Source organism: Streptomyces sp. NPDC107562, assembly GCF_055657325.1.
In genome coordinates this window covers 55,686-113,356 of record NZ_JBVKBE010000008.1, presented here as the reverse complement: position 1 = coordinate 113,356, position 57,671 = coordinate 55,686, and the positions used below count along the sequence as shown (strand labels likewise).

The following is a 57,671-nucleotide window of genomic DNA, read 5'->3' as shown; positions in this document are numbered from 1 at the left end:
GCAAGTACACGACCTACCGCGTGATGGCCAAGGACGCCGTGGACGAGGCGGTGCACGCCCTGGACCTGCGGGTCGCCGAGTGCGTCACCGAGGACGTACCGCTGATCGGTGCGGAGGGGTACCGCGCGCTGTGGAACGCGCGGGCCCGCATCGCCGCCCGCACCGGACTGCATGTCGTCCGCGTGGAGCACCTGTTGAACCGGTACGGCTCCATGGCGGAGGAACTGTTCGACCTCATCAAAGAGGACTCCTCGCTGGGCGAGCCGCTGACCGGCGCCGACGACTATCTGCGCGCCGAGGTCGTCCATGCCGCCTCGCACGAAGGGGCCCGGCATCTGGACGACGTGCTGACACGGCGCACCCGCATCTCGATTGAAACCTTCGACCGGGGTACCCGTTGTGCCCGTGAGGTCGCGGAGTTGATGGCGCCGGTGCTCGGCTGGGACAAGGACCAGATCGAGCGCGAGGTCCAGCACTACGAGAAGCGGGTGGAGGCGGAGCGCGAGTCGCAGCGCCAGCCCGACGACCTGACGGCGGACGCGGCAAGGCTCGGGGCACCCGACATCGTGCCGTTGTAGGAGCGGGGGCACCCGGGGCGAGAGCCGCTTGTCGGGTGAGGGACAATGGAGGCTCTGTCAGGGCGGGTTGCATGAGGGGACGCATGTCGGAGGCGGAGCGGGCGGGGACATCCCGTCAGGAGACTCGTCAGGACAAGAGCGAGCGTCTTCTCGCCGGGCGGTACCGGCTGGGAGACGTGCTCGGCCGAGGCGGCATGGGCACGGTGTGGCGCGCCGAGGACGAGACCCTCGGCCGGACGGTCGCCGTCAAGGAACTGAGGTTCCCGACCAACATCGACGAGGACGAGAAGCGCAGGCTCATCACGCGCACGCTGCGCGAGGCCAAGGCCATCGCGCGGATCCGCAACACGAGCGCGGTGACGGTCTTCGACGTGGTCGACGAGGACGACCGGCCGTGGATCGTGATGGAACTGGTCGAGGGCAAGTCCCTGGCCGAGGTCATCCGCGAGGACGGCCTGCTGGAGCCGCGGCGCGCCGCCGAGGTCGGCCTCGCCGTCCTCGACGTGCTGCGCTCCGCGCACCGTGAGGGAATCCTGCACCGCGACGTGAAGCCGTCGAACGTGCTGATCGCCGACGACGGCCGGGTCGTGCTCACCGACTTCGGCATCGCCCAGGTCGAGGGCGACCCGTCCATCACCTCCACCGGCATGCTCGTCGGCGCGCCCTCCTACATCTCCCCGGAGCGCGCCCGCGGCCACAAGCCCGGCCCCGCGGCCGACCTGTGGTCGCTCGGCGGTCTGCTGTACGCGGCGGTCGAGGGCGTCCCGCCGTACGACAAGGGCTCCGCGATCGCCACGCTCACCGCGGTGATGACCGAGCCGCTGGAGGAGCCAAAGCACGCCGGCCCACTCCGGGACGTCATCTACGGGCTGCTCACCAAGGACCCCGACAAGCGCATCGACGACGCCGCTGCCCGGGCCATGCTCAAGTCGGTCATCAACGCGCGCGACTCCAAGACCGCCGAGCCGGCGGACGCCACCAAGGTCGTGCCGCTGCCCCCGCAGCCGGACGGACCCGCCAAGAGCGGGAGTGCGGCGCGCGGCGAGGGCCGGGACGGAGCCGACCGGCTGCGCGGGGCGCTGCGGTCGGCCCGCAAGGCCGCGGCGGCGACCGGAGTGGCGGCCGGGGCGCGCGCGGCCACCGGGAAGGGCGCCGGCGACGCGGGCGGCACGGACGCGTCGGGCGGGCGTACGAGCGCCGGGTCGGCTTCGGACTCCGGCACGCAGGGCGGCGGCACGCAAGGCAGCAAGGGCACGCAGGGCGGCAACGGCACGACGACCGGCCGGAGTTCCGGCTGGCCCGTGATGACACCGCCGGACCTCCCGCCGCGGCCGGTGCCGAGAGCGCCGCTGACGGACGTGGTGCCCCGGCGGACCCTGGCGGTGATCGCCGTGGTCGTGGCGCTCGCCGTGCTCGGTGTCGTGCTGGCCGTCGTGCTCAACTCGGGCGGCGAGGGCTCCGACCGCGGCGCCGGCGGCGGCAGGACGGCCGCCGAGGCCGACGGAGGTTCCGACACCAAGTCGGACGAAGGCGGGACCCGCACCGGCGGCGCGGCGACGGAGTCGTCCGGAGCCACGCCCGAGGACTCCTCGGGCGCGAACGGCGGGGCGGCCCCGGGGAACACGGGCGACGAGACGGGTGACTCCTCGGACGGCGAGGGGTCTTCGGACGGCAAGGGCTCCTCGGAGGGCGCCACCGCCGAGTCGACGCACAACGGCGACCAGGGCTACTCGATAGGCCTGCCCAAGGGCTGGAAGTACGGGTCGTCGGACGCGGCGGGCGACCGGTTCACCGGACCCGACGGACAGAAGCTGCTGATCGCCTGGACCTCCACGCCCAAGGACGACCCCGTCCAGGACTGGGAGAACCAGGAGCGCTACATGACGCGCTCGCAGTACGACCGGATCCGTATAGCGCAGGTGGACTACCGCGGCTGGAACACCGCCGACTGGGAGTTCACCTACGTCGACGCGGGCACGAAGTACCGGACGATCGACCGCGGGTTCGTCGTCGACGAGCAGCAGGGCTACGCGCTGATGTACACGGCGAAGGCCGCGACATGGGACGGAGCCCTGCGGAAGTCCACGTGGCGGACGCTGACCGACACCTTCCGGCCGAAGGCCTGATCGGGCTCGGGAGCGGACGGGGTGCAGGAGATCTCGTGAGATCTCCCATCCTTCCGTGCGGGTTGCCTCCGGCACGTATCGTGAGTGGTTGCGAACCGTACGCATCGGGAACGCATCGAGAACGAGACGCCACACGAACGGTATTGACCACCGGGCGGCCGGGGGAGGCAACGTGGACGACTATGCGGGGCGCGTACTCGCCGACCGCTACCGCCTGCCGCTTCCCCCCTCCGACGAGTACGAACTCACCGAGACGCGGGCCTTCGACACCTACAGCGGGCAGGAAGTCCTCGTACGGCAGGTGCCGTTGCCGGAGGTCGTCGAGGCCGAGGTGCTCGACGCGGAGGGACTGCCGGAGGGGTTCACGGCGCGTGACCGCTCGGCCCGGCGGCCGTCCGCGCGCGGGGGAGCCGTCCGGCGGCCCACGGACCCGGCGGTCCGGCGCGCGGTGGAGGCCGCGCAGGCGGCTGCCGCGATTCCCGACCACCCGCGGCTCGACCAGGTCTTCGACGTGTTCGCCGAGGGCGGCTCATTGTGGGTCGTGAGCGAACTGGTGGCCGCGCGACCGCTGGCCGCGCTGCTCGCCGAACAGCCGCTGACGCCCTATCGGGCGGCGGAGGTCGCCTCCGACGTGCTGACGGCGTTGCGGGCGCTGCACGCGCACGGCTGGGTGCACCGGAACATCACCGCGCGGACGGTACTCGTCTGCGACGACGGGCGGGTCATGCTGACCGGCCTGGCGGTGGGCGCGGCCGAGGAGGCGCTGTGCGGCTACGACCCGGTGCCGCCGCCCCTGTACGACGACACCGGCGGAGACGACGGCGGGACGGCCGGGGCCCTGGGGCCGGCCCGAGGGACGTTCGGGGCCGCCGGAACACCCGAGCTGAACACGGTCGGTGGGCCCGGCGCGGGCGCGCTCGGCGGCGGTGACCCCGAGGCCGCCCGGCGGGCCGCCATCGAGGCGCGGGCGGCCGGCGGGCTGCCGGTGCCCGGCGTGGACGCGGCGGAGAGCGTGGGCGGTTCGGCCGCGCCGGCCCGCAGGGCGCAGGAGACCGGAGGGGACATCCGGGCGGCGCGGGCCGGGGCGATCGCCGCGTACCGGGCCGGAGCGCGGGCCGCGGCCCGGGTCCAGGAGGCGGAGCAGAGCGGTCGCGCGGCCCTGCCCGGCGCCCGTCCCGCACTCGAGGGGAGCCCGCCGGGGCAGATAGCGGACCCGTACGGCGTGCGCGCCACGCCCTGGCACGGCGCGACACCGCGCAACACCGGGGCAGGAACGCCCGGCGGGCGTCACGGCCAGGCCCAGGGCGGTGCCGCCCAGCCGGTGGTACCCCCGCACGGCAACGGTCCGGCCCAGCCGGGCACGTCGGCGTACGGCAACGGTCCTGTCCCGCCGGGCACGTCGGCGTACGGCAACGGTCCTGTGCAGGCGGGCGGATCGGCGTACGGCAACGGTCCGGCCCAGCCGGGCACGTCGGCGTACGGCAACGGTCCTGTCCCGCCGGGTGGATCGGCGTACGGCAACGGTCCCGTCGAGCCGGGTGTGGCGCCGCATCACAACGGCCTTGCCCAGCCCGGCGTGGCGCCGCATCACGGCGGGCCGGCACAGCCGGGTGTGCCGGCCCAGGGCGACGGGCCCGCGCGGCCGGGTGTCCCGTCCTCGGCCCGCGGCGGCGGCCCCGTCGTACCCGCGCCCGCACACGAGGTGGGGCCGCCGGGGACCCCGAGCGGTGCCGGCGCCCGCTGGGACGACCTCGTGGCCGGTACCCCCGCGCCCCGCCGTGGCCCCGCCACCGCGCTGGCCGCGGAGCGGGCGCGGCAGGCGCGCATGGCCGTGGTCGGGCCGGTGACCGAGCGGTGGGCGCCCGAGCAGGCCGGCCCCGTGCACGAGAACTGGCAGCTCGCGCCGCCCATCGGCCCCGCGACCGACCTGTGGGCGCTCGGAGCGCTGCTCTTCAGGGCCGTGCAGGGACACGCGCCCTACCCGGAGGAGTCGACGGCCGAGCTGGTGCAACTGGTGTGCGCCGAGCCGCCGGCCTTCGCCGAGGAGTGCGGGCCGCTGCGCCCCGTCGTGGAGTCGCTGCTGCGTCAGGACCCCACCGAGCGCCTGGACTTCGAGGAGCTGCGCGGCTGGCTGCGTTCCCTCGTGCGGTCCGCTCCGGAGCCCGAGGCCGGTGTGCATGTGGTCGCCGCGCCGCCGCCCGACGCCAGTCGGCTGCCGATCGTGCGACGCAGGGGCGAGCTGGTGCGCAGGCGCCGCGCCGGGCTGCCCGCCCGGCACGGGCGCCACAAGCGGGACCGGGAGAGGACGCGTTCGCCGCGCAGCCTGGGCCGCACGCTGCTCCTGCTGATACTGCTCGCTTTGGCCGGGGCGATCGCGTACGCCGTGCTGTTCATGCCGAAGTCCGGGGAGGGCGCCGGTGGCGCGAGCCCCGAGCGGACCGGGGCCGCCGGGCAGGTCGGCGAGGCACCGGAGCCGACGCCGGAGACGAGCAGCGAGCCGCGCCCCGACCAGAACTCGCCGGACGACGAACCGAGCGGCACCGGGTCCGACGTCGCCGAGGGCTTCACCCTGCACGAGGACCCGGAGGGCTTCCGGGTGGCCGTCGCCGAGGGCTGGCAGCGCGCGCCGAGGAACGGCAGCGGCCAGGTCGTCTACTCCCAGGGCGACTTCGAGCTGATCGTCGTACCGGGCCGGGACGGCTCGGACGAGTACGGCGGCGATCCGATGGCCTACCAGCGGGAGCGGGAGCCCGAGCTGCGGCCGTACCGGGAGTCGAGCTGGGCCACCTCCACCGGTCTGAAGACCATCGAGGTGGGCGGACGGACGATGGCCGAGGGACAGTTCACCTGGAGTGACGACGCGGGGCGCGATCTGTTCGTGCGCAACCTCGCGATGCTGCTGGACGGGCGGTACCACGTGGTGCAGGTGCGCGGCCCGGAGGCCGAGCGTGACGAGGTGACCCGGCTCTACGAGCAGGCGGCGGCGACGTACCAGGCCACGGGCTGAACACCGCGGGCCGTTCGGCCGGATGGTTGCTTGTCGTCACCGAAAGCGACAACCGTCACAGTGCGGTTTCCGAAGGGCCCCCGTGGTTCCCCGTTCGAGGGCCTGTCCCTACGCTGAACCTGTCAAGAACATTGCGGGGAAACGTGAATCAGATGCAGGGCCGCCTCGTCGGGGGCCGCTACCGGCTCACCGACGCCATCGGCAGCGGCGGCATGGGACGGGTGTGGCGCGCCCATGACGAGGTGCTGCACCGGGCCGTCGCAGTCAAGGAGTTGACCGCCGCCCTCTACGTCTCCGAAGGCGACCAGGCCGTTCTGCTGGCCCGTACCCGGGCGGAGGCGCGCGCGGCCGCGCGGATCAACCACTCGGCCGTCGTCACGGTCCACGACGTGCTGGAGCACGACGGCCGGCCGTGGATCGTGATGGAGCTGGTCGAGGGCCGTTCGCTCGCCGACGCGGTCAAGGCGCAGGGCCGCGTCGAGCCGGCCGAGGCCGCCCGGATCGGTATGTGGGTGCTGCGCGCCCTGCGGGCCGCACACACCGCCGGAGTCCTGCACCGGGACGTCAAGCCCGGAAACGTCCTGCTCGCCGACGACGGCCGGGTCCTGCTCACCGACTTCGGCATCGCGCAGATCGACGGCGACACGACGATCACGCGCACCGGCGAGGTCGTCGGCTCGGTGGACTACCTCGCCCCCGAGCGGGTCCGCGGCCACGACCCGGGACCGGCCTCCGACCTGTGGGCGCTCGGCGCGACGCTGTACACGGCGGTGGAGGGCACCTCGCCGTTCCGCCGCACCTCGCCGCTGTCCACGATGCAGGCCGTCGTCGAGGAGCATCCCGCCGAGCCCCGGTACGCCGGTCCGCTCGGGCCCGTGATCACCGCGCTGCTGCGCAAGGAACCGGCCGCGCGACCCTCGTCCGGCGAGGCGGAACGACTGCTCGCCGAAGTGGCCGACGGGGGCCGCCCGCAGGTGACCGAGGTGCTCACGCCCCCGATGCGGCAGCCGGAGGCGGTTCCGGTGCGCCAGGAGACGCGCGAGCACTCCCGGCCGGGCCCGCTCGGGTCCCCGACGGCGGCCGTACCGACCGGTCGGCGGCGCCGGCTGCGCACCGTGGCCCTCGTCGTGGCCATGGCGGCGGTCGTCGGCGGGGCCGGCGCGGTGCTGGTGCAGCAGTGGGAGGCGGGGCGAGGCTCGGACGGCGCGTCCCCGTCGGTCAGTTCGACGGCGCCGGTCACGCCGTCGGGCTCCCCCTCGGACTCCCCGAAGCCCGAGGAGTCCGTCCCGTCCACGTGGGTGCGCAAGGACGACCCGGCGGGTTTCAGCCTCTCCCTGCCCGACGACAGCTGGCAGCGCGAGGTGTACGGCGTCCAGGGCGACCTCACGCAGATCGACTACACGCCCGACGGCGGTACGCACCTCATCCGCATCGCCATCGACAAGTCACCGGACTTCGACGACCCCTACGAGCACCAGCGGGACCTGGAGGAACAGGTTCAGCGGCTGGCGCAGTACGCGCGCGTGACCATGGAGAAGAACACCTACCGGGACCGCGAGGGCTCCCTGTGGGAGTACACGTGGACCGCGCTGGAGAGCGACCCGGGCGCGTACGCGGGGCCGCGCCGGGCCATCGACCAGATGTACCTGACCCGGGACGGGGTCGAGTACGCGATCTACATGTCGGCGCCCGCGGCGGACTGGGAGACCACGCGCGAACAGTTCGACACGCTGCTGCGGGGATGGCGGCCCGGGGACACCTCGTGACGGGCGGACCGATCCGTCCGTGAGCGGTACGCGCCAGGTCGTTGACCGTGCAACGTACCCGCGCGACATGGGCGTTTGTCGGCCATGCCACCCGTTCGGCCCGGAGCGTCCCGCTCCGGCTGGGGCATGATGTGCTCATGGGGAGCGAGGGGTCCGACGAGCGCGTCATCGCGGGCCGCTACCGGCTGCGGGCGACGCTCGGGCGGGGTGGCATGGGCGTGGTCTGGCGCGCCACCGACCAGTTGCTCGGCCGCGAGGTGGCCGTCAAGGAACTCGTCACCGACGACTCCCCGTCGGCGGCCCGCGCCCGCTCCTCCCGCGACCGGACGCTGCGCGAGGCCCGTGCGCTGGCCCAGCTGCGGCACCCGCACATCAGCGTCGTCCACGACGTCGTCGAGGACGACGAACGCCTCTACATCGTCATGGAGTTGATCGACGGCGGTTCCCTCGCCGAGCGGATCGCCGCGGACGGCCCGGTCGACGCCCGCGAGGCCGCCCGGATCGGCATCGCCCTGCTCGGCGCGCTGAGCGCGGCGCATGAGGCCGGAGTCCTGCACCGCGACCTCAAGCCGGCGAACGTCCTCATCGAGTCCGGCACCGGACGGGTCGTCCTCACCGACTTCGGCGTGGCCCAGGTGGAGGGCGCCACCACGCTCACCGAGTCGGGGAGCTTCGTCGGCTCGCCCGAATACACCGCGCCCGAGCGGATGTCGGGGTCGGGGACCGGTCCGGCCTCCGACCTGTGGTCGCTCGGCGTGCTGCTGTGCACGTCGGTCAGTGGCGAGTCGCCCTTCCACCGCGACTCGCTGGGCGGTCTCCTGCACGCCGTGGTCGCCGCGCCGATCCGGCCGCCCGCGCAGGCCGGCCCGATGCTGACCGTCGTACGCGGGCTCCTCGAACGCGACCCGGAGCGGCGCCTGGACGCCGCGCGGGCCGAGCGGATGCTGCGGGACGTCCTGGAGACGGGCCGGCCGCCGGAGTCGTCCCGCTCGCCACGCGCCCCGCGGGACCGGCTGGTGATCGCGTTGCTGGTCGCGGCGATGGTGGCGGCGGGGGTGTCCGCGGCGGTGCTGCTCGCCGACGGGGGCGGCGGGGGCGGTGACGGGCCGCCGGCGAGTCCGACGCCGAGCACGTCCCTGAGCACCTCCGTGTCTCCGTCCGCCCCGAGGTCCGACAACCCACCTGAATAGGAGATAAGCCGCGACCTGGGTCACGGGTCTGTGACCGGTGCCCCCTCGCGGTGGATGCGGAGCCACCCGCCGCGATATGCATGGACGCATGAGCAGCAACGGGGGGGCCCGCCACGGGGCCGACGAGCCGACGAGTTTCGGTCTGCAACCGCCGGTCCGGCCTGCCGCCGTGCCGCATCCGAACAACCCGTACGCGTCGCCCGCCCCGGCCGCGCCGTCGCAACAACCTGCCCAGCAGGCACCGGGGCAGCCCGCGCAGCAGACGCCGGGGCAGCCCGCGCAGCAGGCACCCGGGCAACCCGCGCACCAAGCGCCCCAGTCGGCACCCCAGCAGCCCGGGCACCAGGCGCCGCAGCACCCCGCCTACCGGCCGGCGCAGGACGACCCCGGCGTGGGACGGCTGATCGCCGGGCGCTACCGGCTGCTCGCCAAGCTCGGGCACGGCGGTATGGGCACGGTGTGGCGCGCCAAGGACGAGACGGTGGACCGGGAGGTCGCGGTCAAGGAACCCCGCGTTCCGGACCACCTTCCCGAGCGTGAACGCGACAACGCCTTCGAGCGGATGCGCCGCGAGGCCCGCGCCGCCGCCCGGCTCGACCACCCGGCGGTGGTCGACGTGCACGACGTCGCCGTGGTGGACGGCAGGCCGTGGATCGTGATGGAGCTGGTGCGGGGACGTTCCCTCGGCAGCGCGCTCCAGGAAGGCACCCTCTCCGCCCCTGAGGCGGCCAGGATCGGCCTGGAGGTGCTCGGCGCGCTGGAGGCCGCGCACGCCGCCGGCATCCTGCACCGGGACGTCAAGCCGGACAACGTCCTGCTCGGCCGGTACGACCGCGTCGTGCTCACCGACTTCGGCATCGCCCAGATCGAGGGCGAGACCAACCTCACCGACACCGGCGGCTTCGTCGGCTCGCCCGAGTACATCGCGCCGGAGCGGGTGCTGGGCCAGCGCCCCGGCCCGGCGTCGGACCTGTGGTCGCTGGGCGTCGTGCTCTACGCGGCCACGGAAGGTGTGTCGCCGTTCCGCCGCAGCAACACGCCGGCCACCCTCCAGTCCGTCCTCAACGCCACGCCCGCGCCGCCCGCGTCGGCCTCCGGACCGCTCGCCGAGGTCATCAACGGCCTGCTCCAGAAGGACCCGGCGCGCCGCCCGAACGCCGCCCAGGTCCGGTCCCTGCTGGAGGCGGCCGCCGACCCGCCCGCCCCGGTGGCCACGCAGGTCGTGACCGTCGGCGGCGACAACGGGCGCGGCGGCGGTGTCCGGATCGGCCGCAAGACGCTGCTCGGGCTGGGCGCGGCGGTCGTCGCGGCCGCGGTGGCGGCGTACCTGGTGCTCGCCGACCCGTTCGCGGGCCCGCTGCCCGACGGCTGGAAGACCAGGGCCGAGAAGGACGTCGCCGCGACCCTCGCGTTCCCCGCCGGCTACGAGCGGCAGGTGCCCGAGGAGACCGACGACGGCCACTGGGTGACGTACACCGACCCGAGCGGTGCCCTCTGGATCGGGCTGAGCCTCGACAAAAAGTCCGAGGACACGGTCGATTCCATCCAGGCGTCGGCGGGCGCCGAGATGTACGAGGACAACCGCGTGTTCGAGGAGAGCGGCAGCTACGACTTCGGCATGCCGGAGAACCCGGTCACCAAGCCCGACGACGCGGTCACTTACCAGGGCAGGGACGCCGCGAAGAACACCGTCAGCTACAGGACGACGGACAGTCAGAACCCGCGGCCCCGCGAGGTGCAGATCTTCTACTACAAGAACGCCGACGACAACATGTACAAGCTCACGATCAGCTATCCCGGCAAGGGCGACTTCGCCGAACGCGGCCGTGAGGTGGCCCGGGTGGCGATCGCCCACCTCGACGTCGACAAGGTCTGAACTCGCGTCGACAAACACGTGTCCCGCGGGGTAGGCATGGGGCATGAGTGACGGCGGCGAACACCAGCGCGACGGACGTCTGGTCGGCGGACGCTACCGGTTGGTCGAACGCATCGGCTCCGGCGGCATGGGTGTCGTCTGGCGTGCGCTCGACGAACTGGTGGAGCGTGAAGTCGCCGTCAAGCAGCCCCGGTTGCCGGGTGACCCGGAGGACGAGGTCCATCGCCGGGCCGCCCACCGCCTGTATCGCGAGGCGCGGGCCGCCGCCCGCGTGGACCACCGGTCCGCCGTCACCATCCATGACGTGGTGGAGGAGGACGGAATCCCCTGGATCGTCATGGAGTTGATCCAGGGCGAGTCCCTCCACGAGAGACTGAGGCGGGGCCCGATGGCGCCCGCCGAGTCCGCCCGCATCGGTCTCGATGTCCTCGGCGCGCTGCGCGCCGCCCACGCGGTCGGCATCGTGCACCGGGACGTCAAACCCGCCAACGTCCTGCTCGGTCGGCAGGGCCGCGTGGTCCTCACCGACTTCGGCATCGCCCACGTCCAGGGCGAGGAATCGCTCACCGTGAGCGGCGAGTTCGTCGGCTCCCTGGAGTTCATCGCGCCCGAGCGCATGTCCGGCCGCAGTGCCGGTCCCGCCTCCGACCTGTGGTCCCTGGGCGTCCTGCTGTACGCGGCCGTCGAGGGCTCGTCGCCCTTCCGGCGGACGACGCCGGAGTCGACGCTCGCCGCGATCCTCGCCCCCGATCCGCCCGAGCCGCAGCAGGCCGGGCCGCTCGGGCCGCTTCTCGTACGGCTCCTGACGAAGGATCCCGAGCGGCGGCCGGCGCCCGAGGAGGTCGCCGAGGTGCTCGCCACGGTGGCGGAGGCGGACGTCGCGAGCCCTCCGGGCGCCACCCCCGCCCCGCCCTCCACACCCACCCCCGGCTCAGCCCTCGTCCCAGACACCACGCCCACCCCCGACTCGGCCCCCCTCCCGGCCTCCACACCCCCCACCTCCGAACAGCCGCTGCCGTCCCGCCGCCCCCGGCACCCCTGGCGCCGCCCCGCCCCCGCCGTCCTGCTCGGCGTCCTGGTCACCGGCGGCGTCTGGCTCGGCACGTCCTCCTTCCGCCCCGACCCCGGCGACCAGCGGGCGGCGAAGGAAGCCGCCGCCTCCCCCTCGGCCCCGGCCGCTTCCGCACCCCGCGGTGCGGCCCCGGACGCCGCCGCCTGGACCGCGCACCGTGAGAAGGACCTGGCCGCCGTCCTCTCCCTGCCCGGCGACTACGCGGAGGCCGCCCGCGAGGGCAGCGCCGACGATCCGCCCCATCTGGTCGTCTACGACCTCGACAACACCATCCAGGTCCGTCTGACCCACTGGGACGAGGCACCCGGCTCCCCGATGTCCCGGGCGCGCGAGGCCCACGCCACCTGGGACAGCTACGACGGCGACGCCCGTACGCAGTACACCCGTACGACCTTCGACGGCCGCGAGGCCGTCCTCGCCGACACCACCTACAACATGACCGAGGACCCGACCCGCGTCCTGCAACTGGTGATCCTCACCGACGAGAGCCGCATGTACGAGCTGCGCGTCGACATGCCCAAGGGCACGCCCGACGAGAAGAAGGGCACCTCGGTGTTCCGCGGCGCCCGCGACCGACTGGAGATCGAGGGCGGCCAGGGCTCGCCAACGCCCTGATCAGGGCGTTCGTTGCCAGTGATCACTGGCGGCATGTGTGCACTCGGTGAATCCCTATTACCGACGGGTACACAAAGCCCCCGCCGCGGCATACCCTGCGGCTCATGACGGACTCGCAGGCCCTGGATCAGGCCACGCACACGACCGGCACCAACCCCCTCGCCGCCGCCCCCGAGGGCGTCCGCACCGCCGCGGACGTGGTCACCCCCGAGCTGATCGTCCAGCTCACCCGGGGCGTGGCGGGTTCCGGCCGGACCGCCAACCACTCGCCGTTCACCGGCGAGAAGCTGGCCGACCTGCCCGAGTCCACTCCGGAGGACGTACGGGAGGCGTTCGCCGCGGCCCGTGCCGCACAGGCGGTGTGGGCGCAACTGCCGGTACGGCGGCGCGCGGCCGTCCTGCTCCGCTTCCACGACCTGGTGCTGGAGCGCCAGGCCGAGGTCCTGGACCTGATCCAACTGGAGACCGGCAAGGCCCGGCTGCACGCCCACGAGGAGGTGCAGGCCGTGGCCGTCGCGGCCCGGCACTACGGCCGCAAGGCCCCCGCCTACCTCAGGCCCAAGCGGCACACCGGCGCCGTCCCGACGCTCACCAAGGTCACCGAACTGCGCCATCCGCGCGGCGTGGTCGGCCAGATCGCCCCCTGGAACTACCCGCTGGAGCTCTCCGTCGGCGACGCCCTGCCGGCCTTCGTCGCGGGCAACGCCGTGGTGATGAAGCCGGACACGGAGACCTGCCTGACCGCGCTCTGGGCGCGCGACCTGCTCATCGAGGCGGGGCTGCCCGCCGAGGTCTTCCAGGTCGTCCTCGGCGAGGGTCCGGTCGTCGGCCCGGAGGTGGTCAAGCACGCCGACTACGTCTCCTTCACCGGCTCCACCCGCACCGGCCGGGAGGTGGCGCAGGGCGCCGCCGCACGCCTGGTCGGCGTCTCCCTCGAACTCGGCGGCAAGAACGCCATGGTGGTGCTGGCGGACGCGGACGTGGAGAAGGCCGCCGCCGGAGCCGTCCGCGCGTGCTTCTCCTCCGCCGGGCAACTGTGCATCTCCATCGAGCGGTTGTACGTCCACGAGTCGGTGGCCGACGCCTTCGTGGAGCGCTTCGCCGCCCGCACGAAGGCCATGCGGCTGGGCAGGTCCCTCGCGTACGGGGCGGACATGGGCTCGCTGGTGGGCGAGCGCCAGCTGGAGACCGTCAAGCGGCATGTGGAGGAGGCGGTGGCCAAGGGCGCGAAGCTCGTCGCGGGCGGCACCGCGCGCCCGGACATCGGCCCCTACTTCTACGAGCCGACCATCCTCGACGGCGTCGAACCGCCGATGGCCGTCTGCACCGAGGAGACCTTCGGCCCGGTCGTCTCCCTCTACCGTTTCACGTCCGACGACGAGGCGGTCGAGCACGCCAACTCGACGCCGTACGGCCTGAACTCCTCGGTCTGGACCCGGGACGCCCGCCGCGGCCGCGAGGTCGCCGCCCGGCTGCGCACAGGCACGGTCAACATCAACGAGGGCTACGCGCCGGCGTACGGCAGCGTCCAGTCCCCCATGGGCGGCATGAAGGACTCCGGTCTGGGCCGACGCCACGGCTCCGAGGGCATCCTCAAGTACACCGAGGCCCAGACGATCGCCCACCAGCGCCTGCTGCCGATGGCCCCGTCGCTGGGCATGGACGACGAGAAGTACGCGGCGTTCATGAGCCGCAGCCTGCGCGTGATGAAGTCGCTCAGGCTCCGCTGACGTCCCCCAGGCCCCGCACGCACACTCAATGAGGAGAACACGTGCCACAGGACGCCTATGACTACGACGTCATCGTCGTGGGCTCCGGCTTCGGCGGTTCCGTCACCGCCCTGCGCCTCACGGAGAAGGGGTACCGGGTCGCCGTGCTGGAAGCCGGCCGCCGCTTCACCCGCGCCACCCTGCCCAGGAACTCCTGGGACCTGAAGAACTACCTCTGGGCGCCCAAGCTCGGCATGTACGGCCTGCAGCGCATCCACCTGCTCGGGAACGTCATGGTGCTGGCCGGCGCCGGCGTGGGCGGCGGCTCGCTCAACTACGCCAACACCCTCTACGTCCCGCCGAAGCCCTTCTTCGAGGACCCCCAGTGGGGCCACATCACCGACTGGCAGGAGGAGCTGGCGCCGTACTACGACCAGGCCCAGCGCATGCTCGGCGTCCGGCTGAACCCGACGACGACCCCCTCCGACGTCCATCTGAAGGCCGCGGCGCAGCGGATGGGCGTCGGTGACACCTTCCACATGGCACCGGTCGGCGTCTTCTTCGGCGACGGCAAGGACGCCGACGGCAAGGCGACGGCGCGTCCCGGCGAGGAGGCCGCCGACCCCTACTTCGGTGGCGCGGGACCGGCCCGCCGCGCCTGCGCGGAGTGCGGCGAGTGCATGACCGGCTGCCGCCACGGCGCGAAGAACACCCTGAACGAGAACTACCTGTACCTCGCCGAGAAGGCGGGCGCGGTCGTCCACCCCATGACCACGGTCGTCTCCGTCACCGACGACTCGCGGGGCGGGTACGCCGTCACCACGCTGCCCACCGGCAACCGCGGGAAGACCGCCGGCCGCACCTTCCGCGCCGGGCACGTGGTCCTGGCCGCCGGCACCTACGGCACCCAGACCCTGCTGCACCGCATGAAGGCCGGCGGCCAGTTGCCGCACCTCTCCGACCGCCTCGGCGAGCTGACCCGCACCAACTCCGAGGCCCTGGTGGGCGCCCAGACCACCAACCGCCGCTACCGCAAGGCCACCGGCGAGCGGAAGGTCGACTTCACCCGCGGCGTCGCCATCACGTCGTCCATCCACCCGGACGCCAACACCCATATCGAGCCCGTCCGTTACGGCAAGGGCTCCAACGCGATGGGCGGCATGGCGATCCTGCAGATCCCCTACGCGGAGGGCTCCTCACGCGCCGTGGCGTTCCTGCGCAACGCCGCCCGCCACCCCCTCCAGATGCTCCGCTCCCTCAACAACCACCGCTGGTCGGAGCGGACCATCATCGGTCTGGTGATGCAGTCGCTGGACAACTCGCTGACGACGTACCTGAAGCCGGACGGCGTCGGCAAGGGCCTGCTGACCGCCAAGCAGGGGCACGGAGCGCCCAACCCCAAGCAGATCAAGGCCGCTTCGCAGGGCGCGTCCGCGATCGCCACGGAGATCAACGGCTTCGCCGGAAGCAACGTCGGCGAACTGATGGGCACCCCGCTCACCGCGCACTTCCTCGGCGGATGCCCGATCGGCGACTCCCGCGAGACCGGCGTGCTCGACCCCTACCACCGGCTGTACGGCCACCCGGGGATCTCCGTGGTCGACGGCGCCGCCGTCACCGCCAACCTGGGCGTCAACCCGTCCCTCACCATCACGGCGCAGGCCGAGCGCGCGATGTCGTACTGGCCCAACAAGGGCGAGGCCGATCCACGTCCGCGGCAGGGGGCGGCGTACGAGCGCCTGAAGCCGGTCGAGCCGCAGTCGCCGGCGGTCCCGGCGGAGGCCTTCGGGGCGCTGCGGCTGCCCTTCCTCGGCATGCCGACGGTGCCGCCCAAGCAGTAGGGGCAAAAGAAGAGAGAGGGACCTGCGCCCCCCTCCGAGCGCAGCTCCCTCTCCCTTTGTCTGGTTCAGGCGCGACTACGCCTGCACACCGGCCTTCTTGCGCCGGACGACGAACACCGCGCCCGCGCCGGCGACGACGGCGACCCCGCCGACCAGGCCGATCATGGGCAGCGCGGAGCTGGAACCGGTCTCGGCGAGGCTGCCGGTGGCGTCCACGTCGTTGACCTCGTCCAGGTCCTCCATGCCGCCCTGCGGCTTGGCGTCCTCCGGGTCACCGGCGTCCGAGCCCGCCGCGAGGATGTCGAAGAAGTAGATCCAGCCGTTCGGGTCGTCGGCCATCCAGCAGCCCTCGGCGTCCGAGTACTGCGCGAAGCCGCCGGTCAGACCGATGGCGTCCGGCACCTGGCCGCTCACGCTCAGACGCAGCGGGTAGGAGGTCGACTGGCCCGCGCCGAGGCTGAACGCGGGGAAGGTCCCGCCCTCGCCGGCCGCGTCCGCCAGCGTGTTCCAGCCGCCCTTGGCCTTGTCGAAGACCTGGACCGTGATCTGGCCGGAGTAGTCCTTCTCGTCCCAGCCGAGCGCGGCGACGCCGATCAGCGGCTTGATGTTCTTGATCTCCTCGTCGCCGTCGTTGGAGACGTCGAAGGAGAACTCGGTCCAGCCGCTGCCCGCGACGATCGTCTCGGGCAGGCCCGACAGGCCGCTGGTCAGGTCCTCGCTGAGGCCGACGGACTCCTCGTCCGCGTTCTCGCAGAGGTCCTGCTCCGGCGCGGAGCTGCTCGGCGAGGGGCTCACCGATGCGCTGGCCGAGGGCGAGGTGGAGCCGGACGGCTCGGTGGTGGCGGTCGCGGAGGCGCTGCCCGTCGCGGTCGGGTCCGTGGTGGCCGACTCGCTGGTGCCGCCGGACGGCGTGCCCGGGTCGCTCGCGGTGGGCGACTGCGTGTCGGACGGGGGCGGGGAGACGGTCGTCGTCTCGGTGACCGACTCCGAGACGCTGGGGCTCGGGGAGTCCGTCGCGTACGCGGCCGGTGCCGCGAGCAGCGCCATCGGGGCTATCGCGGCCGTCGCTGCGGCGGCTGCCAGGGCACGGCGAAGCTTCATCAAGACCTACCTGCTGAGTCGAAGGGCTCCGCGTATGGGGGTACGGCTGCTGCCCTGGGTTCTTGCAGGTTTGATCACTGGAGTCACTGAATGGTTGTCCACGCTTCACACAGAATTTATGTGAGCTGGATCACTTCGATCGGGTGCGGTTTGGGTGGGGAGACCCGGGGCAGCCGGTGGGACGGGTGAGTGGGCAAGAGAAGGGCCCCGCGGGGCGGAGCCGCGGGGCCCTTCTTTCGTCAGCACCGGCGTCAGGGCAGCGCCGGTGCCTGGGAAGCGGCGCCGGGGGGTTGCGCCGCCTGCCTCCGGATGGTCTCGACCTCGGGTACGTCTTACTTCGGGCCGTTCCGCCGGTCGGCCCCGGGCGTCCCCGGAGCCGACCGTTCTCTTGGGTGACCGGGCTGCTGTCCCCTGCCGTCCGGTCACTTCCTGGAGCGAGGTCCCACGACGCACGGCACGATCCGTACGTCTCATCGCCCCAGCGAGCCACGCGTGGTTCTTTCGGGCCCGCCCCTGGCTGGCACGGACACCGGGACCAACGAAGCCCGCCGGGCGGCGGTCACGCGCCGTACGGGTGAGAGGCGGTGCGAACTCAGATGCGACCTCTGGACAGTTCGAACCTCAGACGCGGCCGCGGCAGAGTTCGAGCAGCGTCATGGCGAGCGTGGTGCCCGGCCTGCCGAGCTCCTGCCGGTAGCGGCCGAGCACCTCCATCTCGCGGGACAGGTTCACGCGCCGGCCCCCGGAGGTGATGCGGGCCTCCTGGATCACCGCCGAGACGGCCATCCGTTCCTGGATCAGCCCGATGATCCGGTCGTCGAGCGCGTCGATGCGTTCCCGCGCGCCGCTGATCACCTCGGCGGCCTCAGCGGTACGGGCGCCGGTCTTGTCGCCTGCGGTGGTGGTGGTGGAGGTGGAGGTCATGATCGGGGCTCCTCGTCGGGTGGGCCCCGGAACGGACAAGGCTCCTGGAACGCCGAACGCCCCGGACCTTGTCGGCCCGGGGCGCCTGGGAAGTCGCTTGTCAGTTGCTCAAGCAGCACGACCATGGCAGCCGGCGGGCCGGTTGCCATAGGTAAAGCGGAAGGTCGCGTGCGAGAGCATGCCCCCAGTATGCCGTGGCCTCCCGCGGCGGCCAATCCGGTTCGGATCCTGAGACGGCGGTCACGTGCGGCAGCCCCGTTAGAATCGGTGGTACAGCCCCTTTCAAGCCGCCGGAAGGCAACCCGTGTCATCAGCGACCCCCGCCGCCCCCGACACCGTCCTGGTCGTCGACTTCGGTGCGCAGTACGCCCAGCTCATCGCCCGACGCGTCCGCGAGGCCCGGGTCTACAGCGAGATCGTGCCGAGCACCATGCCGGTCCAGGACATGCTCGCCAAGAACCCGGCGGCGATCGTCCTGTCCGGCGGCCCCTCGTCGGTCTACGAGGAGGGCGCCCCCCGTCTGGACCGCGCGCTCTTCGAGGCCGGCGTCCCGGTCTTCGGCATGTGCTACGGCTTCCAGCTGATGGCGCAGAGCCTCGGCGGCACCGTCGACAACACCGGCGCCCGTGAGTACGGCCGCACCGACCTGCACGTGTCCCGGTCGTCCTCCACCCTCTTCGAGGGCACCCCGGCCGAGCAGGCCGTGTGGATGTCGCACGGCGACGCCTGCTCCGCCGCCCCCGAGGGCTTCTCCGTCACGGCCTCCACGGACGTCGTCCCGGTCGCCGCGTTCGAGAACGACGAGAAGAAGCTGTACGGCGTCCAGTACCACCCCGAGGTCATGCACTCCACGCACGGCCAGCAGGTCCTGGAGCACTTCCTGTACCGCGGCGCCGGTCTCTCCCCGTCCTGGACCACCGGCAACGTGATCGAGGAGCAGGTCGAGGCCATCCGCGCGCAGGTCGGCGACAAGCGCGCCATCTGCGGCCTGTCCGGCGGTGTGGACTCCGCCGTGGCCGCCGCCCTCGTCCAGAAGGCCATCGGCTCCCAGCTGACCTGCGTGTACGTCGACCACGGCCTGATGCGCAAGGGCGAGACCGAGCAGGTCGAGAAGGACTTCGTCGCGGCCACCGGCGTGCAGCTGAAGGTCGTCGACGCCGAGGAGCGCTTCCTGAACGCCCTCAAGGGTGTCTCCGACCCGGAGGAGAAGCGGAAGATCATCGGCCGGGAGTTCATCCGCGTCTTCGAGCAGGCGCAGGCGGAGATCATCGCCGACGCCGGCCCGGCGGTGGAGTTCCTGGTCCAGGGCACGCTCTATCCCGACGTCGTCGAGTCCGGCGGCGGCACCGGCACCGCCAACATCAAGTCCCACCACAACGTCGGCGGGCTGCCCGAGGACCTCGAGTTCCAGCTGATCGAGCCGCTGCGCAAGCTGTTCAAGGACGAGGTCCGGATGGTCGGCCAGGAGCTGGGCCTGCCGGAGGAGATCGTCCAGCGCCAGCCCTTCCCGGGACCGGGCCTCGGCATCCGCATCGTCGGCGAGGTGACCAAGGAGCGGCTCGACCTGCTGCGCGACGCCGACGCCATCGCCCGCGAGGAGCTGACGGCGGCCGGCCTCGACCGGGACATCTGGCAGTGCCCGGTGGTACTGCTCGCGGACGTCCGCTCGGTCGGCGTCCAGGGCGACGGCCGGACGTACGGCCACCCGATCGTGCTCCGCCCGGTCTCCTCCGAGGACGCCATGACGGCCGACTGGTCGCGCCTGCCGTACGACGTCCTCGCCCGGATCTCCACCCGGATCACCAACGAGGTGCGCGACGTCAACCGGGTCGTGCTCGACGTGACGTCGAAGCCGCCGGGCACCATCGAGTGGGAGTAGCGAGCCCTACGCGCGCTTGAGCGTGCGCAGCGGAGAGCCGGGCTGCCAGATCTGGACGACCAGGTACCTGTCGTCCTCGACGTAGGTCCTCACGACCTCGGTCAGCTCGGTGCGGAAGAGGTGGAACGGCTCCGGCGGTTCCACCTCTTCGTGGTACCGGGCCTTGGTCGCGTCGTCCTCGACCTCGACGGCCCGCCCGGCGACCCGCACGTCGCCGCCGCCCATCGACGTGCCCTCCCCGGGGTTCGCCTGGAGCGCGAAGCGCGCGTCGCGGCGCAGGTCGAGGGCTTTGAGCGAGTCCGGCATCATGCCGAACCACAGCTCACCGGCGAGAAAGCGCACCTCGATCCCCGTGGTGCGCGGGGCGCCGTCCTTGCGCAGGGTCGCGAGGACGTGGTGGGTGTAGGAGCCGAAGCGTTCCTCGACGGTCCTCGCGAGATCGGGTTCGGCGGTGGTGAAGGATGCCCAGTTCGCTGCCATACGACGAGTCTGGCGCCGAAACCCGACACCCTTGGTCCGGATTGCGCGGCGCCGGAGTGTCGTTCATCCCGGCCGAGGCCCTGTTCTCCTGCGCTGACCGCGGGTAACTTCCGCTCCGTACCGGAACCCAGCGCCGGAGGACCGATGTCCGCGCCCACCCCGCCCCAGCCCCTGCCCACCGACCGGCTGCAGTTCGCCATGCCGCCGATGTACGAGTCGGTCGACGACGAACGCCGGCACCGCAAGGAACGGCTCGCGGGGGCGCTGCGCATCTTCGGGCGGTACGGCCTGGAGGACGGCGTCTCCGGGCACATCACCGCCCGCGACCCCGAGTACTCGAACTGCTTCTGGGTCAATCCGTTCGGCATGCCCTTCCGCCACGTGACCGTCAGCGACCTCGTGCTGGTCAACGAGGAGGGGCAGGTCGTGGAGGGCCGCTACCACGTCAACCAGGCCGCCTTCACCGTGCACGCCCAGGTGCACGACGCCCGCCCCGACGTCGTCGCCGTCGCCCACTGTCACTCCGTGCACGGCCGCGCCCTGTCCGCCCTCGGCGACCTGCTCGACCCGATCACCCAGGAGAGCTGCGCCTTCTACGAGGACCACGCGCTCTACGACGCCTACAGCGGCGTGTCCGTCAACCCCGAGGAGGGCCGCCGGATCGCCGCGGCGCTCGGCTCGCGCAAGGCCCTCGTCCTGCGCAACCACGGCCTGCTGACCGTGGGCGACTCGGTGGACGCGGCGGCCTGGTGGTTCGTGTCCATGGAGCGCTCCTGCCAGGTGCAGCTGACCGCGAAGGCCGCGGGCCGCCCGGTCCTGATCGACCACAAACAGGCGGTGGCGACCCGGGAGCAGCTCGGCGGCGACCTGGTCGCGTGGATCAACTACCAGCCGCTGTGGCAGGACATCACGCGCAGAGAGCCCGACCTGCTGTCCTAGGAGAAGCTCTCCGTCGATCTCCCGGTCGGGTCAACACGGCGACCCTCCGTTCACCCGAGCCGACAGAGGTGACCCGACCTGCCGAACGCGGACCGGGTGTCGTAGGGCACAATTCGCAGACATCGCGGGGGAGTTGCACGGGCCGCCGGGAGGGGCCCCGACTCACCGACGAGCGGGGCGGACGAGTGAGGCACGGGGATTCGCGGAAGGCGGGCGTCGGGCGTGGCGGTGCAGGAGGCGAGGCAGGGCGCGGAGGCGCGCACGGGCGCGTTCGGGAGCGCCCACGAAGGTGGCTGCACCTGCGGGGACTGTCCGCACGGCGCCCGTGCGGGACATCGGCGGGCGGTCGCCGCCTTCCTGCTCCAGCGTGACGAGTTCGCGGCCGGGCAGAACCTGCCCGCGGCCGTGGCCCACTCGGCGTCGGCCTCCCGCCAGTGGGTCTCCGACGAACTGACCCAGTCCGCGGCCGCGGTCGCCGAACGCGCCCGCGCCGAGGGCGAGGCCTGGCTGTCCCGCCTGTGGCGGCGCACGGCGGCCGTGGTCTGGGCGCTGGTCCTGCTGTTGCTGCTCGGGCAGTCGCTGACGGCGATCGGCGCGGGCTGGACGGCGGCGCGCACGGCAGGACTGCTCGCCGCGGCACTGGTCGCGCTGGCCCTGACGGCGGCCTCCTTCTTCCACCGGGCCCGGGGCGGCGTACTGGCCCCCGTCATCGGCGAGGACAACCGCCTGTCGACCTCCCGCGCCGTCGCCGCGATGTGGGTGCTCTTCGTCGCCTACGCCGTCCTGGTGCTGGCGGGGCGACTCGCCGCCGCCTCCTCGCCCGGTGCGCGCGACGAGCTGATCACCGGCCTCGAACTCGCCCGGGGCGCCGGGGTGGTCACCGTCCTCGCCGTCGCGTGCGGCATCGCCGTCGTGGTCCGGCGGGTGGTCGGGCTGCGCGTCCTCGGGCAGCGGCTCCAGAAGGTCCGCGCGGACCGGCCGAGGGCCGCCGATCTGCTGACGGACGACTCGGGCCGGGGCACCTTCGCCGACATCCAGTACGTCGTCATCAGCGCCGTCGCCCTGGTCTTCGCGGCGGTACGGCTCGCCCGCCGCCCCGACCAGCTGCCCGACCTGCCCTGGGGGCTCGCGGTGGTCGTCCTCGTGTCGGCCGCCACCTATCTCGCCGGCAAGTACGCCGAGGGCGGGCGACCCGTCGTGCTCTCCGTCGTCCGCGCCCGCGAGGCCGGTGACCTGGACGCGCCCATCCGCACCGGCGAGGACATCGAGATCCGCGGCGCGGGCTTCGTCCCTCCGGGCGCCGGCACCGCCGACCGCCTCTCCCGCATGGTCGTCCGGATCGGACCCGTCCACGTCCATGTCCCGCTGGTGCCGGTCACCGGCGGCTTCAGCAACCCCACGGACGCCCTGCTGACCGTGCCGGTACCGGCCGAGGTGGAACCGGGCCGGGTGGAGGTGCGGGTGGTCACGGCCGCCGGGGTGGAGACGAACGCGTACGTCATCGACGTGACGGAGTAGCGGCGTCGGGGGTCGCGGTGACAGCCGCGTCCCGCGCGAGCGACGACTCGAACGAAGCGCCGAGCGTTATGAAATCGGGCCTGTTCGTGGTTGAGCGGGTTCTTCCTTTCATACGTATGGTCTTTTGAGGGCCACGGCACGGCGTGCGAGAGGCGGCTACGCATCGATGACTCACAGTATTCGTACCGATACCCGAAGTGCCCCCTACGACGGCGGTCGCGGCGACTGGCGCGACACGGCCACCCGCTTCGCCCTGCTCCCTCTGCGCATCTTCCTCGGCATCACCTTCGTCTACGCCGGGCTCGACAAGCTCACCGACAGCGCGTTCCTCCAGGAGGCCGGCTCGGGCTCCATCGGCGACACGATGCGCACCGTCCGGGACTCCTCGGCCGTCCCGGCCCTCGTCGACCTCGCCCTGGAGAACCCCGTCGCCTTCGGCTACGCCATCGCGGCCGGTGAACTCGCCGTCGGCATCGGCACCCTGCTCGGCCTCCTCTCCCGCCTCGCCGCCCTCGGCGGGGCGCTGATCTCCCTCAGCCTCTGGCTCACCGTCAGCTGGGCCTCCGACCCGTACTACTACGGCAACGACCTCGTCTACCTGATGGCCTGGATCCCCCTCGTCCTGGCCGGCGCGTCGGTCCTCTCCGTGGACGCGGCGTTGCGGTCCCGGCGGCGGCAACGGTCGGGCGGATACCACTAGCCCGGTCCCTGCGTTTGCCTGCGCGGGCCTGCTCGGGCCCGTTCGGGCATAGGCAGGAGCCCCGAGCCGGCATCGTGACGCCGGGCTTCCACGGTCCGTCAGCGAGGGGGCAGGGGCGGGCGGGAGCACCGGTGCGCGACGCGGCGGCGGAACGTGTCAGCCTGCCGCGCCCGCCCCCTCCCGGCGGCGCGCGCGGCGGCGGATGCCCCGGCCCACCATTCCCGCCACGGCGGCCAGACACAGGCCGCCCACCATCAGGGGGAGCACCGCGAACCACGGTGTCTCCCAGGCGCCCTCCGCGTCACCGGCGTACACGACGCCCGCCGCGGTGGCGACGACTCCCACCACCAGCCTGCCGGGCTGGAACTCATGACGCGGCACGACTCACCTCCACCTGACCGACGCCCACCTTGAGGTCGAGATCGACCGTGCCGGCGTTCTTGGCACCCGCGGCCGGAGCGAGCGTCACCTCGCGGTACTTGCCCGGCTCCACGTCCACGTCCTTCTTCCGGTCGCCCGGCAACTGGATGTCGCCCACCCCGACGTCGATGTTCGCCCGCACGGTCACGTCCGGCGGCACGATCACCCGCAGCCGGCCCACACCCACCTCGGCGTCCGTGGACACCGTTTGACCCTTCGCCGGATCCAGCCGGCTCAGGTCCAGGGTGCCGACGCCGGTGCCCAGGTCGTATCTCGGTGCCACCTCGGTCACCGCTGCCGGCCGCCAGGTCGTGCGCATCCACTCCGTGCCGATGTTCTTGGGCAGCGCCGCGGCGGCGGCCAGCAGCCCCGCCGTCAGGACTGCCAGGAAGATCGAACCGGCTCCCGTACGACCGAGGAACGAACTGACGGCGATGCCCAGCCCGATGACGGCGAGGGCGCAGGCAAGCCCTGTCTGCAGGCTCGTCCCCAACGGCTGGTCCTGCCAGGTCACACGGGTGCCGAGAGCCCCCGCGACCAGGGCGAGCAGGAAGACCCAGCCGCCTATCCAGCGCGGACCGCGCTGCTTGTGCGGTGCCGTGCGCGGGGCGAAGGGGGCCTCGGGGCCGGTGTCCGTGGCGGAGCTGATGTTGACCGCGGCCGCGATGTCGCGGTCGACGGAGTCGCTGGGGCCCCACAGATAGCCGGTGCCGCCGACGTGCGTGCCGTCCTTGACGATCGGATCCCGCCACCAGGAGGGGTAGGCGGCGGCGACGGGCGGCGCCATGGCCTCCGGCGGTGCGTCCGCCGCGGCCTGCGCCGCCAGCGGATCGGGATCGGGGGCGCCCCGGCGCTGCGACCAGTAGCCGGCGCCCGCGAGCAGGAGGGAGAGGATGACGGCGAAGGTCAGCACACCGCCGTTCTTCAGCATCGCCAGGAAGATCCCGCAGCCGACCAGCGCGAACAGCACGGCGGCGAGGGCCTGTCCGTCGACGCGGCCGGTCAGGAGCTTGCGGACCTCGTTCTGGTCCTTGTCGTCGTAGGGGACGAAGAGCCAGGCGAAGCCGTAGAAGAGGAGACCGATACCGCCCGTCGCGGAGAGCACGGCGAGGGTGATCCGGAAGATCACCGGGTCCATGTCGCACTGCCGCCCCAGTCCGGCGCACACACCGGCGATCATCTGGTGCCGCCGGTCCCGCCGGAACCGGTGCGAGGGCTCCAGCCGCGTGCGGCCGTCGGGCTCGCCGGGCACGCCGGGTGTTCCGGGTCGGCCGGGCGTTCCGGGCGCTCCGGGCTCGCCGGGCACGCCAGGGCCCTCGGGTCCGGCGGCACCGCCGGGCACGGCATCCGTGGCGTGCTGGTGATCGGTCATGGGTCCATGGTGACGGGCGAGCAGCCGTGGCGGGAGTCGGTATGACCCTGGCCGGACCCTGATATCACCCCTGAGTCGGGACGGGGGAGGCGTTCGACCGGCCCGCGGTTCGAAGATCAGGGGAGTCTCGGGGGTCGACCCTGATGCTCCGGCCCGCCGGTCGTGTGACCATCAATGGCATGCCGGAAGCCGCAACCGCAGCAGCGCCTCTCGACGAGCCGCGGCCGCCGCGCAAGCTCTACCGCAGCAGCGACGGACGCTGGCTGGGTGGCGTGGCGCGGGGGCTCGCCGGCCATCTCGGCCTGCCCGTCATCTGGGTGCGTCTGGTGTTCGTCGGCCTGTTCACGGCCGACGGCCTCGGCGCGCTGCTGTACGCCGCCTTCTGGTTCTTCGTGCCGCTCGGCGTCGGGGGCGTCGAGGCGCAGCGGCCGCCGTCGCTGGTCGCCACCGAGACCTCTCCCGACGGCCGCAGGAAACTCGTGGCCCGCAGACCGGACAAGGGCCAGATCGTCGCCCTTCTCCTCATGGTCGTCGTGGCCATGGTCTTCGTCGGCAATGTGAACCTGGGCGGTGGCGCCCAGGCCTACCTACTGCCCGCCGTGCTGGTCGGTGCCGGTGTCGCCCTGGTCTGGCGCCAGGCGGACAACGCCCGCCGGGCCCGCTGGGTCGAGGTCGGCCGCCGCAAGCGCACCCTCAACCTGCTGCGCGCGGTCGCCGGCGTCCTGCTGGTCACGGCCGGTGTCACGGGCGTCTTCGTGCTCCAGGGCTCCGCGGCCCACCTCGGCTCGGTGCTCCAGGCGGCCCTCGCGGTGCTCGTCGGGATCACGCTCCTCGCCGGTCCGTACCTGGTCCGGATGACCCAGGACCTCTCCGAGGAGCGCCTGATGCGCATCCGCGCCCAGGAGCGCGCGGAAGTCGCCGCCCACGTCCACGACTCGGTGCTGCACACCCTGACGCTGATACAGCGCAACGCGGAGAACCCCGGCGAGGTGCGCCGCCTGGCCCGCGCCCAGGAGCGCGACCTGCGCACCTGGCTCTACAAACCGGAGGGCACCGGCAAGGACGAGGCCGACGAGCCGACCACCCTCGCCGACGCGGTGCGGCGCAACGCCGCGGAGATCGAGGACAAGCACGGAGTCCCCATAGAGGTCGTCGTGGTCGGCGACTGCCCGCTCGACGAGCGGATCGGCGCACAGATGCAGGCCGCGCGCGAGGCAATGGTGAACGCCGCCAAGTACGGTGGCGACGGCGGCGCCGTGCAGGTCTACGCCGAGGTCGAGGGAAAGACGGTCTTCGTGTCCGTCCGGGACCGCGGTCCCGGCTTCGACCTCGACTCGATACCCGCCGACCGCATGGGCGTCAGAGAATCGATCATCGGCCGCATGGAGCGAAACGGCGGCACGGCCCGGCTGCGGGCGGTGCCGGACGGCGGCACGGAGGTCGAGCTGGAGATGGAGAGGGCGGAGAAGACGTCATGAGCGACCCGACCGAGGCGAACGGAACGGCGGGAGCGGACGAGTCGGCCGAGCCCGCGCGGACGACCGGCGGCGGTGAGGGCGGGCGGCACGTGCGCGTGGTGCTCGTCGACGACCACCGGATGTTCCGCACGGGCGTGCAGGCCGAGATCGGCCGGACCGACGAGACCGGCGTCGAGGTCGTCGGCGAGGCCGCGGACGTCGACCAGGCGGTCACGGTCATCACCGCGACCCGCCCCGAGGTCGTCCTCCTCGACGTGCACCTGCCGGGCGGGGGCGGCGTCGAAGTGCTGCGCCGCTGCGCTCCGTTGATGGCCGACCCCGAGCAGCCGGTCCGTTTCCTGGCGCTGTCCGTCTCGGACGCGGCCGAGGACGTGATCGGCGTGATCCGCGGCGGCGCGCGGGGGTACGTCACCAAGACGATCACGGGTACCGACCTGGTCGACTCGATCTTCCGGGTCCAGGAGGGCGACGCGGTCTTCTCGCCGCGTCTGGCCGGCTTCGTGCTCGACGCCTTCGCCTCCACCGACGCGCCGCCGGTCGACGAGGACCTCGACCGCCTCACCCAGCGCGAGCGGGAGGTCCTGCGCCTGATCGCCCGCGGCTACGCCTACAAGGAGATCGCCAAGCAGCTGTACATCTCGGTGAAGACGGTCGAGTCGCACGTCTCGGCGGTGCTGCGCAAGCTCCAGCTCTCCAACCGGCACGAGCTGACCCGCTGGGCGACGGCCCGTCGGCTGGTGTGACGAGCCCGCGTCACACCACCCTGGTCGCCCCGGCGAACGGCATCTGGTCGATCGGTGCCAGGCGCACCGGGGCCGAGGGATTGGGCGCGTGGATCATCTGGCCGTTGCCGACGTAGAGGCCCACGTGGCTGATGCCGGAGTAGAAGAACACCAGGTCGCCGGGGGCCAGTTCGGAGCGCGAGACGCGACGGCCGGCGTCGATCTGGGCGTAGGTGGTGCGGGGCAGGGCCACCCCGGCGGAGCGGTACGCGGCCTGCGTCAGGCCCGAGCAGTCGAAGGCGTCGGGGCCGGTGGCACCCCAGACGTAGGGGCTGCCGAGCTTCTGGTAGGCGTACGAGACGGCCGCGGCGGCCCGGGAGCTGGGCGCCGCCGTCGTGGCGGAGCCCGGGGCCTCCAGGGCGTCGCGGCCGGCCGTCGAGGCGCGCGAGGCGCGGTCGGTGCCGTCGCCCTCGGCGAAGCGGGCCCGCTCCTCGGCCGTCAGCCGGGACAGTAACCGCCGCGCCTCGTCCAGCTTGCCGGTGACGGTCCTCTTGTGCCGGTTCAGCTCGGCCTGCCGGGACTGGAGGGAGGCCAGTTCGACGCGGGCGGCTCCGCGCAGTTGCTCGATCTCCCTCAGCTGTCTGCGGACGCGTGTGACGGCGGCCGCCTGCCGGTCACCGGCGCGTTCGGCGAAGGCGGCACCGTCGAGATACCGGTCCGGGTCGTCGGAGAGGGCCAGTTGCAGCGCGGGGTCCAGGCCGCCGTCGCGGTACTGGGCGGCCGCGTACGAACCGAGCGCGTCCCGCGCCGAGTTGAGCCGCACCTCCTTGCGGGCCGCCTCGTCCTGGAGGCCGCCCAGCCGCTTGCGTGCCGCCCGGGCCTCCTCCTGCACGCCGTTGTACTTCTCGGTGGCGACCTCCGCCTCCTGGTACAGCCTGTCCACCTTGGCCTTGACCTGCTCCGGCGTCAGCTGGGGCTCGGCGTGGCCGATCCCGTCGAGGCCCGTCGCGGTCGCCGCGCCCGCGAGGGCGATCGTCGCCGCCGTGCGGGCCTTGGTGCCGTTGGCCGAGCGTGGTCGGGGCTTGCGGTGGGCTGCCACGTGGACTGCACGTCCTTTCGTACGACTCGGGCGACCGCCGGTCCGTACGGCCACCGGGTGGACGTACGACCGCGCCGGGGCGGCTGACGCGTCCGGCGGCGCCCCGCACAGGGGATGCGGGGCGCCGCCGGACCTTTCGGCGGTGGTGTCCGGCTGCCGCCTCTGGCCAGGGGCGGCGGTGGGGAGCCGGTCACCTGGTGGAGGACGCTAAACCCGGGCGTGTCGTGGTGGTGACGCCTTGTGCGGAAGTGACGCCAGGGGAACGGTGGGTGACCGTATGTGATCGGGCGCGCGTTTCGGCGCCGACGTCTTCACGCGGCGCGATGACCGATGCGGCGATTCCGGGCCGGGCGGGAGCGCGGGGCTGCTATGGGGCGCATATATGCAGACGCCTTGCGCCGGGGGCGGCCCGGTGCCGGGAGGCCCGCCGCCGGGCCGCAGGGTGTGGGGCAGCCCGGTGTGGGGCGGGCGCGCCCCTCCTGATTAGGCTCCGGCCCCATGGACGTACTCATCCACCTCTTCGTCGGCCTGCACATCATCGGCATCGCCGCCCTCCTCGGTGGCTTCCTGACCCAGATGAAGGCGATGGGCCAGGGCACCGCGCGATTCGTCCCGGCGATGCTGCACGGCGCACTGACCATGCTGGTCACCGGCGTGATCCTGGTCGGCCTGAACCAGGCGGACGACCAGCCCGTCGACAACATCAAGATCGGCGTGAAACTGGCGCTGCTGATCGTGATCCTCGGCCTGGTCTACGTGAAGCGGGACGACGAGAAGGTCGACAAGGGCATGTTCGGCCTGGTGGGACTGCTGACCGCGGCGAACGTCTTCATCGCCGTGCTCTGGACCTGACGCCCGTCCCACGCGCGCGTGCCGCGGAAACCGCCGCACGCGCGCGTGTGAGCCCTTCGGCCGCCTCCGCGACCGCCTGGGGGCGCCGGTGTCAGGCCGGGCGGACCACGCTGTGGATGGAGGACTCGCCGTCGTAGTAGACGGACTCCTCGCGGACGTACGCGCCGGGCTTCGGGGCGTGGATCATCATGCCGTTGCCGATGTACAGGCCGACGTGGGTGACGTCGTCGTAGAAGAAGATCAGGTCGCCCGGCCGGGCGGCGGCGACGGAGACCGTCGTGCCGGCGTCGACCTGGTCGTAGGTGGTGCGCGGGAGGGTGACGCCGGCGGCCTTCCACGCGGCCTGGGTGAGGCCTGAGCAGTCGTAGGACTCGGGGCCGGTGGCACCCCAGACGTACGGCTTGCCGATCTGCGCGCGGGCGAAGGCGAGCGCCTTCTCCGCCTTGGTGGCGTACCCGGTGTCCGAGGCGGAGTCGCCGGAGCCGGACTCGGTGCCCGTGCCGGCCGAGGAACCGGCGCCCGAGGAACCGGCGCCCGAGGACTCCTGCTCCTGCTGGGCCGCCTCCTGGCGCCGCTGCTCCTCCGCCTGCTGCCGGGCGAGCTCGGCGGCCTTGCGCTCGGCCTCCTCCTGCTTCTTCTTCTCGATCGCCGCGAGGCGGGCCTTCTCCTCGGCGGTCAGGTCCGACAGCAGCTGCCGCGCGTCGGCGAGCTTCTTCTGGACGGTGGCCTTGGCCGACTGAAGATCGCTCTGCGACTCGGTGAGCGTCTCCAGGCTCCGTGTGGCCTCCTGGCGCTTCTTCATCGTCGCCGACTGCTCGCTGAAGTACTCGTCGACCGCGCCCTTCTGGCGGTTGGTCAGACGGCCCATCAGCTGGTTCTGGTCGAAGTAGTCCTGCGGGGAGTCGGCGAGCAGGAAGGTGGCGGTGTCGGGGACGGAGGCCCCGGTGCGGTACTGGGCGGCCGCGTACGTCCCCAGTTCCTCACGCGCCTCGTTCAGTTTCTGGGTGCGCTGGGCGACGTCGTCCAGGAGGGTGTCGACGCGCTTGCGCTGTTTCGCGGTCTTCTCCTTGCCCGCGTTGTACTTCTCGGTCGCCGACTCCGCCTGTCGGTAGAGATCGTCGACCTTCTTCTCGACCTCCTCGAGGCTCGGCTTGTCGTCGGCCGAGGGCTCGGCATGGGCGGTCTGGGAGAGCAGGGCCACGGAGGTCAGGGCAGCGGTGGCGAGGGCCGGTGTGCGTATGCCTGCCACCCGCGCGCCGGTGGGGCGCGACTTGCGGTGCGACGCCAAAGGAGGCGACTCCTTCCATCTGCCGCCTACCGGGTTAGCTGTCGGGTTCGGGCGGGTGGTTCGGAAGGGTTGCCCTACGACCCGCTCCCCGGAGGGATTTGGGTCGATTCACCCCAAGTTCGGTGGGTCCCCGGCTCCGGCTGCCTTGGGCGCATCGGACTCGGCGGAGGCCGCGCGGCCCGGCGACGTTCGCCGGTAAGAGTCGTGCGGCCTGTCCGGCACCGTAGCCAACTCGTGTGGCCCGTGTGAAGGTTGGTGGGTGATATGCCCGATACATTTTCGTGACCTTCAGTCAGTGGTCACGCGCCGCGCGAGGTCGTGTTCGGACCGTGAGCGCTGGTCGGCGCCGAGGTCCTGGTGACGGCGGGCCGGGCGGTGGCGGGCCGGGCCCGCGGTGGCCGTCGGCCCCGGGGCCCGGGATGTTTCCGGGGCGGCAGCGGGTTGTCGGTGGGGCGCCCTAGACTCGGAGAGCGATGAGCAGCCTCTTTGACGACAGCTTCCTGGCGGACCTCCAGGCCCCACGGGCCCATGAGGAGCCTCCGTCACCGCCCGAGGACGATCACGCTCCGGAGTCGTTGCCGGACGATCTGTTCGGCGGGAAGTTCGACGCGCCTCCGGACCGGGACGCCTACTACCGCGACGGCGCCCCGCGCCCCGCCCTGGACGCCGCCACGCTCCTGGAGGGGCTGAACGACAACCAGCGCGCCGCCGTCGTGCACGCCGGGTCCCCCCTGCTCATCGTGGCGGGCGCGGGCTCCGGCAAGACGCGTGTCCTCACCCACCGCATCGCCCACCTCCTCGCCGAGCGCGGGGTGCACCCCGGCCAGATCCTCGCGATCACCTTCACCAACAAGGCCGCGGGCGAGATGAAGGAGCGCGTCGAGCGACTGGTCGGCCCCCGGGCCAACGCGATGTGGGTGATGACCTTCCACAGCGCCTGCGTGCGCATCCTGCGCCGGGAGTCCAAGAAGCTCGGTTTCACGTCGTCCTTCTCGATCTACGACGCCGCCGACAGCAAGCGCCTGATGTCCCTGGTCTGCCGCGACCTGGACCTCGACCCCAAGCGCTACCCGCCCAAGTCCTTCAGCGCCAAGATCAGCAACCTCAAGAACGAGCTGATCGACGAGGAGGACTTCGCCGCCCAGGCCACTGGGGGCACCTCCCAGACGGAGTCTGGGGGAGGCTTCGAGAAGACCCTCGCCCAGGCCTACGCGCTGTACCAGTCACGCCTGCGCGAGGCCAACGCCCTCGACTTCGACGACCTGATCATGACGACGGTCAACCTGCTCCGCGCCTTCCCGGACGTCGCCGAGCACTACCGCCGCCGCTTCCGGCACGTCCTGGTCGACGAGTACCAGGACACCAACCACGCCCAGTACGCCCTGGTGCGCGAGCTCGTCGGCACCGGCGAGCGAGCCCCCGAGGACGTCGACGTACCGCCCGGCCCGGACGAGCTGCCGCCCGCCGAACTGTGCGTGGTGGGCGACGCGGACCAGTCGATCTACGCCTTCCGCGGCGCGACCATCCGCAACATCCTCCAGTTCGAGGAGGACTACCCGAACGCCACGACGATCCTGCTGGAGCAGAACTACCGCTCCACGCAGACGATCCTCTCCGCCGCCAACGCCGTCATCGAGCGCAACGAGTCCCGCCGCCCCAAGAACCTGTGGACCAACGCCGGCTCGGGCGCGCGCATCACCGGCTACGTCGCCGACTCCGAGCACGACGAGGCGCAGTTCGTCGCCGACGAGATAGACCGTCTGACGGACGCCGGCGACGCCAAGGCGGGCGACGTCGCGGTCTTCTACCGCACGAACGCCCAGTCCCGTGTCTTCGAAGAGATCTTCATCCGCGTCGGACTGCCCTACAAGGTCGTCGGCGGCGTCCGCTTCTACGAGCGCAAGGAGGTCAGGGACGTCCTGGCCTACCTGCGGGTGCTCGCGAACCCGGAGGACTCGGTGCCGCTGCGCCGGATCCTCAACGTTCCCAAGCGGGGCATCGGGGACCGGGCGGAAGCCATGATCGACGCGCTCTCCCAGCGCGAGAAGATCAGCTTCCCGCAGGCGCTCAAGCGGGTCGACGAGGCGTACGGCATGGCCGCCCGCTCCACGAACGCCGTCAAGCGGTTCAACACGCTGATGGAGGACCTCCGCACGATCGTGGACTCCGGCGTCGGCCCGGCGACGATCCTGGAGGCCGTGCTGGAACGCACCGGCTATCTGGCCGAGTTGCAGACCTCCACCGACCCCCAGGACGAGACCCGGATCGAGAACCTCCAGGAACTCGCCGCCGTCGCCCTGGAGTTCGAGCAGGAGCGCGCGGAGGGCGAGGCCGGGACGCTGGCCGACTTCCTTGAGCAGGTCGCGCTGGTCGCCGACTCCGACCAGATCCCCGACGAGGAGGACGGCGACGGCGTCATCACGCTGATGACGCTGCACACCGCCAAGGGACTGGAGTTCCCGGTCGTCTTCCTCACCGGCATGGAGGACGGCGTCTTCCCGCACATGCGCGCCCTCGGCCAGACCAAGGAACTGGAGGAGGAACGGCGGCTCGCCTACGTCGGCATCACCCGCGCCCGCGAGCGGCTGTACCTCACCCGGTCGGTGATGCGCAGCGCCTGGGGCCAGCCGCAGTACAACCCGCCGTCCCGCTTCCTGGAGGAGATCCCGGGAGCGCACCTGGACTGGAAGCGCACGGGCGCCCCCGCCGCCCCCGCGGGCCCGGTGTCGGCCGTGGCGGCCTCCCTGTCCTCGTCCCGCTCACGCTCCTCGGCGTCCGGCGCGTCGGGTTTCGCCACCCGGCGGACGGCCGAACAGCCCGTCGTCGCGCTGGCGGTGGGGGACCGGGTCACGCACGACCAGTTCGGGCTCGGCACCGTGGTCGCGGTGAAGGGCACGGGTGCGAACGCCGAAGCCACGATCGACTTCGGGGACACCAAGCCGAAGCGGTTGCTGCTGCGGTACGCGCCGGTGGAGAAGCTGTAGCCGCACGGGCCGGATCCGGGGGTTCCGCCGTCCGTCGCGGAGCCCCCGCCCTGCTGCGCGGGACGCGTTACGAGGGGTCGATCCCGTGGCTGCGCAGCCAGGACAGCGGGTCGATCGCCGCGCCGCCGCCGGGGCGCACCTCGAAGTGCAGGTGCGGGCCGGTCGAGTTGCCGGAGTTGCCGGAGAACGCGATCGCGTCGCCGGCCTTGACGGTCGTACCGGAGGCGACCTGGTAGCTGGAGAGGTGGCAGTACCACGTCTCCGTGCCGTCCATCGCCGTCACGATCAGCATGTTGCCGTACGCGCTGTTGTACTCGGTGCGGACCGTGCCGTCCGTCGCGGCCATCACCGTCGTGCCGTACGCGACGGGGAAGTCGATGCCGGTGTGCACGGACATCCAGTTGATGCCGGACTGCCCGTAGTAGGCGCTGAGCCCGTGCTGTGCGACCGGCAGCGCGAACTTCGGGCGCAGCCGCTCCTTGCGGGCCGCCTCCTCCGCCGCGCGCTTCTTCTCGGCCTCCTGCTGCGCCTTGAGGTCGATGCGTTCCTGCGTGCGGCTGACGCGGTCGCCGAAGTCGTCCGCCTCCGCGGTGAGGCTCGCGAGCTGGGTGTCCAGCTGGTTGTTGGCGGCGGATGGTTTCACCGCCTGCGCGTCCGCGGCCGTCGTCGTCGTGCTGGCGTCCTGCTCGTCCCCGGTGAAGGTGCCGACGGAGGCGGCGGCGATACCCGCCACGCCCATCACGCACGCCGAGGGCACGGCGACCGTCAGCAGCGCGGACCGCTTGGCGGGCGAACGACGACGGGAGCGGGACCCGCTGCGACCGGCCGCACGGCCCGCCGGGAGAGGGGTGACCTCCTCCTGGTCGTCGAGAAGGACAGGGGCATCGGGCCCTTCGCCGGTGCCGTCCGCCCGGCCGTGGCCGGCTTCACCGGGGTCGACCTGCTCGAACGTCGCGGTCGCCAGCTGGTCGAAGGGGACCGCGTGCTGCTCGAAGTCGTTGTTCTGCTGGGTGAACTCCCCGGTGTGCGGGTCGAATTCACCGATGTGCGGGTCGAACGAGCCGGCCTGCTGAGGGAACGACTCCGCCTGCTGGGACAGCGGGTCCGACTGCTGGGGGAACGACTCGGTCGGGTGGTGGAAGGCCTCGGCGTGCTGCTCGAACGCCTCCGAGTGCTGCTCGAAGTCCTCGGTGTGCCCGCTGCCGCGCCCGCCGCCGTCGGAGTTCCACTGCGTGGCGTCGTAGGCGCCGGTGTCGAAGACCTGCGTGCCCCACGCCCACTGCTGGGTCGGGTCGGCGGGGCCGCCCTGTTCGGGCTGGAGCCACGCGCTCGCGTCCCACTGACCGCTGGCGTCGACCGAGCCGGCCTGCGGCGGGATGAGGGGGAGCTGCTGGTGGTCTCCGCCGGTCCAGGCGGTGGCGTCGTAGGCGCCGGTCTCGTAGGCGGTCGGGTGCTGGGCCGCGTAAGGGTCGTAGCCGACCGTGTGGTGGCCGCCGGTGGACCACTGCGTCGCGTCGTACGTGCCGGTGCCGTGACCGCTTCCCGTGAGGACCCCGAAGAGGGGGTCGGCCTCGAAGGTCGTGGTGGCGGTCGGGGCGTGCGGAGCGGGGTGGCCGCCGACACCGAATTCGGCGGCGGGGTAGGCGGCATATGGGGTGAAGTCGCCGTACTGGGCTTCCGGGGCGTACGACGCGTAGTGCGCCGAGGCGGCTTCGGAAGCCGGAGCCGGGGTGGTCATGGACCCCGACGGGTGACGGTCGTTCACCAACTTCTCTTTCGCCTCGACAACAGGGGCTGGCAGAGCAGTGCGGCGACTGTACCCGGCGGTACGCGGGCACGACAATCTTCTGCAGGTTTCGCGCGCGCAGGAAACGGGCATTCGGCCGTGTTTCGGGGGACTGTGGGCACGGCTTTGGGGCTGTGTTCGAAGAATGTTCGACGTCGATGGCTGTGCCGAGGTGGTGAGTTGGCCCTGCTGCCCGGTGGCCGTCAGGTGTCCGGAGAACGACGGCCAGGGGCCGACGGGTGACGCGTGGGCGACGGGACGGACACCGGCGGGGGATCCGTCAGGCCACGGTGAGACCACCGTCGTGGGCGGTGGCGGGGGCGGAAGGCTCGGTGTCCTGCGCGGGACCGTCGTACGTGCCGTCGAGGGCCTGGCGTATGCCGGATGCGACGGCGGGGTGCACGGGAAGCGCCAGGTGGCCGATGCCGGTGACCCGGACGTTCTGCGACAGCAGGTCGGGATGGTCCAGGCAGGCCGCTTCCAGCGGGTCCATCAGGTGGTCGAGGTCGCTCCAGAAACTCACGAACCGCGTACGGCAGCCGGGCGTGGGCAGCGCCAGCTCGTCGAGGACGGTGGAGCCGGGGCGCATCTGGCGCACTATGGGGTGCGCGTTCGCCAGCGGCGCGACCCGCGTCCCGGAGTGCGGCGTACCGAGCGTGACGAGCGTGCGGACGCGGGCGTCACCGGCGAGCCGCTGCACGTAGTAGCGGGCTATCAGCCCACCCAGGCTGTGGCCCACGATGTCCACCTGGTCGCTGTCGGTGCGCTCGCAGATCTCCTCTATGTGCCGGCCGAGCAGTTTGGCGGCCGTGCGGATGTCGCAGGTCAGCGGGGAGTAGTTCAGGGAGACGACCTGGTCCCTGCCGTGCTGGGCCAGGGAGCGGCGCAGGAGCAGGAAGACCGACCGGTTGTCGATGAAGCCGTGCAGCAGGACGACCGGGGGCTTGCTGTCCGTGGGGAGCTGGGCGGCGCCCTCGGGGACGGGGAGCCGGACGGCCGGCGCGCGGCGCTCCTGGATGATGCCGGAGGGGTACAGGATCAGGTGCCCGGCCAGGATCGCGATCTCCAGGGCGGTGGCTTTCAGCAGGGCCATGGACAGTCCCGCGAGGCTGCCCGGGATCGGGAGCAGCTGGCGGTAGAGCGGTTCAAAGGGCTGCAGAGCCCTGGTGACCTGCGTGACCTTCATGGCCGACCTCCCGTCGGCACACGGTGGACGTCTCTGTCCGTCGTGTGCGTCCGTGGGAGTCGCGGTGGAGGATCGATGATCGACGGGGCGCGAAGGGTGGGCGCGGGGCGCTGGGTGGTTCGGGATCTGCGCGGGATACGGGTTGGTGCGGGGGTGGAACGGATGTGCAGGTTCAGTTGTCCCGGTGCTCCGGCGGCGGGTCGCGCGCTGTGCGGTCGCTGCCGCCTGTCTGCTGTTGTTCTGCGCTGTGCCTTTGCGTGAGGCCTCTTGAGTGCGGTGAGGCTGATGGGATCTCGGTGATGGATTGTGTGGCCTGCGCTACGTGCCGTTGATGCCCTTCGTACCTGCGTCGATGTGCCTCACCGTCCGCGGCGCGCGGCTCGCGGCGCGGGGGTGGGGCGCCTCGTTGCGGCTCCCGTTGCGCGGGGTGCCTGAACTCCGCGCGTACGAATGTGTCCCACTATGTGATTTCCCCCTCGGTCCACATCGTAAAACTGCCGGTGATGGGCTGCTAGCGATAACGTTCGTTCACTTCCTCGGTGGAGGTGGGGCCCGCCGGCACGCGCCGGGGCCCTCGGCGCGGGTGGCGCGCCACGCGTACGGGCATCAGGGATCTGTGCGGTACTTGTCGGTACGGATGGATGTATTCGCTTCATGGAGGCAGTGATGGGTGTGGCAGCCGGTCCGATCCGCGTGGTGGTGGCCAAGCCGGGGCTCGACGGTCACGATCGCGGGGCCAAGGTGATCGCGCGGGCGCTGCGCGACGCCGGTATGGAGGTCATCTACACCGGCCTGCACCAGACGCCCGAGCAGATCGTCGACACCGCGATCCAGGAGGACGCCGACGCCATCGGGCTGTCGATCCTGTCCGGGGCGCACAACACGCTGTTCGCCGCCGTGATCGACCTCCTCAAGGAACGTGAGGCGGAGGACATCCTGGTCTTCGGCGGCGGGATCATTCCCGAGGGGGACATCGCTCCGCTGAAGGAGAAGGGTGTCGCCGCGATCTTCACGCCCGGCGCGACGACCGCCTCCATCGTGGAATGGGTCCGGGCGAACGTGCGCCAGCCCGCGGAGGCGTGAGGTCTGCCCTGGTGGGGCGGGGTGGGGTGTTCGTGCGCCGCAGTTCGCCGGGCCGCCGGGGCGGGGTGTTTTCGGGGCACTGAGGTGTGGTTCTGGTCGGTTGCTCCATTCGGGTGACGGGGGTGGGGCGGGGGCGGGTCGGGGATCCGTACGTGCCTCGTTTCCGTGATCGCCGGGGCGGTGCCTCGGCGGGGCCGGTGGGTCCCTGATGTGCGGTCGGTCCGGGTTGATGGGGCCGTTCGAGTGATGGGGCCGTTCGGATGGTGGGGGAGGCGGGGGTGGCGGCTGGGATCCCTCGCGGGGCGGGTCAGGGACTCAGCTCGGCGGCCAGCGCGGCCCGCAGCCGCAGGGTCGTCACCAGGCGCTGGAAGGCCTCTGCCCAGTAGCCGCCCGCTCCCGGTGACGCGTTCTCCGCCTCCTCGGGTATCGCCAGCAGGCCGTCGAGACGGCTGGCCTCGGACGGGTCGAGGCAGCGCTCCGCCAAACCCATCACCCCGCTGAAGCTCCAGGGATAACTCCCCGCGTCCCGCGCGATGTCGAGGGCGTCGACGACCGCCCGTCCCAGGGGAGCGGACCACGGCACCGCGCAGACGCCCAGCAGTTGGAACGCCTCGGACAGGCCGTGTGCGGCGATGAATTCCGCTACCCAGTCGGCCCGCGGCCCGGCCCCCAGGGTGTCCAGCAGCTTGGCCCGCTCGGCCAGCGAGACCGCGCCGGGGCCGCCCGCCTCCGGGGCCGAGGGCGCGCCGAGCAGGGCGCGGGACCAGGCGGCATCGCGCTGTCTGACCGCCGCCCGGCACCACGCGGCGTGCAGCTCGGTCTGCCAGTCGTCGGCCACGGGGAGTGCCACGATCTCCTCGGGCGTACGGCCGCCCAGCCGTTCCCGCCAGGTCGCGAGCGGCGCCGCCTCCACCAGCTGCCCGAACCACCAGGAGCGCTCACCCCGGCCCGCCGGTGCCTTGGCGATCACGCCGTCGCGTTCCATGCCCGCGTCGCATTCGTGCGGCGCCTCGACGGTGAGCGACGGCGCGTCCCCCGCCCGGTCCGCGCCCGTGTGGTCCACGGCCACGCAGGCACCGGCCCGGACCGCCATCCGCGCGGCGAGCGCCGAACCGGGGAGTGCGGAGAGCAGCTCCGCCGCGGTCGCCCGTACGTTGCGGCTGCGGTCGGCCAGGGCCTGCTCCAGGAACGGCTCGTCCTCGGCGGTGAGCTTCTTGCGCAGGGAGTCGAGGAACATCAGGCGGTCCTCGGCCCGTTCCGTCGACCAGGTCGACGCGAGCAGCTCCCGCGCGGTGGCGGGTGCCTGGGCGCGCAGTGCGCCCAGGAGCGAGACCCGCTCCGCGAACAGCCCCTCCTGCCAGAGCTGTTGCACCTTCGCCGTGTCCTCAAGGTGCGGCAGCGCGGTGCCTCCGCCCGGGGTCGCGCGCAGGGCGAAACGCCACTCCTGGTTCAGTCGCGCCAGCCACAGCGCGCGCGGGCCCGCGAAGGCCAGGGCGGCGGGGCGGAGGTCCGTTCTGCCGCGCGCCGCGTCCAGCAGGGCCGGCAGCGCTTCCGGGGGTGCCGCGTAGTGGTGGGCGTTGGCCAGCGCGAGCCACTGGGGCAACAGCTCCATGAGATCCGGCGCCGTGCCTCGGCGGCCCCCGCCGGACACGCCAGGACGGTCGGCCAGCAGCAGGGCGAGTCTGCGGGCCGCGGCGGCGGGGAGCGGTGGACGCGGGTCTTCCGGGGCGGGTTCCGGCCGGGGTGCCGGTCGCGCGGGACGCAGGCCGGCCCTGCGGCGTACGGTCTCCGCGGCGGCGGCGTCCAGCAGCGCCACCGGTGCTTCGCGGTCCGGCGTGGAGACAGCTGGCGGCGGGGTGCGGCGGTCCGTGCCCAGCAGGGCGGTGGTGACCAGGTCCTCCCAGAGGGTGGCGCTCACGTGTCCGTGGTGCTGGGTTTCACCTGCGCGACCGTGGTCGCCGGTGGTGCTCGTCCGTCCGTCGTCGGCTGTGATGCCCGGGGCCGGTGGGGTCACCGGGATCGTGGTCCTGTTCACGAGAGTCCTCTCGGGTCCGATGGGGAGGGGAGGGGAGCGGTCAGCACAGCGTTACCGCCGCTCCCTCGTCCCCCGCCCAAGCGGTCAGCGGGGTGAAGCCCTGATGTCCGCACTCGCCGAAGACCTTGACGGGCGCTCCGCCCGAGAGGGCGACGAGCCGCCAGAGGCCGGCGCGGGAGCGGGCGGCCGGCGTGAGGGGCAGTGCGGCGTCCTCGTCGGCGTCCGCCAGTTGCCAGGAGTCGCCGTCCGGGGTCGGTATGACGCGCTCCAGGGTCACCGGAACCGAGTCGAGCCAGGGGTCGGCACGCAGGGCCTCCCCGTAGCGGGCGGCGGCCTCGGCGGTCGTCACGCCCCCGGGTCGTACCGCCGCCGGTGCCGGTGGAGCGAACCGTTCGCCGAGGGCCGCCCGCGCCTGACCCGCCCCCGGGTAGGCGGACACCTCCGCCTCCAGGGCCAGGCCGACCGGCAGCGCGAGCTCCGGAGCGCGGCCCGCCACCCCGTAGGAGAGGAGAAGGGCGGTGCGGTCGGACTCCACGCCGTGCAGCCAGATCCGACGCGTCGTCAGCCGCGTGTCCGCCGTGTCGTACTGGGCGAGGACCAGCCAGCGGTCGCGCACCGGCGGGCCGTCCGCCGCGGCGGGCAAGCCGATCCGGGAGCGGACCGTCGCCGCCAGGGGCTCCGGCAACCGGTCGCGACGCAGCCAGCCCTGGTCGAGAAGGTGGAGGAGCGCGCACTCCTCCAGCAGCCGCACCGGCCAGCCCGGTCCCGACCCCGGAACCGCGCCCAACTCCCGTACCCGAGATGCCAGCCCGGGTGCCTGGGCGTCGACCATGCGGGCCGCGGTCTCCTCCCACAGCCCGTACCCCGCCTGCTCGGCAGCGGCCAGGCCGCCGCGCAGCAGGTCCGTCAGACGCTGCTCCAGCTCGGTCGCACCCGCCGTGATCCGCTCGGCGCGGCGTTCGGCCCGGCGCCGGGCGGCCTCCGGATCAGCTGCGGCGGCAGGAGAAGCCGCGGTGCCCGACGTCCGCTTCTCCGCGGCGCGTTCCCGTCTGCCGGCGATCCACTGCTCCGCCCAGTCCGGCGCCTGGCCCGGCGGCACCGCGCCGTCGTCGCCCGACCAGAGCAGCAGCAGCCCGAGCGCGTGCTTGCACGGGAACTTGCGGCTCGGGCAACTGCACTTGTACGCGGGGCCGGTCGCGTCCGCGATGTCGATGACCGTCTGGTACGGCTTGCTGCCGCTGCCCTTGCACAGTCCCCATACCGTCCCCTCCTCGGAACTCCCCGTCTCGGACCACGGCCCGGCCGCTCCGAGTTTGCTTCCCGCCTTGCGTGACGTGGCGTCAGGCGCCAGTGCCAGCACCTGATCCGCGGTCCAGCGCACCCCCTGCTGAGTCATGTCTTCGACGGTAGATCCCCCCACTGACAATCGACCCCGCGAGTGCGTTCGTGCGGGTCAGAGCGCATTGTCAGTGGTGTGGTGCAACGTGGATGCCAGATCCGAACCGGCCGAGCTGGAGGGGGACTCAGCCATGTCTGTGTCCGTGGAAACGACATCCGTCGAGCTGACCGAGACCACGCCCGAGCAAGAGACCCAGGCGCTGCGACCGCATGCCGAGGACGCCTTCGCGGGGGAGCTCGCCGCGCTGGCCGCGCAGGACGACCGGCCGCGCCCGGCCCGTTGGAAGCTGTCGCCGTGGTCGGTCGCCACGTACCTGCTGGGCGGCACCCTGCCCGACGGCACAGTGATCACACCGAAGTACGTGGGCCCGCGCCGCATCGTCGAGGTCGCCGTCACCACGCTCGCCACCGACCGTGCCCTGCTGCTGCTCGGTGTGCCAGGCACCGCGAAGACCTGGGTCTCCGAGCACCTGGCCGCGGCGGTCAGCGGCGACTCGACCCTGCTGGTCCAGGGCACCGCCGGCACCCCGGAGGAGGCGATCCGCTACGGCTGGAACTACGCGCAGCTGCTCGCCCACGGTCCGAGCCGCGACGCCCTGGTACCCAGCCCCGTCATGCGGGCCATGGCCGAGGGGATGACCGCCCGGGTCGAGGAGCTGACCCGGATCCCGGCCGACGTGCAGGACACGCTCATCACGATCCTGTCGGAGAAGACGCTGCCGATACCGGAGCTGGGGCAGGAGGTGCAGGCCGTCCGGGGCTTCAACCTGATCGCCACGGCCAACGACCGTGACCGCGGGGTCAACGAGCTGTCCAGCGCGCTGCGCCGCCGCTTCAACACCGTGGTGCTGCCGCTGCCGGACAGCGTCGAGGCCGAGGTCGACATCGTCTCTCGCCGTGTCGACCAGCTCGGCCGCTCCCTCGACCTGCCGGCCGTGCCCGAAGGCGTCGACGAGATCCGGCGGGTGGTGACGGTCTTCCGGGAGCTGCGGGACGGGATCACGGCCGACGGCCGTACGAAGGTGAAGTCGCCCAGCGGCACCCTCTCGACCGCGGAGGCGATCTCCGTCGTCACCAACGGCCTGGCGCTCGCCGCCCACTTCGGGGACGGCGTGCTCCGGCCGAGCGACGTCGCCGCGGGCATCCTCGGCGCGGTGGTCCGGGATCCGGCGGCCGACCGGGTCGTGTGGCAGGAGTACCTGGAGGCGGTCGTGCGCGAGCGGGACGGCTGGAAGGACTTCTACCGGGCCTGCCGTGAGGTGAGCGCATGAGCGTCGGAGGAGGGCGGACGGCGGTCGCGAGGAGGTGTGGCGCCGTGGGTGAGGACGACGACCTGGGGTGGCCTCGGAGGCGAGGGGGACGGCGTGACGGGTGTTGAGGACGCGGGCGGCGGATGGTCCGGCGCCGAGCCGCTGCTGCTCGGCGTACGGCATCACGGGCCGGGGTCGGCTCGGGCCGTACGGGCGGCGCTGGACGCGGCCCGGCCGCGGGTCGTGCTGATCGAGGGTCCGCCCGAGGCCGATGCGCTGATCGAGCTGGCGGGCGACGAGGAGATGCGGCCGCCGGTCGCGCTGCTCGCCCATGCCGTGGACGAGCCCGGCCGTTCGGCGTTCTGGCCGCTGGCCGAGTTCTCCCCGGAGTGGGTCGCGATCCGGTGGGCCCTGGAGCACGACGTCCCGGCCCGCTTCATCGACCTGCCGGCCACACACACGCTGGTGTGGGGGAGCGGGCCCGAGGCGGAGTCCGACGCCCCGGCGGCCCATGCGGAGGCGGATGCGGATGCGGGTGCCGGTGACGATCCCGACACCGGAGCTCGGGAGGGCGTGAGGATCGACCCGATCGGCGTGCTCGCCGAGGCCGCCGGCTACGACGACGCCGAGCGCTGGTGGGAGGACGTCGTCGAGCATCGAGGGCTCGGCGCGGGTGACGCGTTCGCTCCGTTCACCGTGGTCGAGGAGGCGATGGGGGCGCTGCGGGAGGTGTACGGGAGCGGGGGACACGACCGGGACCTGGTCCGGGAGGCCTACATGCGGCTCCAGGTGCGGACGGCACAGCGGGAGTTCGAGGGCGGTGTCGCTGTGGTGTGCGGGGCGTGGCACGTCCCCGCGCTGCGGCAGAGGCCCACGGTCGCGGCCGACCGCGCCCTGGTGAAGGGGCTGCCCAAGGTCAAGGTCGACATGACATGGGTGCCGTGGACGAATCGCCGACTCGCGAGGGCCGGCGGCTACGGCGCGGGGATCGACTCGCCCGGGTGGTACGGGCACCTGTTCTCGGCCCCGGACCGGCCCGTCGAGCGATGGATGACGAAGGTCGCGGGGCTGCTGCGGGACGAGGACCGGAGCGTCTCCTCGGCGCACGTCATCGAGGCGGTACGGCTGGCGGAGACGCTCGCCGCGATGCGCGGGCGCCCGCTGGCCGGACTCGGTGAGACCACGGACGCGGTGCGGGCGGTGATGTGCGAGGGGTCCGACGTGCCGCTCGCGCTGGTGCACGACCGGCTGGTGGTGGGGGACGTCCTGGGCGAGGTGCCGGACGCGGCGCCCGCGATGCCGCTGCAGCGGGATCTCGCCCGGCTGCAAAGACGGTTGCGGCTGAAGCCGGAGGCGTTGGAGCGGGAGCTGGAGCTCGATCTGCGCAAGGAGACCGACGCCGGGCGCAGCAGGCTGCTGCATCGGCTGCGGCTGCTGGGCGTGACGTGGGGCGAGCCCGCGACGTCGCGGGGCAGCACGGGGACGTTCCGGGAGACCTGGCGGCTGCGCTGGGAGCCCGAGCTGTCGGTGCGGGTGGCCGAGGCGGGGGTCTGGGGGACGACCGTGGCGGCCGCGGCGACGGCCAAGACGGAGACCGACGCCACGACGGCACAGGGCCTCGCCGAGGTCACCGGCCTCGCCGAGCGGTGCCTGCTGGCCGAACTGCCGGACGCGCTCCCGGTGGTGATGCGGATCCTCGCCGACAGGGCGGCACTCGACACCGACGTCGGCCATCTCGCGCAGGCGCTGCCGGCGCTGGTGCGCTCGCTGCGCTACGGCGACGTGCGGGCCACGGACACCGGCGCACTCGCCGAGGTCGCCGCGGGCCTCGCGGAGCGGATCTTCGTCGGGCTGCCGCCCGCCTGTGCCGCGCTCGACATGGACGCGGCCGAGGAGATGCGGCGTCATCTGGACGCGGTGCACACGGCGGTGGGGCTGCTCGGTGAGGTACCGGCGGCGGTCCACGCCGACCTGCGCGGCCGGTGGCACGCGGTGCTGCGGGTGCTCTCCGCGCGGGACACCGTGCCCGGCGTGATCCGGGGACGCGCGGTGCGCCTGCTGCTGGACGACGGGGAGCTGGCGCAGGACGAGGCGGCGCGGCTGATGGGGCTGGTGCTGTCGCGGGGGACGCCCCCGGGGGACGCGGCCGCGTGGATCGAGGGGTTCGTCGGCGGGGGCGGCGGCGGAATGCTGCTGGTGCACGACGAGCGGCTGTTGGGGCTGGTCGACGGTTGGCTGACCGGGGTGCCGGCGGAGGCGTTCACGGATGTGCTGCCGCTGCTGCGGCGCACCTTCTCGGCGTACGAGCCGGGGGTCCGCAGGACGCTGGGCGAGTTGGTGCGGCGCGGGCCGGGACGACGCGGCAGCGCGGAAGCGGGTGGAGGAGCGGCACCGGGCTTCGGCAGGGGCCTGGACGCCGAGCGGGCCGATGCCGTGCTGCCGGTGGTGCGGCTGCTGCTGGGCCTGGATGAAGTGACGGGACCGGAGGGGGGCGCGGCACTCGTGGGGGTGGCGTCATGAAGGGGATCCGCAGGATCCGTGGGATTCGTGTGGTGCGCGGGACCCGTGTAGTGCGCGGGATCTGTGGGGTGCGTGGGGAGGAGGCCGGATGACTGTGGGGGCCCTGGTGGGGGCGGAGGCGGACGACGCCGCGCGGGAGCGGTTGCGTCGGTGGCGGCTGGTGCTCGGCGGTGACGCGGCGGACGGCACCGGGTGTGCGCTCGGCGGGCGGGACGCCGCGATGGACGAGGCGCTGGGCGCGCTCTACGGAAAAGGGGACAAGCCACGGACGGGCAAGGAGCGTTCGGCCGGGCTGGGAGCCTCCGCGCCGTCCGTGGCGCGCTGGCTCGGGGATATCCGGAGGTACTTCCCGTCGTCCGTCGTACAGGTGATGCAGCGGGACGCGATCGACCGGCTGGGGCTGTCGGCGCTGCTGCTGGAGCCAGAGATGCTGGAGGCCGTGGAGGCCGACGTACACCTCGTCGGCACGCTGCTGTCGCTGAACAAGGCGATGCCGGAGACGACGAAGGAGACGGCACGGGCCGTCGTGCGCAAGGTCGTCGAGGACCTGGAGAAGCGGCTCGCCACCCGGACGCGGGCCACCCTCAGCGGCGCGCTCGACCGGAGCGCGCGCATCAGCCGGCCGCACCACCACGACATCGACTGGAACCGCACGATCGCGGCCAACCTCAAGCACTACCTGCCCGAGTACGGAACGGTCGTCCCGGAGCGGCTGATCGGTTACGGGCGGGCGTCCCAGTCAGTCAAGAAGGAGGTCATCCTCTGTATCGATCAGTCGGGATCCATGGCGGCTTCGGTGGTGTACGCGTCGGTGTTCGGGGCGGTGCTCGCCTCCATGCGGACGATCAACACGCGACTCGTGGTGTTCGACACGGCGGTCGTCGACCTCACCGACCAGCTTGACGACCCGGTGGACGTGCTCTTCGGCACGCAGCTCGGCGGCGGTACCGACATCAACCGCGCGCTCGCGTACTGCCAGTCGCAGATCACGCGGCCCGCGGAGACGGTGGTCGTGCTGATCAGCGATCTCTATGAAGGGGGGATTCGGAACGAGATGCTGAAGAGGGTGGCGGCGATGAAGGGGGCGGGGGTGCAGTTCGTGACGCTGCTGGCGCTGTCCGACGAGGGGGCGCCCGCGTACGACCGGGAGCACGCGGCCGCGCTGGCGGCGCTCGGGGCGCCGGCCTTCGCCTGTACGCCGGATCTGTTTCCGGAGGTGATGGCGGCGGCGATCGAGAAGCGGCCGCTGCCGATACCGGACACCGCGTGACGGCTGGGTGAGGGACGGGTGGGGAGCGGGTGGGAGCCGCGTGAGGGGCCTCCGAAAAGGGACATGACTACCCATCGGTAACGCAGGGCTTGCGCAACCTCGGGAGTCACAGCGAGGATCGACGCCGCATCAGCGGTGCGGTGGCTCCGCTTGCCCGTACCGCGTTGTCGTCGACGTGTAGCCGTCGACGCGTGACTTGTTCCGCCGCACGGGAGGTTCCTCCCCCTCTTGATCTGGTCAGCCGCGCTGTCCGGCGCCGTCCCGCGTGTGGTGCGCGGGGCGGCGCGGCGGCGTGCGCTGCCCGTGGTCCTGCTGGTGGGTGGGTTGTTCGTGCTGGGGGTCTTGTGCGGCGAGCGGGCGGACGCGGCTGAACGCGCTCCGGGCTCGGGGGCATGGGATCGGGTGGTCGCGCCGGTGGCCGCGGAGTCGGTCCAGCCTGTGGTCGAGGGCGTTGCGCGACCTGTGGTCGAGAGTGCCGGGCGGGTTGTGGGCAAGGCGTCGGCTTCGTCCGGGGCGCCTTCGCGACCGGGGTCGCCCTCGCGGCCTTCGGCGCCGCAGGCGCCCTCTTCCCCTGGCGCACCTGACGCATCCGACGTGGCTGATCCGTCCGACGCGGCTGACCCGGCCGACGTGGCTGACCCGGCCGACGTGGCTGACCTGTCCGACGCGGTAGGCGCACCTGACGTGTCCGATGTGACTGACGCGCTGGACCTGCCTCGTCTGCCCGAGCTCGCCGACGGCCCCGCACGCCCCGCTCTTCCCGTTCTTCCCGTTCTTCCTGGCCTGGGCCTGCCCGCCCTTCCCGGCTTGCCCACCCTTCCTGCTCTCCCCGTCCTCCCCGTAGCCCCCGTACTCCCCGCCCTCCCCGAGGTGCCGGAGCTTCCCGGGGTTCCCGAGCTGCCCGTCGCGTTCGAGCCGCCCGGCGTCTCCGTGCCTCCGGGGCAGACGTTGCCCCTCCCCAGGACCGAGGCTCCACGGACGGATGCCCGTGCGGGGTCGGCTGCTCATGGGCCGGGTGCCGTGTCGGCGTTCGGCGGTGCGGGCGCCGCGGTGCACCAGGGAGAGGGCGCCGCCGTGCACCAGGGAGAGGTCGGGCAGCGTGCGGACGGCGGGGCGCGGTACACGCCTGTGCGTCCGGCGCCGCCCGGTGGTGGGCGTGGGGTGCTGGCCAGCCGGTCGTCGGCGGACGGCGGGGCGCCCCGGCACGGCGACGCGCACGCGGTGACGGTGAGCAGGCGCACGCCGTTGTGGCTCGTGCCGGGGCCGGTCGCGCGCGTCGAGGCGGGCCGGACGCGGGACCGGCACCGGGACGTCCTCGTTCTCCCTGGCTAGCGACACCCCTGGTCTCGCGCGCGTGGCGTGGCCGACGAGGCCGCCCTGTCGCCCCCGTCGCCCGCTGTCGTCCTCCGCGCCCCTGCGGCCCTCGTGCCCTGCCGCCTCCCTCTTCCCTTGGCCGGCCGAGGCGCGGCCGTCAGTCACGGCGGGGTTCAGGCCGGCGCGCCGTGCAGACCCCCGCCGAGGCGCCCCTCGCGCGCCCCCCATGACCCGCACGCCACCCCAGGCGTGCGACCCGACCCCGCAGGCACCCGGCGCGGGCGGCCGAAACCGTCGGCTCGCCCGGACGGAAGCCCTGCGGTCGGGGTTCGGCGGTCCCCATTGGGGTGGGGATCGCCGAACCGAAGCCCTCGAGGAGGACCCTCGGGTCCCTCATCGGGGCAGCTCAAGGGGCCTCACCGGGTCAACCCCAGCCCGGTGAGGCCCTGAGCCGGCTCCGGGGCGCGCACCGCGACGCCCTTCCCCCTCCCCCCTCCGCGGCACCCCGTGCCAGCAATTCCGGCATCATGTGACAGGTATCACCGCTCACATGTGACCCGCGATTTAGAGGCCTCCCGCAAGCAGAGATAACCTGCGAGACGGACATGCCGCGCGCTCGGACACCGTGTGCGCTTCCCCTGTGACACATGCGGTCGTCACGTTGCCCTTCGCGGCACGCCCACGCATCCAACGAACCGCGAGATCACTGATAGGGACGGAAGCGCGTGGACCTGTTCGAGTACCAGGCGAGGGACCTCTTCGCCAAGCACGATGTACCGGTGCTGGCCGGTGAAGTCATCGACACGCCTGAGGCGGCGCGCGAGATCACCGAGCGGCTCGGCGGCAAGTCCGTCGTCAAGGCGCAGGTGAAGGTCGGTGGCCGCGGCAAGGCCGGTGGTGTGAAGCTGGCCGCCACCCCGGACGAGGCCGTCGCCCGCGCGACGGACATTCTCGGCATGGACATCAAGGGCCACACGGTCCACAAGGTCATGATCGCCGAGACCGCTCCGGAGATCCTCGAGGAGTACTACGTCTCCTTCCTCCTCGACCGTGCCAACCGCACCTTCCTCTCCATCGCCTCCGTCGAGGGCGGCATGGAGATCGAGGAGGTGGCGGCCACCCGCCCCGAGGCCGTCGCCAAGATCGCGATCGACGCCATCGACGGCGTGGACGAGGCCAAGGCCCGGGAGATCGTCGAGGCCGCCAAGTTCCCGGCCGAGGTCGCGGACAAGGTCGTCAACGTCCTGGTCACGCTGTGGGACACCTTCATCAAGTCGGACGCCCTCCTCGTCGAGGTGAACCCGCTGGCCAAGGTCGCCTCCGGGGACGTCATCGCCCTCGACGGCAAGGTGTCGCTGGACGACAACGCCGAGTTCCGCCACGACTGGGACGAGCTCCACGACAAGGCCGCGGCCAACCCGCTCGAGGCCGCTGCCAAGGAGAAGAACCTCAACTACGTCAAGCTCGACGGCGAGGTCGGCATCATCGGCAACGGCGCGGGTCTCGTGATGAGCACCCTGGACGTCGTCGCGTACGCCGGTGAGAAGCACGGCAACGTCAAGCCGGCCAACTTCCTGGACATCGGCGGTGGCGCCTCGGCCCAGGTCATGGCCAACGGTCTGGAGATCATCCTCGGCGACCCGGACGTCAAGTCCGTCTTCGTCAACGTCTTCGGTGGCATCACCGCCTGTGACGAGGTCGCCAACGGCATCGTCCAGGCCCTGAAGCTGCTCGAGGACCGCGGTGAGAACGTCACCAAGCCGCTGGTCGTCCGTCTCGACGGCAACAACGCCGAGCTCGGCCGGCAGATCCTCACCGACGCCAACCACCCGCTGGTCCAGCGCGTCGACACCATGGACGGGGCGGCCGACAAGGCCGCCGAGCTGGCTCACGCCGCCAAGTAAGCACTCAGGACGAGGACACAACACACCATGGCTATCTGGCTCAACAAGGACAGCAAGGTCATCGTCCAGGGCATGACCGGCGCCACCGGCATGAAGCACACCAAGCTCATGCTCGGCGACGGCACCCACGTCGTGGGCGGCGTGAACCCGCGCAAGGCGGGTCAGTCCGTGGACTTCGACGGCACCGAGGTACCCGTGTTCGGGACCGTCAAGGAGGCCATCGAGAAGACCGGCGCGAACGTCTCCGTCATCTTCGTGCCGGAGAAGTTCACCAAGGACGCGGTCGTCGAGGCGATCGACGCCGAGATCCCGCTGGCCGTCGTGATCACCGAGGGCATCGCCGTGCACGACTCGGCGTCCTTCTGGGCGTACGCCGGCAAGAAGGGCAACAAGACCCGCATCATCGGCCCGAACTGCCCCGGCATCATCACCCCGGGCCAGTCCAACGTCGGCATCATCCCGGGCGACATCACCAAGCCGGGCCGTATCGGCCTGGTCTCGAAGTCCGGCACGCTGACGTACCAGATGATGTACGAGCTGCGTGACATCGGCTTCTCCACCGCCGTCGGCATCGGTGGCGACCCGATCATCGGCACCACGCACATCGACGCGCTGGCCGCCTTCCAGGACGACCCCGACACCGACCTGATCGTGATGATCGGTGAGATCGGTGGCGACGCCGAGGAGCGGGCCGCGGCCTTCATCAAGGAGAACGTGACCAAGCCGGTCGTCGGCTACGTCGCGGGCTTCACCGCCCCCGAGGGCAAGACCATGGGCCACGCGGGCGCCATCGTCTCCGGTTCGTCGGGCACCGCCCAGGCGAAGAAGGAGGCCCTGGAGGCCGCGGGCGTCAAGGTCGGCAAGACCCCGACCGAGACCGCGAAGCTGGCCCGCGAGATCCTCGCCGGCTGACCGCCACCCAGCAGGGCGCGGCGCGCGGGGCAACCGGCCGCGGCGCGCAGCAGCAGGGCCCGCACCCCGGCCGTCCGGCCGCGGGAGCGGGCCCTTCCGCATGCGCTCACCTGTTCATCTCGCCTCCGGGATCAGCCGCTCGGGCCCGCTCGCCGCGGCCTGCCGCAGCTTCTGGCGCAGCTCCAGCTGGGCGTACGACAGCGGGCCCGGCGCGGCCCGCGGGGGCACGCCCCGCACGGTCTCACCGGGGGCCACGGGCGGCTCGTACTGGGTCGGGGCCGTCCGCAGGGTCAGGGCCGTCGCGCCGATCAGGGTGACCGTGAAGGCGATGGCGGCCCGGGTCCAGAACTGCGCCCGGCGCTCCCCGCCGGTGCGGACCGCGAGGGGCCGGGCCGCGCGCAACCGCTCCGTGGTCGCCAGTTCGCCGAGCCGCCGCTGCAGGTGTGCGGGGTCGGCGAGGTCGGGCAGCCGGGAGGCGACGGCCTCGCGGGCGTACAGCAGACGGTTGGCCGTCGCCGGGGTGGTCGCCTCCGTCTCCGCCGCAGTCTCCGGCAGATCGAGGCCCACACCGTCGTAGAGGAGGAGGGTGCGGCGGTAGGGCGGGGGGAGTTGCAGGATGACGTTCATCAGGGTGCGGTCGCGCAGGTCGGTCGGTGGTGGCTCCGGTTGGCGGTGGCGGCGCCGGTAGCGGTGCCACGGGGAGAGCGCGTACTCGTACGCCGCCGCCCGCACCCAGCCCGCGGGGTCCCGGTCGACGGCCACCTCGGGCCAGCGCTGCCAGGCGAGTTGGAAGGCCCGCTCGACCGACTCGCGCGCCAGTTCGCGCCGCCCGGTGAGCACATACGTCTGCCGGACGAGGCCGGGTGCGCAGAACGCGTAGAGCGCGTCGAATGCCTGAGCGGGCGTCAGGGGTTCGGCGGCCGGTTCCGGTTTGGGCGGGGGGTGCGGATCGGGACCGGCGTCCGTCACGGGCAGGCGCTCGGTGTCGGCCGTGGGTCCGGCGGTTCGTACGGCGGTGGCGGTGGCGGTGGCGGTGGCGGCGGCCGCGGTCGCCACGGCCGGCCTGTCGCCCTGGTGGACCGGCTCGTCCGTGCGGGACGTGAGGGAGGCGAGCAGTTGGGCGTACGCCTCCGCCTTCTCGCCGTCGGGCGTGGTGCGACCGGTCTCCCACGCACGCACCGTCGCCTTGGAAACGCCCAGCCGGACCGCCACCTGAGTCTGCGTCAGGGAGGCGTTCTGCCGCAGGCGTCGGCGCTCCTTGGGTGGGGGGAGCGGGGTTGCAGGGCTCTGTGTCACGGTTCGCCCCTTCGTACGAAAAAACACATAAGCACATATTGAGCGACACATCGGTGGTTCGCCTGTTGCGCCGGGAAAGCGCGTGTCGTTGGGAGCATGGCCGTCGTGATCCTGATGACCGACCGCCGTACGCCGCTCCCTCCCCGCCTCACCCGGATGCGCCGCCGGTCCCCCGGGTTCGCCCCCTGCCTGTTCAGCGGCATGGTGGCGGCGGGGCTGGGGCTGGGCTCGTTCGCCGTGCTGGTGATGGCGCTGTGGATCAGCTCCCCGTATCCCGACAGCGGGCCCGGCGGCGCGCTGCACGTGGCCGCGGCGCTGTGGCTGCTGGCGCACGGCGCGGAGCTCGTGCGCACCGACACCCTGACCGGCGTCCCCGCCCCGGTGGGGCTCACCCCGATGCTGCTGCTCGCCCTCCCGGTGTGGCTGGTGCACCGGGCGGCCCGGGACGCGGTGGACGGGGCCTTCGCGGGGGACGGGCCGGCTCCCCTGGTCGCCGGGCGTACGGCCTGGGCCGGGGTGGTGCTCGGCTATCTCACCGTCGGGGCGGCTGCGGCGGCCTACACGGCGGGGGGTGTGCTGCGGCCGGACTGGAGAGGGACGGCGGTGTGCGTGCCGCTCGTCGCGGTGGTCGCGGCGGGGGCGGGGGTGTGGACGGCGAACGGGCGTCCGCGTCGGCCGGTGGACCGGCTGCTGAACCTGCTGGGGCCGCTGCGCGGGGTGTTTGCCGGCCCGCGCAACGAGGAACGGCTCGCAGCCGCGGCGCGGGCCGCGACGGCCGGAGTCGCGGTGCTGGCCGGGGGCGGGGCGCTGCTGGTGGCGGTGTCGCTGGTGTGGCACGGACCGGCCGCCCGGGTGGCCTTCGCGCAGCTGACGGAGGGCTGGTCGGGGCGGTTCGCGGTGCTGTTGCTGTGCCTCGCGCTGGTGCCGAACGCCGCGGTGTGGGGCGCGGCCTACGCCCTCGGACCCGGCTTCGCGCTGAGCGCCGATCACATGGCCGGGCCGTTGGCCTCGGGCTCGGCGCCTCTCCTGCCGCAGTTCCCGCTGCTGGCGGCGGTGCCGGGGGCCGGCGCCATGACGGCACCGCAGTGGGCGGTCGTCGCGGTGCCCGCGGCGGCCGGGGTGACCGTGGGGTGGTTCACGGGCCGGTCCGCCGTGCGGGCGGGGGAGGGGTCCGGCGCCCGGCCTTGGTCGCGGGGGCGAACGGCGGGGTGCACCGGAATGGCGGCGGTGCTGTGCGGGGCGTTGTCGGCCTTGCTGGCCGGGCTGGCGGGCGGGTCCCTCGGGGTGGGCGCGCTGAGCCGGTTCGGACCGGTGTGGTGGCAGGTGGGTCCGGCGGCCCTGGTGTGGGTGACGGTGGTGGCGGTGCCCGTCGCGCTGGTGGTGCGGTGGTGGGGGTGCCGGGAAAGGGCCGGCTCGGACCAGGCGGTCTCTGCCACCGGGAGCGGGCAGCGGCTCATGGCGGGCGTGCTGTCCGGGGGGATGGCGAAGACGGCCGTCGGCACAGTGGCGGACGACGCGGACCCCGAGCTGCTCCACGTCCCGGCGTCGCGCCCGTCGTTCCCCGACCTCGAAGACCTGCGAGACCTGCGAGACCTGCAAGGCATGCGAGACCGACGAGACCTGAGAGCCGAGGAAGCCGCCGCGTCCGAGGTCGTCGAAGCCTCCGCCCCCGAGGTCCTCGAAGCGCCGGCACCGGAGACCCCCGCCGCGGTCGTCAGTCACGACACGAGCACCCCGGACCGCACGGACGGCGACGCGGACGAGACCGCCGTCACCGACACCCACGACGACGCGATCCCGCACGAGGACGGCGACCCGGACGACGACGCCGACGACGAAGTCGACACCTACGACGAGGGGGACGCCTACGACGACGCCGACACGTACACGGCGTACGAACCCCTCCCCCTCGGCGCCCCGCCCCCCTGGCCCCACGACGACGCCGCCCGCGAGGCCCGCTGGGCGGCGTTGCGCGCAATCTCCGCGAAGACCGAGGCGGAGCCGGAGGTGGTGGAGCCGGAGACGGTGGAGCCGGAGACGGTGGTGCCGGAGACGGTGATGCCGGCGGAGCAGCCCGGCGTCCGGGCGCCCGTCGACCTCACGAAGCCGTACTCCGAGAACCGCCAGGGACGTGCCTAGGCGTTGGCCCCGAGCACATTCCGCAGCTGCTCCGGCAGCAGCGTGCTGCACGCCTGCCGTGCCTCGTTGGTGAGGGCGTCGCTGGTGCACGTGTAGTAGTCCCGGTACACCAGCTGCGCCGTGAAGGCCGCGCCGACGAGCGCGATCGCCAGCGACGCCGTGACCAGACCGCTCACCGCGGCCGCGGTCTGCGGCCGGGCCGGCGTCGCGGCGGCCGGTGTGTCGGGCGACGGCGTGGGCGGCTTGGCGCGCAGGGCGCTGATGCCCCAGTACAGCGACAGCGCGCCGAGCAGCAGTGCCACGTAGGTCCAGCTGAACAGTGCGAAGAAGAAGGCCCACATGCCTCCGAGCAGCGCGTAGCGCGCCCGGCGCTGTGCGGGGTCGGTGGGGTCCCAGCGCATGCCCGGAGCCGGACCGCCGGAACCCTCGGGCTTGTTGCCCCCGGGCCGGTCGCCGAAGCCGCCGCCGGAGGCGCGGCCGGGCTGCCGGTCGCTCCACTGGCTGCCCCAGGCCGGACGTCCGCCGTCCCCGCGCGAGCCGTCCGGGCCGGAGGAGGAGTCGCCGTTGTCACCCGACGGTCGCCGCGGCTGCCACGGACGGTCCGGGGCGCCCTCGGGCGGCGGTGCGAACGGGTTGTCGTCCTGGCCCGTACCGCCCCGCCGGCCGCCGCCGGCGTCGCCCGACGTCGCGTCGGACGACGAGCTGGGGCGCTCCCGCAACAGCACGCCGGCGCGCGCCCCGCGCTGCGCCGACTGCTGGGGGAGCGTGAGGAGTCGCAGGCTGCGGTCCGACATCAAGTGAGCGTCTTCCCCTTGTGGAAACAACTGGAATCAACCGGTTCAACTGGAAACGACTGGAAACGACTGGAAAGGTCTGCAAACAACTGGAAGCAACGGAAAGCAACTGGGAACAACTGGGAACAACTGAGAAAAACTGGCGACGAGTGGATCTGCTGGACCGGACACGACTGGATCCGGCTGTGGAACTGACCGGATCGCGACGGGAGCCGTCCCCCCGAGAACGCGTCGCACACCTCCCGCGTTCCCGAGACCGCTGTCCCAGACGCTACCTCCCGGCCACGCCCCCGTCCCGTGGGGGCCGTCCGGTGTGCCGGTATCGTTGCTGGCGGTCGACCGCTTCGTAGGCTTCCCCGTATCCGGGGGCCCGAAGCATTCGTACGATCATACAAACGCTTCCCCGAGAAAGGGCTCCACCGTGGCCGCCAAGCCCGTGGCCAGGAGCGCCAGGCGCCTCGTCGTGCTGGTCTCCGGATCCGGCACCAATCTCCAGGCGCTGCTGGACGCGATCGCGACGGAGGGCGCCGAGGCGTACGGTGCCGAGATCGTGGCCGTAGGGGCGGACCGCGACGGGATCGAGGGGCTGGCGCGTGCCGAGCGGGCGGGGCTGCCCACGTTCGTGTGCCGGGTCAAGGACCACGCCGGCCGCGAGGACTGGGACGCCGCCCTCACCGACGCCGTCGCCGCGTACGAGCCGGACCTCGTCGTCTCGGCCGGGTTCATGAAGATCCTGGGCAAGGCGTTCCTGGCCCGGTACGGCGGGCGCTGCGTCAACACCCATCCCGCCCTGCTCCCCAGTTTTCCCGGCGCCCACGGCGTCCGTGACGCGCTCGCGTACGGCGCCAAGGTCACCGGCTGCACCGTCCACTTCGTCGACGACGGCGTCGACACCGGGCCGATCATCGCTCAGGGCGTGGTCGAGGTCCGGGACGAGGACGACGAGAGCGCGCTGCACGAGCGCATCAAGGAAGTCGAGCGAAGGCTGCTCGTCGAGGTCGTGGGGCTTCTCGCCCGCAACGGCCATCGCATTGAGGGACGAAAGGTAGTTATCCAGTGACCGCCGAGAGCAACAAGCGGCCCCTTCGCCGGGCGCTCGTCAGCGTCTACGACAAGACGGGCCTCGAAGACCTCGCGCGCGGCCTGCACGAGGCGGGTGTCGCCCTCGTCTCCACCGGGTCCACCGCCGCCCGCATCGCCGCCGCCGGCGTCCCCGTCACCAAGGTCGAGGAGCTCACCGGCTTCCCCGAGTGCCTGGACGGCCGGGTCAAGACGCTGCACCCGAGGGTGCACGCGGGCATCCTGGCCGACCTGCGCCTGGAGGACCACCGCCGGCAGCTCCAGGAGCTCGGCGTCGAGCCGTTCGACCTGGTCGTGGTCAACCTCTACCCGTTCCGTGAGACCGTCGCCTCCGGCGCGAGCCCCGACGAGTGCGTCGAGCAGATCGACATCGGCGGCCCCTCCATGGTGCGCGCCGCGGCCAAGAACCACCCGTCCGTGGCCGTCGTCACCAGCCCGGCCCGCTACGGCGACGTCCTGGCCGCGGTGCGCGACGGCGGCTTCGACCTCGCCACCCGCAAGCGGCTCGCCGCGGAGGCCTTCCAGCACACGGCGGCGTACGACGTGGCGGTGGCCTCCTGGTTCGCGAGCGAGTACGCGCCCGTCGACGAGTCCCGCTTCCCGGACTTCCTCGGCGCCACCTGGGAGCGCAAGGACACCCTCCGCTACGGCGAGAACCCCCACCAGCCCGCGGCGCTCTACGTGGACGGCACCGGCGGCGGCCTGGCCGAGGCGGAGCAGCTGCACGGCAAGGAGATGTCCTACAACAACTACACGGACACGGATGCCGCCCGCCGTGCCGCGTACGACCACGACGAGCCGTGCGTCGCGATCATCAAGCACGCCAACCCGTGCGGCATCGCGATCGGCGCCGACGTCGCCGAGGCGCACCGCAAGGCGCACGCCTGCGACCCGCTGTCCGCGTTCGGCGGCGTCATCGCGGTGAACCGCCCGGTCAGCAAGGAGATGGCCGAGCAGGTCGCGGAGATCTTCACCGAGGTCGTCGTCGCGCCCGACTACGAGGAGGGCGCGCTGGAGGCCCTCACCAAGAAGAAGAACATCCGGGTGCTGCGCTGCCCCGAGGGGCCGTCGAACCCGGTCGAGGTCACGGCCGTCGACGGCGGCACCCTGCTCCAGGTCACCGACCGCCTCCAGGCCGAGGGCGACGACCCCGCGGGCTGGACGCTGGCGACCGGTGACGCGCTGAGCGCCGGGGAACTGCGCGAGCTGGCGTTCGCCTGGCGGGCCTGCCGGGCGGTCAAGTCCAACGCGATCCTGCTGGCCAAGGACGGCGCCTCGGTCGGCGTCGGCATGGGGCAGGTCAACCGGGTCGACTCCGCGAAGCTGGCGGTCGAGCGGGCCGGCGCCGAGCGGGCGCAGGGGTCCTACGCGGCCTCCGACGCCTTCTTCCCGTTCCCGGACGGGCTGGAGATCCTCACCGAGGCGGGCGTCAAGGCCGTGGTGCAGCCCGGCGGTTCGGTCCGTGACGAGCAGGTCGTGGAGGCCGCGCGCAAGGCGGGCGTGACGATGTACTTCACGGGGACGCGGCACTTCTTCCACTGAGGACCCGCTCGCGCACCCGCCGGCGCGGACGCACCAGGGCCGTGTCCCCCTCGCAAGGGTGGGACACGGCCCTCGGGTGTCAAGGGTGCGAGACCCTTCGTGCGCGGGCGTCCGCGGGGACGCTCAGTAGCGCGGGCGGTTGAACCAGGCGCTGCCGTTCGAGTTGCCGACGAACACGGCCACGAGGACGGCGAGCACGGTGTGGATCAGGCCGACCAGGATGAACGGGTAGATGCCGAGGATCGCGGTGATGATGCCGAACACCATGGTCGTGATGCGCACGCCGTTGCCGCCGGTGCGGAACTTCAGCGCCAGGACCAGCGCGAACACACCCCAGGCGACGGCGAACAGCGCCATGCCCCACAGCATGCCGGAGGAGTAGTCCGCCAGCTGCTGGAACGAGGCGTCGTTGCGGAGCGTCTCGTCGTTCTTGGCGGCCTCGACGCCGACGGCGCTGAAGGCGAACAGCGCCACACCGAGGACCTGCAGGCCCACGATGACCCACAGCAGGACGCGAGCCGTGCTGACGGTGCTGGGCATGGACGTCGGCACCGGGGCGCCGGGGTATCCGGCGGGCGGGGCCTGCGGGTAGCCGTAACCGGGCTGCTGCTGGGGATAGCCGTAGC

At 72.6% G+C, this 57,671-nt stretch carries 41 protein-coding genes and 1 riboswitch (2 of these 42 cut by a window edge); of the genes, 27 read left to right on the top strand and 14 right to left on the bottom strand.

The features are described from left to right. The 9 genes from ACZ7LV_RS22525 to ACZ7LV_RS22485 form a co-directional block, all read left to right on the top strand. On the top strand, positions 1–578 hold the final stretch of the coding sequence (locus ACZ7LV_RS22525; RefSeq protein ID WP_471941642.1) for a glycerol-3-phosphate dehydrogenase/oxidase. It extends 1,129 nt beyond the left edge of the window; only the last 578 of its 1,707 coding nucleotides appear in the window; its start codon lies off the left edge, out of view; the stop codon is at positions 576–578. A gap of 83 nt (positions 579–661) precedes the next feature. Further along, positions 662–2,704 carry a serine/threonine-protein kinase gene (locus tag ACZ7LV_RS22520; protein WP_471941956.1) on the top strand — a complete coding sequence of 681 codons (2,043 nt, stop codon included), beginning with the start codon at positions 662–664 and terminating at the stop codon, positions 2,702–2,704. 172 nt (positions 2,705–2,876) lie between these two features. Then, positions 2,877–5,711 carry a protein kinase gene (locus ACZ7LV_RS22515; protein WP_471941640.1) on the top strand — a complete coding sequence of 945 codons (2,835 nt, stop codon included), beginning with the start codon at positions 2,877–2,879 and terminating at the stop codon, positions 5,709–5,711. Positions 5,712–5,863: 152 nt separating this feature from the next. Beyond that, the gene (locus ACZ7LV_RS22510) at positions 5,864–7,477 is read left to right on the top strand and encodes a serine/threonine-protein kinase (protein ID WP_471941954.1); all 1,614 of its coding nucleotides are present in this window, start codon (positions 5,864–5,866) and stop codon (positions 7,475–7,477) included. Between the two features lie 137 nt (positions 7,478–7,614). After that, positions 7,615–8,667 (top strand): serine/threonine-protein kinase, encoded by a 1,053-nt coding sequence (locus tag ACZ7LV_RS22505; protein ID WP_471941638.1) that lies wholly within the window; start codon positions 7,615–7,617, stop codon positions 8,665–8,667. A gap of 88 nt (positions 8,668–8,755) precedes the next feature. Continuing rightward, on the top strand, positions 8,756–10,543 hold the full coding sequence (locus ACZ7LV_RS22500) for a serine/threonine-protein kinase (protein WP_471941637.1): 1,788 nt from the start codon (positions 8,756–8,758) through the stop codon (positions 10,541–10,543). A 43-nt stretch (positions 10,544–10,586) separates the two neighbouring features. Further along, complete coding sequence (locus ACZ7LV_RS22495) at positions 10,587–12,230, top strand: serine/threonine-protein kinase (protein WP_471941635.1); 1,644 nt, start codon at positions 10,587–10,589, stop codon at positions 12,228–12,230. Positions 12,231–12,334: 104 nt separating this feature from the next. Beyond that, a complete protein-coding gene (locus tag ACZ7LV_RS22490) occupies positions 12,335–13,960 on the top strand; it encodes a succinic semialdehyde dehydrogenase (protein WP_471941633.1) in 1,626 nt (541 codons plus the stop codon). 41 nt (positions 13,961–14,001) lie between these two features. Beyond that, complete coding sequence (locus tag ACZ7LV_RS22485) at positions 14,002–15,780, top strand: FAD-dependent oxidoreductase (protein WP_471941631.1); 1,779 nt, start codon at positions 14,002–14,004, stop codon at positions 15,778–15,780. 75 nt (positions 15,781–15,855) lie between these two features. Here ACZ7LV_RS22485 and ACZ7LV_RS22480 read toward each other — a convergent pair whose 3' ends face one another. Together ACZ7LV_RS22480 and ACZ7LV_RS22475 are read right to left on the bottom strand one after the other, a co-directional pair. Continuing rightward, positions 15,856–16,881 (bottom strand): LAETG motif-containing sortase-dependent surface protein, encoded by a 1,026-nt coding sequence (locus ACZ7LV_RS22480; protein WP_471941629.1) that lies wholly within the window; start codon positions 16,879–16,881, stop codon positions 15,856–15,858. A 621-nt stretch (positions 16,882–17,502) separates the two neighbouring features. After that, on the bottom strand, positions 17,503–17,805 hold the full coding sequence (locus ACZ7LV_RS22475) for a chorismate mutase (protein ID WP_471941627.1): 303 nt from the start codon (positions 17,803–17,805) through the stop codon (positions 17,503–17,505). Between the two features lie 304 nt (positions 17,806–18,109). On the opposite strand from ACZ7LV_RS22475, the gene guaA reads away from it, so the two are divergent. Beyond that, complete coding sequence (gene guaA / locus ACZ7LV_RS22470) at positions 18,110–19,684, top strand: glutamine-hydrolyzing GMP synthase (RefSeq protein WP_471941625.1); 1,575 nt, start codon at positions 18,110–18,112, stop codon at positions 19,682–19,684. Between the two features lie 6 nt (positions 19,685–19,690). On the opposite strand, the gene ACZ7LV_RS22465 is transcribed toward guaA, so the two are convergent. After that, positions 19,691–20,164, bottom strand: coding sequence for a pyridoxamine 5'-phosphate oxidase family protein (locus ACZ7LV_RS22465; RefSeq protein ID WP_471941623.1), 474 nt, complete (start codon positions 20,162–20,164; stop codon positions 19,691–19,693). 144 nt (positions 20,165–20,308) lie between these two features. Between ACZ7LV_RS22465 and ACZ7LV_RS22460 the strand changes: the two genes are divergently transcribed. The 3 genes from ACZ7LV_RS22460 to ACZ7LV_RS22450 all read left to right on the top strand — a co-directional run bounded on the left by ACZ7LV_RS22460 (position 20,309) and on the right by ACZ7LV_RS22450 (position 23,321). Further along, on the top strand, positions 20,309–21,103 hold the full coding sequence (locus ACZ7LV_RS22460) for a class II aldolase/adducin family protein (RefSeq protein WP_471941621.1): 795 nt from the start codon (positions 20,309–20,311) through the stop codon (positions 21,101–21,103). A gap of 222 nt (positions 21,104–21,325) precedes the next feature. Next, positions 21,326–22,621, top strand: a complete 1,296-nt coding sequence (locus ACZ7LV_RS22455) for a hypothetical protein (RefSeq protein ID WP_471941620.1) — start codon at positions 21,326–21,328, stop codon at positions 22,619–22,621. A gap of 166 nt (positions 22,622–22,787) precedes the next feature. Further along, positions 22,788–23,321 carry a DoxX family protein gene (locus ACZ7LV_RS22450; protein WP_471941618.1) on the top strand — a complete coding sequence of 178 codons (534 nt, stop codon included), beginning with the start codon at positions 22,788–22,790 and terminating at the stop codon, positions 23,319–23,321. Between the two features lie 156 nt (positions 23,322–23,477). Here ACZ7LV_RS22450 and ACZ7LV_RS22445 read toward each other — a convergent pair whose 3' ends face one another. Beyond that, positions 23,478–23,702, bottom strand: a complete 225-nt coding sequence (locus tag ACZ7LV_RS22445) for a hypothetical protein (protein WP_471941616.1) — start codon at positions 23,700–23,702, stop codon at positions 23,478–23,480. Next, positions 23,689–25,113 carry a PspC domain-containing protein gene (locus ACZ7LV_RS22440; RefSeq protein WP_471941615.1) on the bottom strand — a complete coding sequence of 475 codons (1,425 nt, stop codon included), beginning with the start codon at positions 25,111–25,113 and terminating at the stop codon, positions 23,689–23,691. Before ACZ7LV_RS22440 ends, ACZ7LV_RS22445 begins: the two co-directional genes overlap by 14 nt. Before the next feature lie 179 nt (positions 25,114–25,292). Here ACZ7LV_RS22440 and ACZ7LV_RS22435 point away from each other — a divergent pair, with 179 nt between their 5' ends. Both ACZ7LV_RS22435 and ACZ7LV_RS22430 read left to right on the top strand, forming a co-directional pair. Then, on the top strand, positions 25,293–26,591 hold the full coding sequence (locus ACZ7LV_RS22435; RefSeq protein ID WP_471941613.1) for a PspC domain-containing protein: 1,299 nt from the start codon (positions 25,293–25,295) through the stop codon (positions 26,589–26,591). Next, positions 26,588–27,334 carry a LuxR C-terminal-related transcriptional regulator gene (locus ACZ7LV_RS22430; RefSeq protein WP_471941611.1) on the top strand — a complete coding sequence of 249 codons (747 nt, stop codon included), beginning with the start codon at positions 26,588–26,590 and terminating at the stop codon, positions 27,332–27,334. Before ACZ7LV_RS22435 ends, ACZ7LV_RS22430 begins: the two co-directional genes overlap by 4 nt. Before the next feature lie 10 nt (positions 27,335–27,344). Here the strand turns inward: ACZ7LV_RS22430 and ACZ7LV_RS22425 are convergent, their stop codons facing one another. Then, complete coding sequence (locus tag ACZ7LV_RS22425; RefSeq protein WP_471941610.1) at positions 27,345–28,412, bottom strand: C40 family peptidase; 1,068 nt, start codon at positions 28,410–28,412, stop codon at positions 27,345–27,347. A 498-nt stretch (positions 28,413–28,910) separates the two neighbouring features. Between ACZ7LV_RS22425 and ACZ7LV_RS22420 the strand changes: the two genes are divergently transcribed. Further along, positions 28,911–29,264 (top strand): hypothetical protein, encoded by a 354-nt coding sequence (locus ACZ7LV_RS22420; RefSeq protein ID WP_471941609.1) that lies wholly within the window; start codon positions 28,911–28,913, stop codon positions 29,262–29,264. A 91-nt stretch (positions 29,265–29,355) separates the two neighbouring features. Here ACZ7LV_RS22420 and ACZ7LV_RS22415 read toward each other — a convergent pair whose 3' ends face one another. After that, the gene (locus tag ACZ7LV_RS22415; RefSeq protein WP_471941607.1) at positions 29,356–30,552 is read right to left on the bottom strand and encodes a C40 family peptidase; all 1,197 of its coding nucleotides are present in this window, start codon (positions 30,550–30,552) and stop codon (positions 29,356–29,358) included. Positions 30,553–30,560: 8 nt separating this feature from the next. After that, positions 30,561–30,714: riboswitch (cyclic di-AMP (ydaO/yuaA leader) on the bottom strand. A 311-nt stretch (positions 30,715–31,025) separates the two neighbouring features. Here ACZ7LV_RS22415 and pcrA point away from each other — a divergent pair. Then, positions 31,026–33,536 (top strand): DNA helicase PcrA, encoded by a 2,511-nt coding sequence (gene pcrA / locus ACZ7LV_RS22410; RefSeq protein ID WP_471941606.1) that lies wholly within the window; start codon positions 31,026–31,028, stop codon positions 33,534–33,536. Positions 33,537–33,603: 67 nt separating this feature from the next. On the opposite strand, the gene ACZ7LV_RS22405 is transcribed toward pcrA, so the two are convergent. Then, positions 33,604–35,301, bottom strand: coding sequence for a M23 family metallopeptidase (locus ACZ7LV_RS22405; RefSeq protein WP_471941605.1), 1,698 nt, complete (start codon positions 35,299–35,301; stop codon positions 33,604–33,606). A 301-nt stretch (positions 35,302–35,602) separates the two neighbouring features. After that, positions 35,603–36,508, bottom strand: coding sequence for an esterase/lipase family protein (locus ACZ7LV_RS22400; RefSeq protein WP_471941603.1), 906 nt, complete (start codon positions 36,506–36,508; stop codon positions 35,603–35,605). A gap of 666 nt (positions 36,509–37,174) precedes the next feature. On the opposite strand from ACZ7LV_RS22400, the gene ACZ7LV_RS22395 reads away from it, so the two are divergent. Continuing rightward, positions 37,175–37,591 carry a cobalamin B12-binding domain-containing protein gene (locus ACZ7LV_RS22395; protein WP_471941602.1) on the top strand — a complete coding sequence of 139 codons (417 nt, stop codon included), beginning with the start codon at positions 37,175–37,177 and terminating at the stop codon, positions 37,589–37,591. 307 nt (positions 37,592–37,898) lie between these two features. On the opposite strand, the gene ACZ7LV_RS22390 is transcribed toward ACZ7LV_RS22395, so the two are convergent. Both ACZ7LV_RS22390 and ACZ7LV_RS22385 read right to left on the bottom strand, forming a co-directional pair. Further along, on the bottom strand, positions 37,899–39,509 hold the full coding sequence (locus ACZ7LV_RS22390) for a DUF5691 domain-containing protein (protein WP_471941601.1): 1,611 nt from the start codon (positions 39,507–39,509) through the stop codon (positions 37,899–37,901). 157 nt (positions 39,510–39,666) lie between these two features. After that, complete coding sequence (locus tag ACZ7LV_RS22385; RefSeq protein WP_471941599.1) at positions 39,667–41,022, bottom strand: SWIM zinc finger family protein; 1,356 nt, start codon at positions 41,020–41,022, stop codon at positions 39,667–39,669. Between the two features lie 133 nt (positions 41,023–41,155). Between ACZ7LV_RS22385 and ACZ7LV_RS22380 the strand changes: the two genes are divergently transcribed. The 6 genes from ACZ7LV_RS22380 to sucD all read left to right on the top strand — a co-directional run bounded on the left by ACZ7LV_RS22380 (position 41,156) and on the right by sucD (position 50,194). Then, positions 41,156–42,295 (top strand): ATP-binding protein, encoded by a 1,140-nt coding sequence (locus ACZ7LV_RS22380; RefSeq protein WP_471941598.1) that lies wholly within the window; start codon positions 41,156–41,158, stop codon positions 42,293–42,295. Positions 42,296–42,388: 93 nt separating this feature from the next. Beyond that, complete coding sequence (locus tag ACZ7LV_RS22375; protein WP_471941596.1) at positions 42,389–44,794, top strand: DUF5682 family protein; 2,406 nt, start codon at positions 42,389–42,391, stop codon at positions 44,792–44,794. Positions 44,795–44,882: 88 nt separating this feature from the next. Next, positions 44,883–46,064, top strand: coding sequence for a VWA domain-containing protein (locus ACZ7LV_RS22370; RefSeq protein ID WP_471941595.1), 1,182 nt, complete (start codon positions 44,883–44,885; stop codon positions 46,062–46,064). Positions 46,065–47,138: 1,074 nt separating this feature from the next. Beyond that, positions 47,139–47,396, top strand: a complete 258-nt coding sequence (locus tag ACZ7LV_RS22365; RefSeq protein WP_471941593.1) for a hypothetical protein — start codon at positions 47,139–47,141, stop codon at positions 47,394–47,396. Between the two features lie 707 nt (positions 47,397–48,103). Continuing rightward, complete coding sequence (gene sucC, locus ACZ7LV_RS22360; protein ID WP_471941592.1) at positions 48,104–49,282, top strand: ADP-forming succinate--CoA ligase subunit beta; 1,179 nt, start codon at positions 48,104–48,106, stop codon at positions 49,280–49,282. Between the two features lie 27 nt (positions 49,283–49,309). Then, positions 49,310–50,194 carry a succinate--CoA ligase subunit alpha gene (gene sucD / locus ACZ7LV_RS22355; RefSeq protein WP_365445882.1) on the top strand — a complete coding sequence of 295 codons (885 nt, stop codon included), beginning with the start codon at positions 49,310–49,312 and terminating at the stop codon, positions 50,192–50,194. Between the two features lie 114 nt (positions 50,195–50,308). On the opposite strand, the gene ACZ7LV_RS22350 is transcribed toward sucD, so the two are convergent. Further along, positions 50,309–51,490 (bottom strand): helix-turn-helix domain-containing protein, encoded by a 1,182-nt coding sequence (locus ACZ7LV_RS22350; RefSeq protein WP_471941590.1) that lies wholly within the window; start codon positions 51,488–51,490, stop codon positions 50,309–50,311. Positions 51,491–51,586: 96 nt separating this feature from the next. Between ACZ7LV_RS22350 and ACZ7LV_RS22345 the strand changes: the two genes are divergently transcribed. Beyond that, positions 51,587–53,629, top strand: coding sequence for a cell division protein PerM (locus ACZ7LV_RS22345; RefSeq protein WP_471941589.1), 2,043 nt, complete (start codon positions 51,587–51,589; stop codon positions 53,627–53,629). On the opposite strand, the gene ACZ7LV_RS22340 is transcribed toward ACZ7LV_RS22345, so the two are convergent. Next, entirely contained in the window at positions 53,626–54,423 is a 798-nt protein-coding gene (locus ACZ7LV_RS22340) for a hypothetical protein (RefSeq protein ID WP_471941587.1), read from the bottom strand. The two genes, ACZ7LV_RS22345 and ACZ7LV_RS22340, sit on opposite strands and share 4 nt — an antisense overlap. A gap of 421 nt (positions 54,424–54,844) precedes the next feature. Here ACZ7LV_RS22340 and purN point away from each other — a divergent pair, with 421 nt between their 5' ends. Together purN and purH are read left to right on the top strand one after the other, a co-directional pair. After that, positions 54,845–55,483, top strand: coding sequence for a phosphoribosylglycinamide formyltransferase (purN, locus tag ACZ7LV_RS22335; protein WP_471941585.1), 639 nt, complete (start codon positions 54,845–54,847; stop codon positions 55,481–55,483). After that, positions 55,480–57,045 (top strand): bifunctional phosphoribosylaminoimidazolecarboxamide formyltransferase/IMP cyclohydrolase, encoded by a 1,566-nt coding sequence (gene purH / locus ACZ7LV_RS22330; RefSeq protein ID WP_471941584.1) that lies wholly within the window; start codon positions 55,480–55,482, stop codon positions 57,043–57,045. Before purN ends, purH begins: the two co-directional genes overlap by 4 nt. Positions 57,046–57,168: 123 nt before the next feature. On the opposite strand, the gene ACZ7LV_RS22325 is transcribed toward purH, so the two are convergent. Continuing rightward, positions 57,169–57,671: the 3' portion of a hypothetical protein gene (locus tag ACZ7LV_RS22325; protein WP_471941582.1), read on the bottom strand. The gene runs 55 nt beyond the window's last position; 503 of the gene's 558 nt are visible here — the last part of the coding sequence; its start codon lies beyond the right edge, outside the window; it ends in the stop codon at positions 57,169–57,171.

What these genes read in the sequence shown, in the direction of transcription:
- ACZ7LV_RS22520 (WP_471941956.1), top strand. Translation starts at nt 662, where the DNA reads ATGTCGGAGGCGGAGCGGGCGGGGACATCCCGTCAGGAGACTCGTCAG.
- ACZ7LV_RS22510 (WP_471941954.1), top strand. Translation starts at nt 5,864, where the DNA reads ATGCAGGGCCGCCTCGTCGGGGGCCGCTACCGGCTCACCGACGCCATC.
- ACZ7LV_RS22505 (WP_471941638.1), top strand. Translation starts at nt 7,615, where the DNA reads ATGGGGAGCGAGGGGTCCGACGAGCGCGTCATCGCGGGCCGCTACCGG.
- ACZ7LV_RS22500 (WP_471941637.1), top strand. Translation starts at nt 8,756, where the DNA reads ATGAGCAGCAACGGGGGGGCCCGCCACGGGGCCGACGAGCCGACGAGT.
- ACZ7LV_RS22495 (WP_471941635.1), top strand. Translation starts at nt 10,587, where the DNA reads ATGAGTGACGGCGGCGAACACCAGCGCGACGGACGTCTGGTCGGCGGA.
- ACZ7LV_RS22490 (WP_471941633.1), top strand. Translation starts at nt 12,335, where the DNA reads ATGACGGACTCGCAGGCCCTGGATCAGGCCACGCACACGACCGGCACC.
- ACZ7LV_RS22480 (WP_471941629.1), bottom strand. Translation starts at nt 16,881, where the DNA reads ATGAAGCTTCGCCGTGCCCTGGCAGCCGCCGCAGCGACGGCCGCGATA.
- ACZ7LV_RS22475 (WP_471941627.1), bottom strand. Translation starts at nt 17,805, where the DNA reads ATGACCTCCACCTCCACCACCACCACCGCAGGCGACAAGACCGGCGCC.
- ACZ7LV_RS22465 (WP_471941623.1), bottom strand. Translation starts at nt 20,164, where the DNA reads ATGGCAGCGAACTGGGCATCCTTCACCACCGCCGAACCCGATCTCGCG.
- ACZ7LV_RS22460 (WP_471941621.1), top strand. Translation starts at nt 20,309, where the DNA reads ATGTCCGCGCCCACCCCGCCCCAGCCCCTGCCCACCGACCGGCTGCAG.
- ACZ7LV_RS22450 (WP_471941618.1), top strand. Translation starts at nt 22,788, where the DNA reads ATGACTCACAGTATTCGTACCGATACCCGAAGTGCCCCCTACGACGGC.
- ACZ7LV_RS22440 (WP_471941615.1), bottom strand. Translation starts at nt 25,113, where the DNA reads ATGACCGATCACCAGCACGCCACGGATGCCGTGCCCGGCGGTGCCGCC.
- ACZ7LV_RS22435 (WP_471941613.1), top strand. Translation starts at nt 25,293, where the DNA reads ATGCCGGAAGCCGCAACCGCAGCAGCGCCTCTCGACGAGCCGCGGCCG.
- ACZ7LV_RS22430 (WP_471941611.1), top strand. Translation starts at nt 26,588, where the DNA reads ATGAGCGACCCGACCGAGGCGAACGGAACGGCGGGAGCGGACGAGTCG.
- ACZ7LV_RS22420 (WP_471941609.1), top strand. Translation starts at nt 28,911, where the DNA reads ATGGACGTACTCATCCACCTCTTCGTCGGCCTGCACATCATCGGCATC.
- pcrA (WP_471941606.1), top strand. Translation starts at nt 31,026, where the DNA reads ATGAGCAGCCTCTTTGACGACAGCTTCCTGGCGGACCTCCAGGCCCCA.
- ACZ7LV_RS22400 (WP_471941603.1), bottom strand. Translation starts at nt 36,508, where the DNA reads ATGAAGGTCACGCAGGTCACCAGGGCTCTGCAGCCCTTTGAACCGCTC.
- ACZ7LV_RS22395 (WP_471941602.1), top strand. Translation starts at nt 37,175, where the DNA reads ATGGGTGTGGCAGCCGGTCCGATCCGCGTGGTGGTGGCCAAGCCGGGG.
- ACZ7LV_RS22385 (WP_471941599.1), bottom strand. Translation starts at nt 41,022, where the DNA reads ATGACTCAGCAGGGGGTGCGCTGGACCGCGGATCAGGTGCTGGCACTG.
- ACZ7LV_RS22380 (WP_471941598.1), top strand. Translation starts at nt 41,156, where the DNA reads ATGTCTGTGTCCGTGGAAACGACATCCGTCGAGCTGACCGAGACCACG.
- ACZ7LV_RS22370 (WP_471941595.1), top strand. Translation starts at nt 44,883, where the DNA reads ATGACTGTGGGGGCCCTGGTGGGGGCGGAGGCGGACGACGCCGCGCGG.
- sucD (WP_365445882.1), top strand. Translation starts at nt 49,310, where the DNA reads ATGGCTATCTGGCTCAACAAGGACAGCAAGGTCATCGTCCAGGGCATG.
- ACZ7LV_RS22345 (WP_471941589.1), top strand. Translation starts at nt 51,587, where the DNA reads ATGGCCGTCGTGATCCTGATGACCGACCGCCGTACGCCGCTCCCTCCC.
- ACZ7LV_RS22340 (WP_471941587.1), bottom strand. Translation starts at nt 54,423, where the DNA reads ATGTCGGACCGCAGCCTGCGACTCCTCACGCTCCCCCAGCAGTCGGCG.